Genomic DNA, 57671 nt, shown 5'->3' with positions numbered 1-57671 from the left:
ACCACCAGCATCTTGAAAACGAGGGAAGGTGGAGCGCCGACGCGGTACGCCTCGTAGGGCACGTAGCACGAGACGATCGCTGTTATGACGTCTCCCCAGACCGGCACAAGACCGATAACTGGATCAAGCCCAATTCGGGCATCGATGCCAGGAATTGGGATGCAGTCGTCGCTCCAATACGCAAATCGATCAAGACGCTCCACGAGGCCAGCTGCTCCCGGCGTGCCGAGGTCCGAAGACGAGTCTGCAGTCATGCGCAAGTTGAACTTACCTGAACTTGAGGACGAGGCTGAAGTGGAGAGGAGAGCCTCCTTTCCTGCCGCTGACAACAGAAGGCTCTGCAGGTATCCTTTAGCAGGTGTGACTACTGTACGCGGTCCGTCCCGGAAAAGTTATAGCTTAGGTTAAGACGGCCGAATGGATTATTGGCGAGAATCAGCACGTGGAAAACCGGGGCCAATTTAAGCCGCTGAGTGGAGTAGACCCGGTTCGGTGGACGCCGCCCTTCCCTTTTGGCATTGACTCCACCCCTCAACAGCTTCCCCTCCCCCAGTGCTGATCGGTCCCTGCGTCGCCCAGCGGCGTTGTCGCCCAGTGGCGTTTTCGCCCATTTGCCCAGCCACAGCCGAGCACGTGCGCTACGAGGGAGGGTGCTGCCGCTCCCGCTTCTCTTGAAACCGGAGGTACCCCTCGGTTGAATCGAAGTCCCTGAGCGTTCCCTCCTCCGTCTCGATGCGGATCACCTCGCTGCCATTGCCCCTGCTGCTACTGCCGCCACTACCACTGCCCCCAGACTCGACAATCTCCGGGCGGCGGCCGTTGAGGTAGGGAAGACGCCTATAGATTGGAACTCCCTTTTTCCCCATACCTCCAACGACTGCCCGCATCGGGCCGCTGGGCTCGCTGGTCTCCTCAGCGCAGTTGTCGCACGTGGTCCAGTAGGGATCCGCGTCGACCGAGACCTCCCGGAGACTGCACCGCCAGGCCTCGGGGTTCTGGTGATCCAATGGCTCGTCGCACTGGAAGTGGAAGCAGTTTCCGCAGACGTCGTGGCCTCCGTCGGGCATCGGGACTGAAGGGTTGTTCTTGCAGTTAGTTGCCGTCTCAGATGCACAAAATCGGATGCATAAAGTCAGATACACAAAACCGCCCCCTGACCGGCCCTCTCAGCTCGCCTCTTCCCTGCCGGCAAGACGGCGGTGGGTCCGGAGGCACCTGCCCGGCCTCCCTATGTCTTCCTCCCCGACCGAACCCAGACGGGTCGCGTCCATGTTTTCTTCCAGATCCACATTGTCCTCCAGGTCCGCGATCTTGACCCGGCGGACAATCGGGTACCCCATCTCCTCCAGGTCCTCAAAGGTATAATCCGTATCCTCGACCAGATCGTGCAGGGCAGCGGCCATCCGCGCTTCGGTGGACTGCTGGGCCTGCATCATACGGAGGAGATGTAAAACGTAAGGCGCGCCAGCCTTGTCGGTCTGGCCGGCATGGGCCTCCGCCGCTAGCGCAATTGCATCTCCGAGCGTTGGCATCGACATGTCGGAATTGACCTGGAAGACGAGCTTATGTCGCTTTCCGGTAGGTCAGGCACGTAAACCACCCAGCCCCCCACGCCAGTGCAGCACACCGACCCAATACCTTAAAGGTGCGATTAGGAGTCCTCCCCATCCTCAAAGACGCGAGCAGATACTGACTTTCAGTACTTTAAGAGACCGTTTTGATTTCAGCTTCAGTTAACAGCTGCACCCAAAAACGGAGGGGAGTCCGCCTCGTTTTCGGAAAAAGCCAGCAAGCTCTTCCGAAAACGACTCGCCCGAGCCATGCGCATAAAACCCTATGACTCCGACCTGACGGACTCCCAATGGAAACAGATCAGCCGCTACTTTTACGACCGGTCACAAACGATGTCACGACCTCCCCTGCCACGTATTGGATGCAATCCTGTACGTGGTGAAAACTGGAACCCAGTGGCGGATGTTGCCCGGAGAATTTGCCCCCTGGTGGGCCGCGCATTATTACTTTCGACGGTGGAGAGAGGAAGGCTGAATCCTGTGCATTTTGAGCATTACTTCTCGCGCAGTCCGGCGCAGATCGGGGCGCCACGGAGAACCAAGTGCACTGATCACAGGCTGCCAGTCGGTTCCTTCTGCACGGGGTGGGCGGAATCAGAAGCTTCGACGCTTTCAGGGGAGGCCCGTGGCCGAAAACGACACGTTGCCGTCGATACGCAGGGGTTGCTTTGGGGCGTGGTCGTACATGCGGCCGGAGATCATGAAACGCAGTGGGCGCTGCAACTGCTCGCTCCGACAGCTTCTCGCCTTGATCGGGTAGAGACGGTCTTCGCCGATCAGGCCTACCAGGACCTCGAAGAAACCCTGGAAGAGGAGCTTGGCTGGGAGCTTCAAGTTGTTGAGTCCGACGATGGAAACTCCGGGTTCTCCGTCGATCCGAAGCGATCGGTCGCCCGAGAGAACCTACGGTTGGTTCGGAGGGTGGCGTCGGCTGGACCGAGAGCAGGAGCGGCGGACCGACTCCAGCGAGACAACGGTGCAGTTCGCCATGCTCCGAATCGCCTCGAGTCGGCTCGACTAAAAATCAAAACGGACTCTCAATGGAGGCCTGAGAGGACCGACCGAGTGACTCTTACAGATACGCACTGGATTGGTGCTATCGCCGAAGAGGGCTGCCCCTTGGGTGAGCTCTCCCCATCCCCACGTGACTTCATCCGCTACGCCCTACCCTGTCCACTCGTCATGGTTTTTCTACCACAAGTTTTACCACCGAACAAAAATGCCCAGTGCACCGCCAGTTCGGGAAAGGGGTCCATCATCACTGTATCGGAGAGTGGCCGTTAGGGCGCATCCGTCGGTGAGGAAGTGTTGCACCCGCAGGCTCGCAAAGGCGGTGCGGGCTGTCAGCAGACTAGCGTTCGGGCCCACGAGTTCGACGCTCCTCCCTGCGCCGCCTTCCAGGTCGATATAAGAGGCCGACGGCGTCCAGTAGTAGAAGCGGCGAATGCCCACTCGCTGCGAAACGGCCCACGTCGATTTGCGCGGCGCGGCGGTCGTGCGTGCCCGTATGTACCAGGCCCCGACATAGCGGGCGAGTCCTGCACCGAACTGATGCACGTCACTTCCAGTGTATCGGCGGCCCTCGTAGAGGCCCAGAAGCTCCCAAGGTCCGACTGGCTGGTAGATCTCCGCCTTCAAGCTGTACTGTGGGCGAATCTGGGCATCGGGCCCAAAGCTGACCTGGAGGTGTCCATATGCCCCGGCCCAAAGGTCCTGCCACAGGTCAACGGTGATTCCCTCGTCTGCGGTGTCGAAGCGGCGCTGACGAACAAGAGTGGCAGCTACCGTCCCTCTCGGAATAGACCGTTGTAGAACAGCGGTCCATCGCTGCCAGTCCACCCGCCCCCCTGACACTCGGTCATAGTCGTAGCGGGCTGCCGCTTTCCATTTCGGCTCAGACGCCGCTGAGTCCGGTACCTTTCTGTCCTGCGTCTGCGCCGGGGTGCTCCACAGCCCGGCAACAGTCAGGACGATGAAAAACAAGGGGCGGTCAATCATTGAAGTCAATCACTTAGGGGGGCAATCGTCTGGATCATCAGGGGAGTCAGTCATCAGGGGAATCAAAGCCAGCTCGTTCCATCGCTCCCCATTCTTTGTTGCCACGAAAGTACGACCATAGGCCTCTGACACGCCACCAGGCATTGAGTTGGCGGTAGCCAAAGGTTTCGACGACAGGAAGGAAAAGAAGCTGAGCGAAATCGGCAGTCTTTTCGTATCGCCGGAAGGTCAGTTCCTCCAGCGTTACAGCGCTCAGTGACAGTGCCATCCCGAGCATGAACGCGACCAGGAAGAACGCCAACATGAACGGACCGGAGAGCGTGCCTGAGATTAGGGCTACAACAAACGTAATATAGCCCATTAGTTCGAGAATCGGGCCGAAAGTCTCCAGCATGTAGAAGAAGGGATACGCAAGCATGCCCACAGTGCCATACCGGGGGTTGAGCAGCATCTGCTGGTGACGGATCATCGAGTCGGCCAGCCCCCGCTGCCATCGGTCTCGCTGGCGACCGAGGTCCTGCAATGTGGAGGGCACTTTTGTCCAGGCCACCGGATCGGGTACAAACCGGACGCGGTAGTCTTGCCCAGCCTCTCGGAGTCGCCGATGCATGCGCACTACCAGCTCCATGTCTTCACCAACCGTATCTGTAGCATAGCCTCCCACGCGGACGGCCGTTTCTCGGCGAAATAATCCAAAAGCGCCGGAGATGATGAGCATAGCTCCCAGCGCGTCCCAGCCCACGCGCCCAAAGTAAAATGCCCTAAGGTACTCCAACACCTGAAGCTTGGGAAGCCACTTCGTCGGCATCGATACTTCCTGGACGCGCCCCGCCCGAATGGTGCAACCGTTGGCCACACGGACGATTCCCCCCACCGCCACGGTGGCCGTTTCCTCTAAAAATGGACGGACCATCCGGGCCAGCCCGTTGCCCTCGACGAGCGTGTCTGCGTCGACCGCGCAGAAGAGCGGGGAGTCGCAAAAGTTGATGCCGGCGTTGAGGGCGTCGGCCTTGCCTCCATTTTCCTTGTCAAGTACCCACAGATTGGGATGGGTCTGGCTTTGGTAGACCTGACGCACCGATTCGGTAGGGAGGGACGATGTTGGGGGGCGTGCCGTGGGCTGAAGGTCAAAGGCCTCCTGAAGCCGGTCGAGCGTGTTGTCGGTCGACCCGTCGTTGACCACCAGTATCTCAAAGCTGGGGTATTCGGTGCTGAGGAATGCGCGCACCGACGACACACAGGTCGCCTCTTCGTTATGTGCAGGGGCGATGAGAGTAATGGGCGGAAGTGCGTCGGCCCCGAGGGCTGTCTCTGAAACGTATGCGCCCATCCGACGGTGATAGCGGAGCACGGTCTGATAGGTGAGAATTCCTAAAGCGATGTACCCCGTGTTCAGAACCACAAGATAGCCCAAGAGTGCATATGCGGTCCATTGGAGTACTGTAGTCACGTTTGCGGCGTCGGTTGGGACGTGGGAAGAACGTCAGAGGCCAATCTGGATCGTCGGTGGTCGCTGTCTTTGAGTGCTCGCAGCGAGGCGACCTGCTTGAGCTCCACAAGACTCCTCGCCGCGCCTAAGGCAACCCACCGCGAGCTGTCCTCACTGACGAGCGCATTCAGTAATTCCTCGTCTGCTCCTGTACCCAGCTGGCCGAGTGCTCGTGCCGCGTGAATGCGGACAAACGGCACAGGGGACCAGCAAAAGCGACGTGCAACAGATCGGTGCTCTTTTCGTCCTACTGCCCGGAGCAGGCGAAGCAGGCTGGCCGCTACCTCGGCAGGCGCTGCCTCCAGGTCAACGCTCATTTCGCGAAGCAGGCGAGCAGCCAAGGGGGCTGCGTCTGCATCCCCCAGCCACCGGAGCGTCTCTGCGCAGCAAACGCGCACAAACTGAGAGCGGTTGCTCGCGGCCACTGCTGCGCGGAGGCGAGGAGCAGCCCCTTCCCCCAGCTTCGCGAGAGCCGAGCTAACCTGCCGCCGATCTACGTGGGTTAGTCGGCCCAAGCATGACAGAAGACGCTCCGTGTCGCCGGGCCCGCCGAGCCGAGCGAGGTGACGAAACGCAACCTCGGCTACCCGGTCGGAGGAATCGTCCAGCGCGCGTCGCAGGGAGCCGGCCTGATCGGGCCCCCCGAACACCCCAATCCACTGTACAGCCCGGGTCCGAACAGATGGCCTCCGATCCCCAAGCTCACGTCGCAGGCCGGATATGAACGGATGGGAGAGGGCACTTATGCGTTCGGATGCTCGCCCCCGGACAGCAGTGGCGTACGGCAGTAAGAATCGTAGGAAAGCGTCACGATGGGCCACGTCTATTTGACTAGCGAGCGAGTGGGGCGGCCTCTCACCGGCTAGCACCTCCAGTAGATGGGCCCGCCACATCTCCACCCGGGCTGCCCGGTGCCGCGCCTGGGACGTCCACCACAGGCGCTTCCCCACCGCGATGAGGGCGAGAATCAACGCCAGAACGGCCAGTCCAGCCGACGCCAGGATCAGGGCCAGAAGGGATTCTGGCGCGTTGGCACCCAAGCGATCCATCTGCGCCGGAAGGGACGCCCATGTAGGAAGCATACCTGTGCGGATGCAAGCTACTTGGAGACAAAGCGAGAGCCGCTGGCTGCTGCGACCAGGCGCGGAACCCTCATGATGCGGGCTGTAGCAATGGAAGGCGAAAAAGGAAGAGTGAAGTAGTCGGCCGCTCCCAACTCGAAAGCACGTTCGATCTCTTCGTCATTTCCTTGTTGTCCCAACAGTACAAACGGGGGCCGAAGCGTCGGAAAAGAGCGGAGCAGCTCCAGGCCCGAACGTCCGGGCAGGCGCGTCTCCGCGACGACAACCCCAAAGGCCTGCTCCTGAATCTCACGCCGGGCGTCCGTTCCGTTGCCAACCGACTGCACGTCGGCGTCCGCTCGGCGAAGTCGGTCGGCCAAAAGATCCCGGGCCTGCTCGTGGGAGACGGCTAGAAGAACCGGTGCTGGCGGGATGGAAGGAGACTGGTTGGCCATGACTGTGGCGGAAAGAAAGGGCAAAAGACCGGCACGGAGACGTGGGCCGCCCACCTATCCGACAGGCGAGGCGGACTCGTCTTTCCACAAGTCCGCCCACGGTGGCGAGTCAATCAGGGCCGGAAGGTCGCCGGCCGGTACAGGACGGGAAAACAAAAACCCCTGGCCCAGTGGGCAGCCGAGGTCCCGAAGGACTTCCAATTGAGCAGTGGTCTCGATTCCTTCAGCGGTGACGCGTAGGCCCAAGGACTTGGCCATCTCAATGACCGAACGGGTTGCAACACACGCGTCCTCCGATGCAGTCGTCTCCGAGATAAGGCCCTTGTCAAGCTTGAGCCCATCGGTCGGGAATTGCAGCAGCGAGTGAAACGATGAGTATCCCGTTCCAAAGTCATCGATCTCAACGTTGACACCCAGCGACCTGAGCCGGTCCACCACTGCCGTATTGGTCTGATTTTCGTTCTCCAAAAGCCGCTCGGTGACCTCCATGGTGAGGTTTGATGGCGCCAGATCGTACTCCTCGAGCAGATGGCGGACAAACTCGTGAGTTTCTTCTCGAAAGAACTCCTGTCGAGAGAAATTGCCGCTTAGCGCTACCGAAAGATCCGGGCCTCTGTGTTGTTGGAGGGATTCTACTTTGCGACACGCCTCTTCAAGTACGCTTTGGGTGATTGGGGAAATCATTCCGGTTTCCTCAGCAACCCCCAGGAAGACGTCCGGGGGGTCCAGGTTTCCGTCTTCCCGGCGCCACCGAGCCAACACCTCGAAACCGACGAGATTCCCGTCACTGAGTCGCACGACTGGCAGAAAAAGAGGCTCGAACTCATTCTGGTCGATGCCACGTCGCACCTCAGCTCGGAGGGAGGTGTTTTTCTTGCTCCCTGCCGACGGGCCGTGGTGGCTCAGCGAGCGGTCCGGTGAAGACTTAGCACGGTACATTGCCGCATCGGCGTCCTGAATGAGGCCGTCGATATCTTGATCTTCCAAATCGCATACGGCGAAACCGACGCTAGCCCCAACCTGAAGACAACGATCCTCCACTGCGTACGGCTGGTCCAAGACCAGGGTGATGCGCTGGGCCATGGTCTTGGCCGTCTCGGAGTCCGTCACAGATGAAGACCAGACGGCGAACTCGTCGCCTCCCATTCGCCCGACTGGGTCCACGTCCCGAACCACACTGCATATCCGGTTCGCCGCTTCCATCAGAACAGCATCGCCGACGTGGTGGCCGTTTTTGTCGTTGATGCTCTTAAACTGGTCGAGATCGACGTACAGAAGAGCGCCTTTGTCCTCGTCGGACGCGTCAATTGCCTGCTGGGCTCGCTCTCGAAAGACGGAGTCTCTGTAAAGGCCCGTTAGCTGGTCATGTGTGGCTCTGTGCCTCAGGCGGGCTTCTTCTCGTCGCTGCTGGGTGACATCCCGCAACACCGTCTGTGCAGCCTGTTTCCCCTCGTATTTGATGGAAACAGAGTAGAATTCCACGACCCGGCGTTCCCCGTCCAGACGCTTGATCTCGTACTCAAAGGATGGAGGCTCCTCTCGGAGGAGTTCTTCTTGGTGGGCCTGGAGGGCTTTATCCATTTCAGAGCGTGCCCCAGGACCATCGTTTGTGGCAAACTCCAGCACGGACCTTCCAACAATTTCCTCCGGGTCAGAGGCCCCGTACAGCTCCACAGCACTGGAATTTACGTATTGAATGGTCTTTCCGACGGTGATTTGAACAGGGTCGCGATGCGACTCGACCAGGAGGCGCCACCGTTCACGGCTTTCTCGGATCTTCTCTTCACGGTTTTTCCGTTCCGTCACGTTGCGGACCGTGGCCGTGATCTGTTGCACTTGACCATCCTCGCCGTAAATCGGCGCCGCCTGTACCGACCAATACGTCATGCTCCCGTTGGTCTTCAGTTTCATCTCCCAGTCTTTCGGCTCCCCCTGCCCGGCACAGCGTCGGAGATGGGATGCAATTTCAGCTCCCTGTTCTTCCCCATGAATGTCCCTGACTGACCGTCCGCGGACCTCATCGGCTCGACGCCCCGACATCTGTTCGTATGCTGGGTTCACCCTTTGGATGACGAACTCCGCCTCGTCCTCATCCTGCTTCAAGTCGAAAAGTAGGAACCCTTCTTGGGAGTGCTCGAAAAGAGCGTTGGCCTGCCTCAAATGCTGTTCCCGCTGCTTCCGGGTCGTGATGTCCTGAATCGTCCCGGTCATTCGGGCCGTGCGTCCCTCTTCTCGCTCAGCACTTCCGCGAACCCGGACTTCTCGATGCTGGCCGGTGGCCGACACGAGGGGAACCTCCATGTCAAATGGACTTCCGTCCTCCAGACACCGCTGGGCAGCTGTCTTCACGCGGCCCCGCACGGAGGGTGGATACAGTTGAAAAGCACGTTCCAGATCGAAGTTGGTACTTTGCGGGAGGCCAATCAGACGATAGAACTCATTAGACCCCGTGAAAGAATCGGACTTCGGGTCGTACTCCCATCCGCCAGTTTGTGCGACCCCCTGCATGCGCTGCAGACGATCCCGCTGAGTGCGCATCGCCTGCTGAACCCTCTGCTGTTCGGTGGTGTCCTGCTGAACAACGATCCAATGAGTGATCTGCTCATGATTGCGGACGGGGGCCAGCACCCACGTGAAGGTCTGCCGCGCTGCATCCTTTTCGTCCTCGGGTGTCTTGCCGCGCACCGGTTCTCCGACCTTTAGGGCATGGCAAACTCGACTTTCAGTCTCGGACCCCCTCTCCAGATTCTCGAAGACCCAGGGCGTTTTTCCTTCCAACGCGGACTGTGTCGTCTCACCTCTGGCGGCGTATGCGTCGTTAGCCCAGGCAAGTCGAGCTTCGGAGGGCTTCTCCGGGTTTCCTTCAATGATGCTCACCGGCTCATCGACTTGCTCGAGGGCCGAGGTAAGATACCTATTCTCGTGAGCCTGCAAGCGTGCCTCCAGCAGATTGGTGGCCACACTGGCAAGCTGTGTCAACAGGGCCCGGTCCTCCTCACCGAAAGATCTGGGAGCCGGATCCGTGAGACACAAGGTGCCCACGTGGAGCTGATCCCCAACTGATAGCGGCGCGCCGGCGTAGAACCGAATCCCTTCTTCCTCAATGAGGGAGTTGTCCCGGAAGCGGGGGTCGGCCTGTACGTCCTGCACAACCATGACTCCATCTCCCTCGATAACGTGCGTGCAGAAAGACTGCTCGCGAGGCGTTTCATCGAGGCTGATTCCGCAGGCGGCCTTAAACCACTGTCGCTCTTCAGCCACGAGGCTGACCGCTGCCCCCTGCGTGCCGAAGACTTGTTGGGCGACCTCTGCGATCTGGTCGAAGGCAACCTCCGAGTCGGTGTCGAGAATATTGAGCCGGCCAAGTGCGCCGAGACGCCTGGCTTCACCGACTGGGGCTGAATGGGACATAAAAGAGAAATTATATTAACATAAAGACGCAAGATAACAACCACCTCTAGAAAGAAAGGTTCGAGACGAATACAGAAGATGTTGCATCAGATCTAACTCTGCTCCGCCTCGCTCGGTGGTTTTCGTAAACACGTGGGACTCAGGCAAGCGGCATGGCCGCCGAATTTTTACAGGCGGTCCTCTGGTTACGGTGGTCCTAATTGCGGTAGCCTGCGGCTGGACTGAGATCGATCCGAAGCAGGATACGATGAGACCGGACGCCGCGTAGACCGGCGCCGAAGCGAAGCAAGCGGCGCCCTGGCTTGATGGTTCGTCCCTTCTCAGCGAGGCTCAGCCTGCGAAGGTCCGAAGCCTCCTTCGGATGGTCTCGAAGGGACTGGTTGAAAAGCCGGACGTCCTGAAGACGCCCGATTTGGTATTCGTCGGCCTGGATAGTCGTCGGCCTGGCGGTTGAGCTTGTCGGTAGGCTTTCCGATGCTAGTTGAAACAGACATGACTTCTACATGCCTGCATGCTTGCGTGAGCCTTGAGTCTTTGCCTCAAGTCTTTCAAGTTCTCTCCTGACTAGCTGAGAGCCATGTCTGAAGATTTGGATGACCGGAGTTTTCTCTGGCTCTGGACCTGGGCGTTTGTGGCCGTGTCCTCGGCCGGATATGCCGTTGTTAACCTTATCAGTTCGGCCCCGAAAGAAGCCGGAGGTGCGCTCGGTGTTTTTCGGTTTCTCTTTGAAGTGACGCTTCCAATCGGCATGTGCGTTCTTGCCGGGTGGTTCGGAGTCGAAGAGTGGCGTAGTGGCAAATCTACCGCGTGAGCTTCTTCCCTTGCGCTGCCGTTGCAGAACAGGTGCATGTTGCCCTTGTGTGAAGGATTGCTCCCTCGTCTGTTTGGCTTAGAGAGTTGTCCTCGGGTCGCTCCGGGGCTTTTCACTCAACGGTGAGGGCCGAGTGCGTCCGTATGTTGCACACAGCCACAAGTGCAGACGACACGGTTCCGGCGGTGCCCCCCAGTGTGGTCTGTGGCGCTACCTGCCAGCTTTGCCTCTCCCCTTCCTGTCGGTAAGCCGCCGGTGGGCTCGGAGGTATTTATCGAGCCTCTCCGCGTCTTTTTCCCGGCCGAATCCAGCCGCGTCACGTCCATGTTGTCCTCCAGGTCTGCGGTTTTGACCTGCCGGGCAATCAGGTGCCTACCAGCCCGCTCTGCAAACTCAATTTAGGGGGCTTTATGTCTCGTTCTGAGAGAAGGAGTATTCCGCTTCTGAGAAAGGGAACGTCCCGCTTTTGAGAGGGCCTGGAGCCCTGGATCATCCCCGCTGCTTTGGCTTTTTTGCGCCTACCGGTTTTGCGCCTGCAAAACCGTTTGTCCTCCGCCCGATGAGTCTATTCCCGCGGGCCTGTCCTCTCCTTCAATCCCGGTCGCCTGAGCTTTCACCGCTGCCCTCAGCCAACTGCTGCCCCTGCACGATGTCTAGCCAAACCAATCCTGATGGCGCTCCTGAAGGAAACGCGCCCCGCAGTTTTGGTCTTTCCCAATCCCAGCGCTGGGGGGCCGCGTCCGGCCTTCTGTTCTTTCTCCTGGTCGTCGGGACGGACTACGCCAGTGGAGTGGCGGCCAGGGAGTGGTCGGAGCTGGCCCTAGATGCCGGCATCGTGGGCGGACTCGTTCTCGTTGTTTTCAACGCCTTCCGGAAGAGCGTCCTGGTGGGAGAGAACGAGATTCGAAAGGTCCAGCCGCTGTGGAACGACCAGTCCGTCCAGATCAGTGAGATCCGGCGGGTGCACGTCCCGACGATTGAAAGTGGGCTTTGGCTCTACACCGACCCGGACGGAAATCCGGCGCTGACGATCGGCGGGGGACTCGAAGCCCCCGAGGAGCTTGAGGAGCGGGTGACCAAGAGCGTGCCGCCGGCGGCAAAGATCACCGGACTCGGTCAGGAAGAGGAAAACTGATTGAGGAGAGCAGCCAATCGGAGCAGGCCCTCCCCCGGAGAACGAGAAGGCCACAAGGCCGGCTGACACGAGAGAACAAGCTCGGAAAAGACCAAATTCCCACTGAGCCATGACTTCTTCCACGAGCCAGGCTTCCTCCACGAGCCCGTCCTCCGCGCTAGAACGAACGGACAGGTCGGCACCGGAAAGCACCTACAGGTACGGCCGGTTCTACCACAGCCCGGTCTTCGCGCAGCTTGCAGCCGCCGCCCCATTGGCCGCCACCGCGCTCTGGATGATCTTCTCAGGGGCTGGCCCCCTGGATTTGCTCTCGGCCGCATGCTTTCTCACGATTGCTCTGCTGAGTGGGTACCAACCGGCGGGGACACTTCTCTCGGTCTTCCACCTGACCGAGGATCGGCTTCGGCAGGAGCGGCCCCTCCATGCCGACAAGGACATTCCTCTCGGCGAGGTGCGCCGTATGTTCATCGGAGGCCGTTCTGTGAAGATCTTCGTTTCGCCAGGGGCCCAGCCGGACCTTGAGTTCGGGCGCGGGCTTGAAGGCGGCGAGGAGCTGATCGGGAAGCTGGCGCGGCGGCTTCCTCCTGGTGCCGAGATTGAACATCCGTCCGGCGAGCTGGCCGGTCGGCTCGCCAGCCGGACCTGATCCTTTCGGCCGGACCCGAGCCTTTCGGCGGACCTGATCCTGTCGGCCCGGGTGGCCTCTGAGACTGCTTTCGGAGAGGGGGGTCAACGCCCCGGCAAAATCTTCTGCGAAAAGGCCTACGAGAAGGCCCCGCTCATAAACGCCAGAAAAGCTGCAACAGCGCCAATGGCGATCTGCACGGATACCGAGGTCCAGTATGTCCTCGGGTTCTTTTCCACTTCGACCCATGCTTCTGGCACGTAGGCCTTTCCAGTAAGAAGTTGCCCTGGGACGAATGAGGCCGCGAAGGCAGACACCATGCCGAGAGCAAAGTCGATCATTGGAGCTCAGCCGTTTTGACGCCGATACTGAAGCCAAGAGAAAGTGCCCTTCAATCACGTAACTTTGCCTGCACGTGACTTTGCCTGAAAGCTTGCGGTCTCTTCCTGTTTCCTCCTGCCCTGGCTACTTCAGGGCCAGCGGCTACCCTGAGGAGGCCAGCGGTTATTTCAAGGCCAGCGGCTACTTTGAATGCGAATCAGGGTTTGAGCAGAACCGACGTTTGCGGGCTCCCAGGCGGTATTGCATCGCATCGGACAGGGCTTCAATCGCGCTCAGCAGCGCCTGGGGCCCGGCCTGACGGCCCGACTCATTTAGCAGTACAACTCCTGATTTGCGCAGATGACCGCCCTTTCTAAAATTCGCCTGCGCTATTTTGCTCTCTGGGGACTACTTTTCCTGTGCTTGATGCTTGGAGTGGAGAGCGCACTCGGGCTTAACCTTCCAGACAGAGTAGTTGGCTGGACGCTCGCCATTCTCACCTTGACAGGGTGGCTTGGCCAGGCCGTATGGAGACATCGACTTGACCTCTCGGCACTGTTTGGCCCTTTTCCGACCGACCCGTCGGCATGGGGCACTGTTCTCGTTGGGGTCCTTGCTCTCGATCTCCTCGCAGAGGCTGAGTTTCACCTGCTTCTGCCTTGGCTTGAGCAGGTGTCCCCCTGGCTGGCTGACCGGTACCTGAAAAATGCAGTATCGCTCACGGGAACGACAGAATATCTTCGAGCGGCCGGATCAGCCGTGATCGTAGCCCCGCTTGTGGAGGAGTTTTTCGTCCGGGGCCTGATGTATCAGCGCTGGGCCTACGCCTGGAACCGACCTGTTCTTGCGCTCCTGGTGACCTCGGTGCTGTTCGCACTGCCGCACGGTCACGTCATAAACGCATTCATTCTTGGAGTAGTGGCTATACTTGTTTACGTCGAAACCCGTAGCCTTTGGGCTCCGATCGGGATGCACGCAATCGGGAACGCGATCACCGTGTTTGGAGGACTTCCGATGGAGGCCGGATTTGAGCTTGCCACGGGCGGGACGAGTAGTGGCGTTGTTGTCGGCTGGCTCTCCCTGATCGTGTCGGGCCTTCTTCTGGCCTGGCTTCTTAGGCGCTGCTGGGGGGCGCTCTACGAGCCGCTTCCGTATATCGAACATGAACAGCGTTCGGAGGAAATCTCCAACGGCGAGGAAGCTCCCGATGACAAAACGGCCGTAGCGGATCGGGCATGACACTGATTTGCGCACCCATGCCAATCAGGGGTTGAGCTGCCAAATTGGACTCCAGCCGCTGCTGAACGTGGTTCGGTTTTCGGCCGGTCCGGTTCAACGTCGTGTCGGAGCCTACAAGCACCGGTCCTACTCAACTCCTGATTCGCATCTTTTGTCTTTTAGCAAGAGTCTTCTGGCAAGAGCACGTTCGAAGAGTACTTTTAACTTGAGTGTGTCGGGCAAGCATGCCAATACAAAGCGGGCAGAGGCGTTCGAACCTCGGGGAGGGTTTTCCTACCTGGTTTCACTCCCGCCACGCCCAGGGTGGGGTTGGGGCCTCCTGCTGCCAGAGCCCCACCTCCTCCCGGCGGGCCTCCTGCTCCAGGCTTCGTAGCTGAGCGGAGGAAGGCCCCCGCTGGTCCTGCCACGCCAGCCCCAGGCGGATGAGGGCCCGGCCCACGTCCTGATTTCCACTGCTGCCCTTTCCAGCATTGCCCTTTCCAGTGGTGTCCTTTCCAGTGGTGTCCTCTCCGGGACTGCCTGTCTCCTCGGCCACGACGCTCCCGGTAATCCGGCCCTCCGGCCCGGCGCGCCGGGCCGCCACGTGGAGACGCTTCCCTCCGCAAATCCGGCCGGCCGCTTCCGTAGCCGCCGCCCCGAACGGCTGGCCCGGCCTCGGGGCCTGGATGCCCCAGAGGTAGACCACGGCGGGGACTCGCCCGACAGCTGCTCCGGAGCGCTCGGGCGCAGATACCTCGGAAACGGAGAGGCCTACCCTCAGCGCGTCGCCGCTGAGAGCTTCGAGGAAGACCACCTCAACTGTGGCAGGAATCGGGATGCCAGCAGGCGATTGCTCCTGACTGTTCTCCTGGCGAAGAGCATCGTCTTGGCGAGAGAAGTTCTTATCGTTTTGAGAGCAGTGAAATTCAGACATATGTAGCGGACCGACCCTACGGAGAGCCGGCGTGAGGAGATGCCATCGCTCTGCGGCAGGGGCCTAGCCGACAGATCTGTAACACAATCAGCCGCAAAAACTCTGCCGGGTACGTTCTCTTCTCGACTGAGGACAGTATCTGTCGATTGACCTGTCCGTTGCAAGGGGCCACCGGGCCAGTCGCCGCGTGAACCTCTAGTCCCGAAGTCCTCTGACTGAAACCTCTGAAAACGGGATATAACGGGGCCTTATCGGCCGGCTTGAATGCCGCCTGTAACTTTGCTCCAAATGTCCTCTCCACCGGAAAAGCCCTCCTGTCTGCTCGTATCTGCCCATGCCCAGCAGGCACAGCTGGGTGCCTGGGTATTTGTAGCCGGACGCCCAGAGCCGGGCGTCTACAGCCGGGCAGTGGGATCCCGGGTGGCGGCCGAGCCTGCGAGAGTGCCCGGTGTGCCGCCGAGCCGGATGTGCTGCCGAGAAGAACGCCAACAGCGTCGGGCTGCTCTTCCAGACATCTACCCATCCAGGCATCTGCCCTTCCAGACATGGAGCCTTCAAAGATGGAGCCTTCAAAGATGGAGCCTTCAAGCATGGAATCTCCAAACGCCGGATCTCCAGACGTGGGACCTCCAAGCTTGGAGTCCTCAAGCGTGGAATCTTCAGGTTCAGAAGATCGAGGAAAGGCCTGGGCCGAGCGCTGCCCGATCGGCGAGGAGAGCCCTGCTCGGCGTGAGGCTTGGCGCCAGGGCTGGGAATACCGCAAAGAGCGGGGCCCCGGCACCCCGAAGATGGAGGTGGCAGCGGAGATGGCCGGGAGGCCCGATCTCGTGTCGGAGTGGCTGGAGGGCTTTGGCGCCGCCGATGAGCACTTCACCGGTCCTGAGGCCGGGCCGCTGACGCTTTGATCTTCCCGAGGCTCTCCTCCTCGTGGAAGGGACTCTTCTTGCGGAAGTGTGCCCTGGCCGCCTGCAAGACGGTCTTCTGGTCAGGTCGGCCGCCGGGCCCGCGCCCAGAGCGAGCCACCGCCCGCTCGGCCCGGCGCTTCGTTTTCACTGATAGGCACCCCTGGAACCCGGAGGCTGCCCCCCCGCGGCCCCCGGCAGAGGCTGCTCTCCTCGGTGATGTAGCAGTCGACCGCTTCCGCCCCCGACAGCTACCGCAGGCGGTAGTAGGCCTCCGCGCCTGCGTGCAGAAGAAGTGGAACCGCGCTGAGAATTCCCATCCCGGCAAACAGCGCCCCAGCTACCGCCGGCGCCCCTTCCGGCGTGCCGAACCTTTCAGGACGGGTCAGTGCCAGCCACCCGGCGTGTCCCAGCAGGAATATCCAGCTGATTGCCATCCCTTCAATCAATGCCCACCCCGCAGCAAAAGCGCCCTTCAGCCCCGGCCTCCATCCCGGGCCGAAGCACCGGTGGGCCGTGAATCCGACAAACCCAACCTGAATAACCACCGTGAGCAGAAAGCTCGGGGTCTTCAAGGGCTGTCCCGTCCACAAAAACACGGCGGGCGAGCACAGAAGCTTGGCTCCCTGATTGAGCAGCTCCAGGTGCCCGCTCAGGAACGCGCCAAGCGTCAGCGCCTCTCCGGCCCGACTCAGCCGCTCGCCAAACAAGCGAAAAAGCAGCGCCCCCAGCAAGACCGCCATCAGCAGGGCCGACAGGGTCCAGATCTGGGCTCCGAAGAACTGCTTCCACTGGCCGAGGGCCGCAAAGATGGACTCCACGAGCAGGCCCGTAGTCTCATCGTCGGTGGCGGGAGGGGTCGGGCCATCAAACGGGTCTTCTCCTACCCCCGTCCAGGCGAGAAACCGATTGATCCCGATGCCGATGATCACCGACGCCAAGAGGTAGCGCCCCGGGCTTGCCAGCCCAGCCCGGGCTCCCTCCAGGTACCGGCGGAGGGTGTTCCCCGGGCGAAGAGTGAGCCCGACGAGCGTCGGCCAGAAGCCGTTTTCGATGTCGAACAGTTCTCGGAAGAAGCCGCCGACCACGGCGGTGGCCGAAATGGGGGGATCTGCCGCCTGGCCGCAGCTCGGGCAGTAGTCGCTGGCAAACGGCGTCCCGCAGCTGGGACACTCGGTGGCCCGGGTGAGCCCCTCGGTGGCAGTTTCATGGGCTCCCGAAGCCCGTTTTTCCGAAGCCGACTCTTCCTGCCGGTGTTGCTCGCTGGGGCCAGAAGACATGGGAGAAGAAGCCAGCAGCCGGAAGACGCGGTTTGACTCCGTGGTGCAGGTTGCCTTTGCAGCCAAGGGGGCCGCCGTGCCTCCCAAGGTGCGCCCCCACCCAGGCAGGCGTGCCGAGCCTGAGAGCACCCAAATGCAGAGCGAGAGCGATCTTTCCCCCGCAGGCTACCGGCACAGAGGCCACAGACGAAGAAGAGGCTCGTCTCGGAGCGTACGGAAAAAGGCTGGGGCCCCGAAACGAGCCTGTGTGGCCATCGTGAGCGACAGGAGCGGGCCGGCCCGACGCAAGACAGTGGCTTGAACTTTAAATTTCTTACCGTGTCTTAGCCACCAGTATACAAAATCACAGCCCCGGGTCGTCAATCCCTTGGCGTGACGGTGATGTTATGTGCCGTGAAGGGCCAGTGGACTACAGTCTGTGCTTCGGGCCGGTCGCGGTGAAACGGGCCGCTTTGGGCCGCTCTCAGCGCGCCGCAGCGGGGCGCCGGGTGTGGCGTATCATGGCGTACTCCGACGGGTCGAAGTCGGTAACGCGGCGGCGGAAGGCGGCAACGGAGCACGGCCACAGCACGGCGTTGCGGCCCGTGGTGTCGAGGTACCAGCTGCGGCACCCGCCGTCGGTCCAGACGGTGCCCTCCGACCAGCGGTCCACCTGGCGCACGAAGCGGGCCTGCGCGGCAGCCCGCGGCTCGACGGCGGCGATCCCCGCGTCGCCCATGTGCCGCAGCGCGCCGAGGATGTGTTCGATTTGTGCCTCGATCATCGGCAGAATCGAGTTGTGGCCGAGACCGGTGTTCGGGCCCCGAAGAAGAAACAGATTCGGATACCCCGCCACCGTCGTGCCCAGGTGCGCCCGCGGGGAGTCGCCCCAGGTCTCCGCCAGCGCCCGCCCCTCCCGGCCGTAGATGCTGTGGCTAAGCGGCATCTTCGTCGACTGAAACCCCGTGCAGTAGACGATCACATCAGCGTCGCGGGGGCCCGCCGGCCCGGACACGTCCTCTGGCCCAGACACGCCCTCCGGATGCACCTCGCGGGCGGCCCCGTCGACGACGGTCACGTTCGGCTCCGAGAGAGCAGGGAGGTACGTATCCGAGTGGAGAATGCGCTTGCAGCCGAGCGCGTAGTCGGGGATCAGCGTCTCGCGCAGATCGGGGTCTGAGATCTGGCTCCGCATCCAGTACCGGACGAGCGGCTCCACGAGGCGAGCGACGCGCCGGTCCCAGAAGAGCCAGCCGGTGGCCTCGCGGAGGTGGTGCAACGCGAAGCGCCAGGCCCGCAGGAGCATCGGCACGCGGCGAAACAGCTCGTGGACGGCCGGTGGGATCTCCCGGTCCCCATGCGGGACCACCCACGCCGGCGTGCGCTGGAAGAGCGTCAGGTGCTCGACGTGCGGCTGCAGCGCCGGCACGATCTGCACCGCCGAGGCCCCCGTGCCGACGACGGCCACGCGGCGCCCGGACGGGTCAAAGCCCTCGGGCCAGCCGGACGAGTGAAACGCCCGGCCCTCGAAGCGCTCTTGCCCGGGCAGGTCGGGGATGAGGGGCTGGGAGTGGGCCCCGACGCCACAGATGAGCGCCCGCGCCACGTAGGTCCCCTCCGATGTCTCGATGTGCCAGCGACGGTCGTCCTCGTCCCACACTGCGCGACGGACCGCGTGCCCGAACCGGATGTGCGGGCGCACGCCGAACTGCGTCGCACACTGCTTCAGGTAGGCAAAGATCTCATCCCGCCCCGCAAAGCGACGGCTCCAGTCTGCCTTCGGCGCGAAGGAAAACGAATAGAGGTGCGAGGCGGTGTCGCAGGCACAGCCCGGATAGCGGTTCTCGCGCCAGACGCCCCCGACCTCGTCTGCGCGCTCAAGTACGACGATGTCCGTCATGCCCTCCTGCAGGAGCCGAATCGCTGCGCCGAGCCCGGCGAAGCCTGTTCCAATGATCGCGACATCGGCCTCTGCCGTGTCGGCATCCCTCGTGGCGGGTGCGGGTGGGTTCGTGGATGGCATCTGGATGGACTACGTCTGGATGGGTTGCACCTGGATGGACGAGATCTACGTGTAGATGTTAATGCATGCGCGGGGCGCACGATCTGTCTCCATCAAAATCAAATCGTAGGCGCTTGCCGTGGGCGATTCGGGCCGGCAACCGATCGGGATCGGCATGCTGCAGCCCGCACAGACGAGCCAAGCGTCGTGCCGCCCAGCGCCAGCGGTACGCCCAGGGCGTCGTGACGTCAGCAGAAGGCGAGTCCTCCCGAGAGCGACGGGGCAGCTCGTTGACACGCAGATTGGCACCGCCCCCCACAGCGACGGGCCCTACCGCATCGAAGAGATTCCGACAGGCCCCTACGACCTGCGCGTCAGGTTGGGGGGTTTGGCGCCACCACAGTCCCCCATCACGGTCGGGGCCGGAGCCGAACCGCCCCGCGCAATTGCCCGCGAAGGCGCCGTCGTCCCGGCGCAGAAGCGGACTTCAAGCCCTTGAAGACGTGCCGGTGGTGCTCTCCGGCGGGCAGCGAGTGCGGCCCGGCTGGCGCGCACGCCCGCAAGTGGCTAGAGCTCGTCGTGGAAGCCGGCCCCTCAGGCTTCTGAGTGCGCTTCGGGGTCCGCCCCGGAAAGTCGCTCCAGAGAGGCAGCCCCTCTCGGACTTCGCTTCCGGACGGCCTACGTCGAACGGTTCGCTCTGCCAGTTGCTCTCTGCCAAGGCGCCCGTCTTCTCGCCTTCCAGAGGGAGACCCCACCGCTGTCGTTGCCACGGCTGCCGTTGCCCCTACTGCTGTTGAAGGACCGGCAGCTCATAGGCACAGGCCTCATCCCCATCGGGAATGTGACGCGTCCGCTCCACGCGCCCGAACAGGGCTTCGTAAAAGCAGGTCTCCGACGCGCAGGGAAGCTCGGTGGCGCCGATAATCTCCGCGAACGGGCAGTTGCACTCCTCGACGACGACCCTGTCCTCCTCAACGCGCACCTCGGGCATAAATCCAGCCTCTTCGAGCACCGCCTTCAGAACGTCAACGATCTGCCGCGTGTCCGCCGACTCCAACGATCCGGAGAGACGGCGCTCCACCTCGTCCAGGCGGTCGTTCCAGAACGACTGGAAGAACTCCTCAATGAGCTGATCCCGTCCCTGCTCCTCCAGATACGCCAGAAACTCGGCAAAGACCGCCCCCTCCCGCCGGGGAAAGAGCCGCTCGGCACGCGAGGTCATGCGGTAGCACATGCTCGGGCGCCCGCGTCCCTCTCGCTTAGAACGACGGGTCACGAGTCCATCTCGTCCCATCTGATCGAGGTGGTCCCGCAGCGTCGGGCGCGCCCGGTCGATCTTCTCCAGCGCGTCGTTGAGGGTGATTTCACCCCGACGGTTCATGAGCCGGAGAAGCCGACGTTTTGTCTCGGACTGAAGAAGGTCGAGGACGGGCATGGGGACAAGATGAATGACGAGCGATTACAGCGGGGCCGGGCGCCTGCGTATGCGTGCCGACAGGATACGGTTTTGTGTAGAGAGCATCAATTAAAAGATATTCGGCACGTAAATGTTGAAAATACGGGGGCCTCTTTTCTCCTTGGTGTATGCGCTGGTGCACGGACCCGATCCCTCGTTGAGCATGCAAATCCCGCCGTTTCACGTTGCCGAAGACGGAGAAGCCATCGGCATGCTCCGGCGATTCTCAGCACGCTTTCGGCTCAGCCCCGCCTCGGTGCTGGAGTGCCTGCGCCGCCATGCCCCGACCTCCGTTCTTCTGGAGGCCGGACGCGGCCGGCGCCAGCTGCTTGCCGTGAGCGCGGACGGGCTTCGGGCCCTCCGTGATTGCGCGTCGTCCGGCAACGCTCAGGGAACGCCCTGATGGCCCGGGCCGGCTTTTCGGCCGTGAGACTGTAACGAACTGCCTGTCGCTCTTCCTCCGTATGCCGTACGTCGTTGCCGAGCCCTGTATTAACTGCAAGTACACCGACTGCGTCGAGGTCTGCCCGGTAGACTGCTTCTACGAGGGCCCGAACTTTCTGGCGATTCAGCCCGACGAGTGCATCGACTGCAACGCCTGCGTGCCCGTCTGTCCGGTCGAGGCCATCTACCCGGAAGACCAGCTTCCGGAGGAGTGGGAGCACTACACGCAGTGGAACGAGTATCTGGCCAACCAGTGGCGCGATCTCGGCTACAACGTGACGGAAAAGACCGGCCCCCTCGACGACGCGGAGGCGTGGGAGGACGCCGAAAAGTCCGAGGAGGACATCCTGACGTGGGACGTGTGAGGGGCCCGAGTGGGAACCGGAGAGCACGGGTCGCCCTCCCCTCGGGGATGCGTTGCAGTCCCGGTCGCACGACCGATCAAGACGAAGAACAGTGAGGCCCCCGGCAGGGCCTCTACGCTTATTCTCGCTATTCATTCGATCACTTGCCCTTCCGGTCTCATGCCCTACCCCAAGTCCATGGTCGAGCCGATGCGCAAGGAGCTCACGCGCCTCGGCATCGACGAGCTCAAAAGCCCCGACGACGTCGACGCGGCCTTCGGAGCCGCCGAGGACGAGACCCTGCTCCTCATCATCAACTCCGTGTGCGGTTGCGCGGCGGGCGGCGCCCGGCCGGCCGTGGCGCAGGCCCTGGAAACCGGCCCGACGCCGGACCACGCGGTGACGGTGTTCGCCGGCCAGGACGTGGCGGCCACCGACTACGTCCGGGACACGCATCTGCCCGGCATTCCCCCGTCCTCGCCGTTCATGGCCCTCTTCCGGAACGGCCAGCCGGTCTACGTCATCGAGCGGAAACACATTGAGGGCCGAGAGCCGGCGGCGATCAGCGCGGACCTGGTCGAGGCCCTCCAGGCGTACTGCACCGACGAGGCGCCCCCGTCGGATGCCCCGAGTCGCCCCGACCTCAGCTCGTCGCCCAACGCCGGGGGCCTGCCCTCCACGTTCCAGTCGATTAGCTGACCCCGTCGCGCCTGCTCGCCCCACCGCCCTGGGGAGGCCCATCGTGGGTAGGACCGTCCTGAGTAGGAGACGTACCTCTCACCAACAACAGCCTGAACGATGACACGCGACATTGCGGGCCTGACCGTTGAAATTGACCGGACCCTTTGTATCGGGTCGGGCAGCTGCGTCGGGCTCGCCGGCGAAATCTTCGAGATCGACGAACAAAACCTCGTGCGCTTCCAGGAGGATCCCCCGGACATCGATCCGGAGCGGCTGAAGGAGGCCTGTGCCGTGTGCCCGGTCGATGCGCTCCGGGTTTATGATGACGACGAGCAGGTGGTGCCGTAACGCGCCCATCCTCATTTTTCCAAAACGCTGCAAGGAACGAGAACGCCCCGGCGCGCCGCTCTTTCCTCGCGTCGGGGCGCGTGCCTCCCCAGAGGTCTGCTTGTCAGCTACTGGTTCAAACCCCACTATTGCTCCATGAGCTCAACTACGACGGAGGACCGCGCCGACGAGTCGCCCCCCAGCCTGTGGGATTGGGGCCTCAAGGTGGCCGCCTCGGTGGGCCTGGCCGGCATGCTTTGCTGCGTGGCCCCGGCCGTGCTGTTTGCCGTGGGCCTGATGGGGGGCATTTACGCCATCTCCTTCGCCGATCTCTTCTACGCCCCCGACGGATCGGCGGGACTGGGCGCCTGGCTCCTTCGGGGCGTTGCCGCACTCGTTGGGCTCGTCGGCACGTGGCTCTACCACCGCCGACAGAACCAGTGCTCGATTGACCCGGCCCGCAAACGGAAAAACCTCGCGCTCTTTGCCCTCCTCGTGGTCGTGCTCGGCACAGGCTTTTATCTCTCGTTCGAAGAGCTGACGAGCTGGTACTTCAACGAGTACATCGTCCCCGCCCAGCAGGCTGAATACGAGTCGATGTCCGGGACGTAGATGCTGCCCGGCCCCCTCCTCGGTGGTTCCCGCATCCGCTCCTGTCCGTCCCCCATGTCGTCTTCGCTTCCGGCCCCCGAGCTTTCGGCCCCCGATGCGCCGCCCCCGTCGCCCGACGACGCCCGGGCCGCGCCCCTGGTCCTGATCGACAACGAGGGGGTGACGGACCCGACCCTTAACCTTGCGCTTGAGGAATGGACGCTCCGGAATTTGGACCCGCAGTACCGGTACCTCCTCTTCTACGTCAACGAGCCGTCCATCATCATCGGGCGCAACCAAAACACCCTCGAAGAGATCAACCGGGCCTACGTGGAGGACCGAAACGTCCGCGTGGTGCGCCGCATGTCCGGGGGCGGAGCGGTGTACCACGACGAGGGGAACCTCAACTTCAGCTTCATGACGGACTACAAGCCGGGTCGCCTCCACAACTTCAACCGCTTTACGCGCCCCCTGCGCCGCGTGCTCGCCTCGATGGGCGTGGAGGCTGAACTGGAGGGCCGAAACGACCTGGTGGCGGGCGACGGCCGCAAGATCTCCGGGAACGCGCAGTTCTCCACCCCCCGGCGCATGTTCAGCCACGGCACGCTCATGTTCAACACCGACCGCAAGGCCCTGGCCCGCGCCCTGGACGTAACGCCGGATAAGATCGACTCGAAGGCACACCAGTCCGTGCGCAAGCGCGTGGCCAACATCTCCGAGGTCGGCGGCCGCGTCTACGATGTCCCCACCTTCCGGCGCCTCCTCGTCGACGGCCTCTTTCCCCAGGACGAGACGCCGGTCTACACCCTTCGCAGCGACGAATGGGACGCCGTCGAGGACCTTGCCGAGCGCCGCTACCGGCGGTGGGCGTGGAACGTGGGGGCGTCCCCGCCCTTCGACGTGCGCCGGCGCGAGCGTTTTGAAGAAGGAGAAGTCGACGTGCGGCTGGGCATCGAGGACGGCAAGATCGACCGCATTCAAATCTACGGCGACTTTCTGGGCACCTGGGGCACCACGGCCCCGCTGGAGCACCACCTCCGCGGCACCCCGTACGCGCCGGAGGCCCTTCGAACAAAGCTGGCAGGGGTGGACGTGTCGCCCCTGCTCGGGGGCCTCACCAACGACGACTTCCTGGCGCTGCTCTACGAGGAGGGCTGACGCCAGAACGATTTCGTCACCCGGATCGCGCACTTCGACCGGTGGTTCCCGGTCCGGGACCGGCCCAACGGGGCGCCGGCGCCGATCAGGGAACCGGTGCGTTGGACGATCCAGCCCGCTTGCGGGAGCCACAGGAGGACCTCGGCCGGCTCGGGGACTTCGCTGCCCGGAGCCAGGCAGAGACCACCCCCCGAGCGTGCGCTTCGGACCTGGAGGACTTCCGCCCCTGGTGCGGGGGACGGGCCGGGAGTGGCTTCCGGCCAGGCCGGCCCCCGGTGCCCCATGCATCCGGGGCCCGCGCCGGGGCCTTCAGCCTCGCGACCCTCGGAGGAAGCGCCCTCGGCGGCTGCTTCAAGTGGTGGGTGCGCCAGGCAACAGCTACCGGGCGTCCCGCCCCGCACGCAGGGTGCCGGTGAGCGACTCCAGATCCACATCCATGAGGTTTGCAAGCTTTTGGGCAATGGTGGTGTTGTCGTGGTGGCCGACAAACGCGTTTGCCCCGGGCCCGTAGGCGTAGAGGTTCACGTCAACTGCCGTGTGGGCGTGGCTCGTCCACCCGACCAGGGCCTGCCGGTTGACAAGTGGAGAGACGGCGTTTCCGACGGCGTAGGGCCCCTCGACCGCCATCAGGTTGGAGACGATCTCCGTCGGCACGTCTTGAACGCCGGTCAGGCGGGTCAACGTGCCGGCAATGCGCTTCCGCTTTGCCGCCTCGCTTGCTCCGGTGGAGCGGATCGATCGGATGCTGTCGGCAATGGCGCCGCTGGAGGCCTCCACGGCGGCCAGCGTCTCCGGGCGCCAGGAGTAGATCCCCTCTCCGTCCCGGTTTCGGCCCAGCGTGAGACCGCCGGTCTCGTGGTCCGACACGATGACCACCAGCGTGTTGTCGTCCTCCTGGGCAGCCTCCAGCGCGCTCTTTGCCGCCCGGTTGAAGGCCAGGATGTCTCGGAGGTGAGAAGCGGCGTCGTTGCCGTGGCCGGCATGGTCGATGCGGCTGCCCTCGACCATCAGGAAGTATCCCTCCCCGTTGCCGGACAGGCGGTCGATGGCGGTTTCCGTCATCGCCGCGAGGCTTGGCTGCTGGGTGTGGTCGCGGTCGATCTCGTAGGCCATGTGCCCTGGGCTGAACAGGCCCAGAAGGCGATTCTCCTGCGTCTGGCCCTCGCCGGCTCGGCTCAATTCGCTCGCCGTCTGGACCACCTCGTACCCCCGGTCCTGGGCCGCCTGCAGAAGGTCGAGGTCGTCCTCCCGGGCGCTTCCCTCAGCCGACTGAGGCAGGAAGTGGCGCCGGCCCCCACCCAGCATGACCTCGATGTCCTTGTTGAGCTGCTGGCGAGCGATGCGGTTCTCCTGACCGCGGTCCGGCACATGGGACGAGAAGACCGCCGGGGTGGCGTGGGTCAGGCGACTCGTCACGACAAGCCCGGTGGACATGCCGCGCCGCTCGGCCCCCTCCAGCAGCGTCGCCACCGCCTGGCGGGAGGTATCGACCGCAACCGCCCCGTTGTAGGTTTTTGTGCCCGTAGCGAGGGCCGTGCCCCCGGCCGCCGAGTCGGTGATGTAGCTGTCAGAGGCGTAGGTGCGAATGCTCCCTACCTGGAGGCTATCGTAGGGAAGCTCCTTCTGGCCGTCGCGCCACCGGAGGTAGTCCCGGGCCATGGTCACGCTGGCGGGCCCGAAGCCATCAGGGATCATGAGGATAACGTTCGGGGCCTCCTCGGGCGCAGGGGCATCCGGAACGGTCTGCGCCGGGGCCGGACCGGCCAAAAGCAGGCAAAGGACAAGGGCAGCGAAGAACGGGCGGACTGCGGAGACCAGGCGGGATGCAGGGAGCAAGTGGAACGTGGATGAGCGCACCGGCATGTATCGAAAATTGGCGTGTTGACGAACGAGTTTGCATTCTGGAAGGCCCGCAAAATTTACCAGAAACAAGCCCCACACACAAACGGCCCCTGGCGGGCACGAAGCCCCGGGTGGCAGGGGTGGATCTCTGTAGGGCATGATGGCACCCTAAAATCGGTTCGTTCGGGCCAGAACGTGAGTAGATGGACACCGCCAGGCCCCAGTCAGCATCGTCGCCGGGCATGAGGCGCTCGGAGCCAATCCTGAAGCCTCCCAGTCCTGATGTCTCGAATTGGACTTCTCGCGTTGACCGTGTTGACCGTGACCGCCCCCGGTGCCCGTTATAGTATTGAGTGAGCGCGAGAGAGCAGTAAAACATCCGCCTTTAGGCGGGTGATACACGGACTCTCTCGCAAGCCTGGCAAAACAATGAGCTTCCTTTGAGGTACCACTCGATGTCATACCGATAACCAAAGTATGATACAGTTTGCTTTTGAGAATCTGTACCGTCGGGCTGACGGGAGAGGCTTCGGCCTCTAATGCCTGCGGAGGGCATGTAAGACCTGAAGTGAAAGGACCTCAGGCAGGCCCTGTGAAACAGGAATTCTTTTCCGTGAGGAAGAATCCCCTCGATTCATCGAGGGGAGAAGTCAATCCCCAGCGACCAGACCGGGCTGTCAGGGCATTTTTCGTCCGGGAGGCAGAAGCGGCATGGGACAAACAAAAAAGCTGCCCCTCCCAAGAAGCGGGAAGGGCAGCTTTCGTCGTAGGAGAGTGCTCCATTGCGGGGCGGTCGCGGCACACGGAGCGGATGGGCGTTACATCATGCCACCCATGCCACCCATGCCGCCCATGCCGCCGGCACCGCCAGCAGGCATTCCGCCGCCACCGCCGCCACCGCCGTCGTCGTCGTCCTCGTCTTCGAGGTCGGCGATTACAGCTTCGGTGGTCAGCAGCATGCCGCCCACGGACGCGGCGTTCTCCAGCGCAGAGCGCGTGACCTTCGTCGGGTCGAGCACGCCCTGATCAAGAAGATCTCCGTACTCCTCGGTGCGGGCGTTGAAGCCGAAGTCGCCCTCGCCGTCCTTCACCTTCTGGACGACGATCGAGCCTTCGTGGCCGGTGTTCTCGGCGATCTGGCGCAGCGGGGCCTCCAGGGCCTCCCGCACGATCGAGACGCCGATCTCCTGGTCCTCGTTCTCGACCTCGACCTCTTCGATGGACTCAAGGGCGCGGAGGTAGGCCACGCCGCCGCCCGGAAGCACGCCTTCGTCGACGGCCGCGCGGGTCGCGCTGAGCGCATCCTCCACCAGCGCCTTCTGGGCCTTCATCTCCGGCTCGGTCGCGGCGCCCACGTTCAGCACCGCCACGCCGCCGGCAAGCTTCGCGAGGCGCTCCTGCAGCTTCTCCTGGTCGTAGTCGGAGGTGGAGTTGGCGATCTGCTGCCGGATCTGGTTGACCCGGGCCTCAATCTCCTCCTCCGAGCCTTCGCCGCCAACAATCGTCGTGTTGTCCTGGTCGATGGTGACGCGGTCGGCCTGCCCGAGGTAGTCGAGCGTGGCGTTCTCGAGGCGGTAGCCCTTCTCCTCGCTGATGACCGTGCCGCCGGTGAGGACGGCGATGTCCTCGAGCATCGACTGGCGACGGTCGCCGAATCCGGGCGCCTTCACGGCGGAGACCTTCAGCGTGCCGCGCATCTTGTTCACCACGAGCGTGGCGAGGGCCTCTCCCTCCACGTCCTCGGCGATGATCAGCAGCGGGTTGCTGGTCTGGCTGACCTTCTCGAGGATCGGCAGCAGGTCCTGCATGTTGCCGACCTCGTCGTCGTAGATGAGAATGTAGGCATCCTCGAGCACCGCCTCCATCTCCTCGGAGTCGGTCACGAAGTAGGGGGAGAGGTAGCCGCGGTCGAACTGCATGCCCTCGACCACGTCGAGGTACGTCTCGATGCCGCGGGCCTCCTCGACGGTGATCACACCGTCCTGCCCAACACGCTCAAACGCGTCGGCGATGAGATCGCCAATCGCGTCGTCGTTGTTGGCCGAAATCGTGGCGACCTGCGAGATGCGGTCCTTACCCTCGACCGGGTCGCTCTGGTTGCGAAGGTGCGTCACGACCTCCTCGGCCGCCGCGGTGATGCCGCGCTTCACGTCCATCGGGTTGGCGCCGGACGTGACGCTCTTCATGCCAGCGTTGATGACGGACTGGGCCAGCACGGTCGCCGTCGTCGTGCCGTCGCCGGCGTCGTCGTTGGTCTTCGACGCGGCCTCCTTCAGCACCTGGGCGCCGATGTTGGGAAGGCGCTCCTCCAATTCAATTTCTTTTGCGACTGTGACGCCGTCCTTCGTGATCGTCGGGGCGCCAAAGGATTTCTCAAGCACGACGTTCCGCCCCTTCGGGCCGAGCGTGACCTTGACGGCTTCCGCCATCTGGTCCACGCCCTCCTGGAGGGCGCTTCGTGCATCAGAGTCAAACCTTATTTGCTTCGCCTTGACTTCTCCCCCGGATAAATCCGGGGGATTCTTGCTCACGCGACGGGCATAGAAGCTGTCGCTTCGTGCCCGTACTCAGAATTACTCATTCACAGGACCATGCGCGTTTGCCCCGAACCGTTCGATCCGGAAGGCGTCCCGCGTCTTACTGTGTCCTCCAGAGTCATTAGCCTTTTGGAAGGCTCCCGCCAGCCCAGCGGTACGAATGTTTTTGGCGGCGTTGATGTCCCGGTCGTGGGTGGTATCACAACGAGGGCAGTCCCACGACCGCACCGACAGCGGCTTGCTCTCGGTGACGTAGCCGCATTCAGAACATCTTTTGGTCGAAGGGAACCAGCGGTCGATCTTGACAACCGTCCGGCCAGCTTCCTTGGCCTTATACTCGATCATCCGGACGAGCGTCGACCATCCGGTGTCGCTGATGGGTCGAGCGAGACTTCGGTTTTGCTGCATTCCTTTGACGCTTAAGCTCTCCAGGGCGATGACTTGGTTCTCGTCAACGACCCGTCGAGACAGCTTGTGAAGAAAGTCCTCTCGTTTGTCCTTGATCTCGGCGTGGATTTTCGCTACGCGCCGCTTTTGCTTCTTCCAGTTCTCGCTCGGACCGTCAGATCCATTCTTCTCCTTACGAGAAAGACGGCGCTGCGCTTTGCGAAGACGGTACAGGTCATTTTCCAAATGCCTCGGATTGCCCGATTTCCAACCGTCGGAGGTGACAACGATGTCGGCTATGCCCAGATCAATGCCGACCGACTTCTGGTTGCCATCTCCGTCGGTGACTGTTGGCTCTGGGTCCGGTTCAGGCACCGCGGAAGTGATACTCACGAAGTACCGACCTGCCGGATCTTTCGTGAGCGTGACCGAGGTCGGTTTAGCTTCGTCGGGAAGATCACGGCTCCAACGCACGTTCAGGCTTCCCGGCACTTTCGCCACCGACAGTTTCTTGCCGTGAAGCGTGAAGGCGTTGGAGGCAAAGCGAGCAGCCTGTTTATCGTGCTTCGACTTAAAATTGGGATACCCACACCGCCCATCGAAGAAATTCTGAAAGGCTTGGTCGAGGTCGCGGAGCTTCTGTTGAAGCGCCACCGACGAGACCTCGCGGAGCCAAGTTTTCTCTTTCTTGAGGTCGGTCAGACGCTTGGCGGTATCAGTGTAGCTCAGGCTCTCACCTTCTTCGTAGTAGGCATCGGTACGAAGCTCCAAGGCCCAATTCCATACGTACCGGGTGTGCCCGAAGACTTTGGCGAGAACCGCCTTCTGCTTATCGGTCGGGTAGAACCGATACTTGAAGCCTTTCTTTTGAGCCATGTTTTTTACAGCAACATAGTTAGTAGCTGTAAGTTTCGGGAGAGCATCAATTCATTCTCACTCCGCTGGGCGAGAAAGGTCCGTATATCTCTCGGCTAAAGCCGGGAGTTTTACGGCCCTTCTCGCGCTCAACCCAATACTATAACTATAAACGTGATGGGCATGTGGTACGGGCAGGACCTAAGCATCGGGCTCTCGGCCGTCGTGCCGGGCCCGATCCCCGTCACGATCACGCCGGCCTGGGTCAGCGTGCTGAGCACGCACACGTTCGGGGACCGGGTTGCCCTGAGCGTCGGGATGAGCCTCCAGCTTCCCCGACGTTGCTCTTCCCTGAAAAGCACGAGACCTCCTGCCGCCTCCTCGTGGAAGACGTGCTGACGGCCGCCGTCGTGCTGCCCCGTCCGAGGTGCTCCTGCTGAATGTGCTCCTGCTGAATATGCTCCCTGTGTGCAAGAGGCCCCTGTGGGCCCCAAGCTACAGTCTCGGACATGCATTCAGCTCCGCAATGCCCGCCAGCACCCGCAAACCAAGCACGCCCGGAGTATTTCCTCGGTGCCCTCCTCGGTCGTCCACGCTGTAATTATCCCCGCTGAAGCCCGTGCCGTGATCGCTATTGCCGTCTTCAGGTAGGGCCAGTTGGCTCGTCGCCGAAGGACGAGTGTACGCTTTGAGATTGAGGCCCGAAGCGCCGTGGGCCGAATGATTCTCCGTCAGGAAGACGGTACGGCACAAAGATGCCATTGCACGAGGAAGCCACCGCATGAGGAAACCACCGTACAAAGACGCCACCGTTCACCACTCCAGCTCGCGCCACCGGCCCATCTGGGCGGCGTCCTGATCGAAGGTCACCGTCTCGCCGGCCCCCTCCTCCCGGTTGAGGTGGCCAATCAGGCAGTCCGGAAAGCCGGCCCTACCATCTCTGTGTTCAGCGAGTGCCGAGCGAACCTGATCCCGGCACTGTATCTGTAGCTGGCGGGTCCGGAGCAGTTGATCGATAACCCGAGCGACTTCCTCTGATGCTGCGTCGTATGCGGTCGTGAGTACCCAGGCAAGCTCACAGAGGACAATCACGTTCACGTAGCCGGGGTCCTCCTGCGTGCAGTTGGACTCAAGGTGTCGTTTCGCGGCCTTGTACTGCTCGGGATGGTCCCGAGTGATGTACCGAACGAGGACGTTCGTGTCAATTCCGGTCATGGTCGTCCTCTGTCTTTGCCTCAGTTCCGGTTCTGGAGGCGCTGGGGCCTTCGCTGATGGCCGTTCCGATTGCATTGTCCATCTCCCCAGTGGAGACGGGTTCTTGTCCCGAACGGTCCAACATGCCGTCGAGGGCTGAGAGATCCGCTCCTGCGCGGCGGAGAAGCACCCGGTCGCCATGAAGGATAAATTCAACGCGATCGCCGGGCTGGAGACCAAGAGCCTCCCGAATCGGCTTCGGAATTGTCGTCTGGCCCCGAGTCGTGAGCGTAGAGGTTGGCATTGGGCAGTTTCGCCTTACAAAAAGTATTATCTCTTACTGTAAGTAAGACGTACCTTCCGGGCCTGTGGTTGGTTTCAGCTGGTCTTGTAATGCGAACCAGAGGTTGAGAGCAAAGGAGCATTGCGGCAGCGAGTCGACCGAAGGCATGTACGAGCAATCCCTGGTATGATCGCACCTTTGAGGCCCGCTGAATCCCAGTTTTCTCGTCGATCCAGTTGAAAAGCGACTCGATTGGCTGTCGAAGCCGGCTTACGGCCTCCGAGTAGAGCTTATCAGCCGCCGAGAGAGTCTTTTGACCCTTCTCCTTCTTGACTGGCGTCAGCAGGTCGAGGTCCTGGTCTTCGGCGAGCCTCTCCTTGAGAGGGCCGTCACAGTAGGCCTTGTCCCCACAGAGGACTCCACCTTCGATCGTCGACAACACGCGCCGAAGAGCGCGGAGGTCGTTTTCGCTTCCCGGCGTCAGCCCAGCCCGCTCCGGAACGGGAAGCTGCTCGGACCTGTGCTCGACGACAAGGTGGAGCTCCCGCGCCGTGAAAGGAGACACATTTCGAGGAGCAGTAGCCGACCGAAGCGAGCCGATCGGAGGCAACCTCCGCCTGTGAAGATCGCTGTCCTTTTGCCACACAGGTCGGCATCGAATCGGCGATGCGAAGCGCCTTGCCACGGGTATTCTCGGAATCGATCATCGAGAGAGCCTCTCGGGCCAGTGGAGCAAAAACGGCGCTCATCCGATTGATACGCCGATTGTAGCTCTTTTGCATGGGCAGATCAGGGAACCAGCCCGAAAAGTAATCTTCCACGTACTCGTGAATCTCGCTGATGGTCGAGCGCTTTTCGACGGGCCCAAATACGTAAATCGTCAGTACCTCCTCGTCGGTAAACTCCGGACCGCTATTGTTGCTCTGCCGCTGGGCCGCCGCAGCGAGTCGGCCTCCGAACCGACAGGTTCTTGCGCTGGCACATGAACAGGTAGATCCGAACAGGTGTAGAAGTAGCGTCCATGTCTCCAAGGGCGGCTTAGCAGAAAGATGTTTGGTTGCACCTTTCTTCAAGCCGCCTGCGGCGATGTGGTTTTTCAACCCCTGAGTGAGCTGGACAATCGCAGGTTCAGAGATTGTTCTTTCGCACTGAACACGTGCTGACGTGAGCAGCACGATCGCCCTACAGGCTTGAGGCGGCACATAATGGGACGTGCCGTGGAGCATCCGGCCCAGGAAGGGGGAGATGGGACCAGTAGCAGGTCCCAAGGTGCTCCCCTTGGCGATGGCCAAACAAGGTTATTCCCAAAGAACCGCCTTAGTCCCATCGGGAAAAGAAACCCCGGACTGAAGCTACTTCAGAGATTGAGTGAGCTGAGCTAGAGCAGGCTCAGAGACTGTTCTTTTCACATAGAACTACGCGCTGACATGACAGCGCGATCGCCCTACGGGTCTAAGCAGCATGGAATAGGACGTGCTGTGAGGAATCCGACCCAGGAAGGGGGAGACGGGGCTAGTGGCAAGCCCTAAGTTGCTTCCCTTGGTGATGGGTGGACATGGCTACTTGAGTAACCGCCTTGGTTCCATTGGGAAATGAAGCCTCGGACTGAAGCCACCACAGAGATGGAAGCTTCTGAGGAACGCATGTCCCGTGAGGATGGAATGCGCGACTGCTACCAGACAGCAACGTTTTATCTGTTCATGCCGGGATCTCAGGAGAGGTCCGCGCGGGTACTGGAAGGCAGAATGTTGTGCCTTACAGACAGTCTCTTCTTCAATCGGAGACACAGGACCTGCATCATGGTTCAAGGTCATGCCCGCGACAGCCCGGTTGTACGACCGGGTACAAGGGACATAGGGAAAAAGCGGAGCCTACGTCCATCGGATGTGAAGGAGCCTGTTAACTCAGGATACATTCCCCGGGATGTGAAGGTACCTAGATCTACCGATGCCCGAATCAGAAGAACTCTTCGAAGGGAATGCTGGCGGAGCCTGCGTAGTAGCCTCGAAACAGCTTAGATACGCTGATACTGGCGAAGGCAGGCAGTGAAACCGACACGAGTAATTTACGAGACGACCCGAAAACTCCAGTGCCGCGAGTGTTCGGAGCACGGCAGGAGAGACCGGATAGGCTCCGGGAAACGGTAGGGACATGAGCAATCCTGAAATTAGAGACCTGCCCTTGAGGAAGGCAGTGGGGGAGGAATGGTCCTGAATGGGGCCAGGTTGTAGGGACGTGAATACGAAAGTGAGGCATTGTGTCTTTGAGGATTCACGGAGAGCCGACCTACGGAGAAAGTCCGTACGGGCGGTTCGGGAAGGAGAGGACAGGAGACGGCCCTCAGGGTATCTGTAAAGATTAAACGCGCCGTCCTCTTACTTTCACATCTTTTGGCGAAGACAAGTCCCGTGAGAGGCACATTGCTACTGTTATCATGCAGAAACTCTACATGTCTCCTGCCGGGACGCCAAAAGAGGTCTGCGCGACTACTGAAGGGCGTAATCAGGGTGCCCAACAGATAGTCTCCTTTCGAAGGAGGAACGGGGCCTATACCACGCTTTACGGCTCCGGTCGCGATAGCCCGGTTGTACTACCGGGTACAAGGGACATGTGGGAGGCGGGACCTAACGTTTGGCGAATGTGAATGAACTTGCGAATCCAGGATACATCCGATGGGATGTGAAGGTACCTAGACCTACCGATGCCCACCGGATGTTGGCGGAGCCTGTGTAGTAGCCTTGAAGCAACCCGAAAATGGTTGACACTGGCGAAGGTGGATAGCGGAGTCTCAAATACAAAGTACAAAGGATGATCGACGAGTCCTTGACAAAGTGGTTGGTAGCCACGGCAGGAGGGACCGGATAAGTATCCGGGGACCGGTAGGGGACTGACCCCCCCCGAAGATGGAAGCCTGCCCTAGATGGGAAAAGACGGAAGTGTGCGTTCCTGAATGGGAACGTGGTAGATGCATCACGGAAACGTGAGGCCGATGCGCCTCTAGAGAGACTCCGTAGAGAGCCGAGGTACGCTGAAAGGTGTATGCCCGGTTCGGGAAGGAGAGGTTGGAGACGGCCCCTCTCTGGGGGTATCCGAAGGGATTAAACGCGCCAACCTCTTACTTTCACTCGGCATATTTCGTCGAGGTCGAGTTGAGGCTCGCGCTCGGGATTCTAGGCTCGCGCTCGGGATTCTCAGGATTCTTCTGCCCTGGAGACGGCGGACGAAGAGTTCTCCGGCTTGGCCAGGAGCGAGGTCCGCTACACGTGCTCCGGAAACTCCGGCAGGACCTCGGACGCTTCCATCTCTTCGTCGGCGAAGAACCGCACGGCGCCCTCCTCGGTGACGACCCACACCTCCTCGGCCCCAGCCTCCAGGTATAGGGTTCGCTTGGAGTGCATCTCGTCCCAGTCGTTGGACTCCCAGTCGTTGGACTCAGGCATCACCTCCACGCAGATCTCCGGTGCGAGGGTAGATGGATCGCCGGTCTCTTGCATGTGCTCCCATCGGCCTGGGCTCATCCAGATCACATCGGCTACCTTCACGCCCCCAGCCGTCGCAATTGCAAATTCAGTTGGCTGAAGCCCACCAGGCGCATGTTCATCGAGTAGGCCTTGAATCTGCTCCTGTGCGACGGAGTGGCGGTTCTTGCGCGGGCTCAAGACGATCTGGCCTCTGTGGTTGGTCTCTACAGTGTACGGGAGCTCTCGGAGGCCCGGGTCGGAGACAATCTCGTGCCAGCGTTCTTGGTGATCTGCTGCTCGTGCAGTTGTAGGCATGGCACCAAGGAATTTGTTTGAGCGCAAAAAATAAAACGGAGAAGGGCAGGGTGGGTTCTTGGGGGACGTGAGAAGCGGGCCATCTCAAAGTATCGCCCGCGACCAAGATGCCGCGTGTGCCCTGCTTTCTTTACAGTCCTGCTGCTGGCGCCACCGGCGCTGTGACCGTTTTTTGGCGATGTCTTTTTGGCGATGTCCCGAAGAGCTCCCGCTCTCTACATTCATGGTTCTCTTGGATCGCCGCACAGGCTAGGTTGGTGGACCAAACGGGGCACAGCCGTGGACCAAACGGAGTACAGCTCAAACAGAAAATTTCACTGTTTGGTGGGCGGGCCGCTGCCGCCTGTTTTCGGCTGAGGGCTCTTTTCCTCAGTTGCCAGTCGTGGATCGATGACAAGGAAGTGACCAGCGGCGCAGAACCCTCAACGAACTGCAGCGAACGACGAACTACGGCGAAAAGAGCCCCTGACAAAAAGAATCCCTGACAAGAAGAGCCTTTGACAAAAAAAGAGCCGCCCCCGCCTGCGGCTCTCCCTTGCTAGCCCGCCTCCAGTGCTTCAGGCCTCCTAGCCTACAGGCTTTCTGGCCTGTGTGGCTTTCTGGCCTGTGGTGCTTTCTGGCCTGTGGTGCTTTCTGGCCTGTGGTGCTTTCTGGCCTGCGGGGCGTTCTAGCCTGTGATCTTCGTGGCCTGTGGCCTTCAAGCCTGTCCTTTGTCTTCAGACCCAGAAGAGCCCGGCGCCCACGAGGACAGCTCTTCTCGGCGCTCGAGCCGCTTGAGCACCGGGCCGGGCAGCTGGTGCCAACTCTCACTGTCGGCCACGAGCGGCCCGGCGATCTTCCCGGAGGCACCCATTCCGAAGGCCTCCGCCGCACTTGCTAGCGCGACCTTCCCGGCCTGCTGGAGGCTCCGGCCGGTTCCGATGCCAGTTCGCCGCCCAGGCCCAATCCGGAGATGGCAGCGCATCGAAAAGGTACCGCCTGCCTCCGGTCCCGCCTCCAGGCGGTAGCCGTAGCGCCCGGGCCCTAGGACTAGGTCGAGCCGGTCGCGGATTGCCTCTGCCCGGAGCCACAGGTCGACGACCGCCTGATTCCGGGTCTCGTTGGGGCTCTCAGCGTCATTTCCAGATTGGGATTCGTTAGGCTGTGATTCCTCGGGGTATGCCCCCAACGGAAGGTTCGCCGCGGTCCGTCCGGTCGCCCGGCTGCCTACGACATAAGCTTCTCGGGAGAAAGGAGCGCGCAGGCGGCGCCACTCTCTTGAGGTAACCTCGCGCTCTGCCGCAAGGCCCCCAGCTCCCGAAGCGACTTCCTTAGCGCCCGGGCCCGCGCCTTCTTCTCTCGGGCTCCGTTCCTTTCCCGAGCCATTTTCTTTCTCCAAGCCACTTTTGTTCGGGCCATTGTTGTTCGGGCCATTATCTGGGCCACCGCCGTTTGGGGGAGTAGAGCTTTCGTCATTTTCGGTTGGGGTGTTCATTGGTCTACACATGGGTCCATTGACTGGTAGTATCGAATCAGGAGGCACCGAGATGCGCCGAGCTGCCCGGAGCACGGGGCCTCCTGTCACCGATATGGTGGGAGGACCCTCCTGATAATTGCATTTCGGCAGGATTCACAGTGGGACTACCCGCAGCGGTAGCATCAGGCTTGAGGACGGCGTCGCAGTCCGACCAAGACGACCCGACCAAGGCAGCCCGACCAAGGCAATCTGACTGAGGCAATCCGACTGAGGCAATCCGACTGAGGCAATCCGACCATGGTGGTGCCTGGGGTGATGGCCAGGCTCGGGGCACGCAGGCTTGGGGCACGCAGGCTTGGGGCACGCAGGATTGGGCCGGATCAGTCGTGGCTCGCGCAGAATGGAGACCGTGTCATGGAAACCATCCCATGGAGCCTATACCGAATGGAGCCGGTGTCGGCGGCCAGTCGTACCGTTCAGAGACAAGCTTAAGTGGGGAGCGGAGCGGATGGGACGAATTTGCCCTTCGGAACAATCGTATTTTCTATCGGGAGGTGCAAAATTTGTCACACGCCCCTCCTCAGGCGGAGCTCAGAGGGCTTGAGAGGACACCACGCTTCCTCAACCCTCAGGCCATGGTATTCGCCAGGAAGAGCGAAAAGCACTCTCCTCAAGGCGCGTGCGCGTATTTGTTTATTATTCATTTTTTGCGGCGCCTGATACCCCGTCCCTACCTTCAGCGGCGGCTCTGCCCCGCCTCCTTCTTGCCTACACGTCCTTGCCGATGGCGCGGGTTTCGACTGTCGGACGCCTTGTTCTCGCTTGGGTTTATTCTCGCTTGGGTGCTTGGGAGAACTTGTCCAAATCTGATATCCTTTCCGAATCTGACATCCTTGAAGACCGCCTCTCGGCAGGTACAGGACTGCGGGACGCCGGTCGGCGCGCCAGTTTCGATGAGAGGTGCAGGCGGCACCCGCCCGCAGAAACGTTCGGCTGGCGCCTGAGCGACCGGCATTCAAGGAGCAAAAACAGGGGTCAACAACGATGTCTTTGCCATCTCCGATCTTGGGTGTAGGTGGCGAATATGCGCCACTCGGAACGCCAATCCACCCGGATTGCCGGTCCACCTGGATGATTAGTCCACCCAGATGGCTGGTCCATCCAGATGGCAAGACCGCCAACCCGTTCGTCTTTTTCAAGCAGCCGAGTTTACCTATGACGACCTCTTCCGAGAACCCATTTTTCTCTGACACCTCGCAGCCTCAGGGCCCACCGGACACCTTCATTCCGCCCCCAGCCCTTGAGTCAGCCGCCGATTATGATGAGGACAGCAGTAGCTTCGGGGGGACTGACAGCTCCGGAGACGCTAGCAGCTCCGGAGAACTCGAGAGTCTCCGCCAGGGATACCTCTCCCGCCGCATCCTGGAGCTTCTGCCTGAGCTTCTCGCAGAGCCGGCCTTCCGTATTGGCCAGCGTGGCGACCTCAGGAAACGGGACGTCTTCCTCACCGGCGCGCTTCCGGTGTGGGCCGGCGCACTACCAAACGTCCGGTTCCGCTACGGAGGGACCGGGGTAAGCCCCAATCTCTACAGTGCAGTGGTCGCCCCGCCGGCATCCGGAAAGAGCGCGCTCCGCCACGCCCGAAAGTACGGCCGGCCGTCCAGCAGTATGTCCAGTGGCGGGACCTCCCCAGAAATCGGGACCTCCTCAGAAAACAGGACTGCCCTAGAAAGCGGGACCTCTCCAGAAAGCGGGGCCTCTTCGGAAAGCGGGGCCTATCCAGAAGGTAGGGCCTCTCCGCAGGGGTCGTCCACTGGTCAAGAAGGACTTGAGGAAGAGCCTTCCGGTCGGGAACGGCCCGGCGTTCGGGCCGGCAGACGGAAACTCTTCCTCGCCGCGGACAGCAGCGCTGCTGCCCTCAAGCAGCGTCTTGAGGAAGTGCCGCACGGGGTCATCTTCGAAACGGAATTCCAGGCGCTCAGCCGGGCCCTCGGAAGCTCCTGGGGATCGTTCACCGACGTGCTCTTGAAGGGGCTTCAGAACGAGGCCATTAGGATGAGCCGGTCCTCGAAGGGCGCGGTGACCATTCCCCACCCGGCTCCCTCCATCGCACTGGCCGGCACGCCGGCCGCGCTTGGCGGATTCATGTCCGGCAGTGGCAGCACGCCCGGCACGGGAAATGGGCTCTTCAGCCGGTTTCTCTTCTACCGGTTTGACCGGGAGTTTGAGTGGAGCCCGCAGTTCCGGAGCCCGCAGTCTGAAAGTACACAGTCTGAGGGTCCACAGTCTGAGGGTCCACAGTCTGAGGGCCCACAGTCTGAAGATCTACAGTCTGGAGAAAGAAGAGGAAGCCTGGAAGAGAGCCTCCGGGGCGCCGGGCAAAAGTTTCGGGAGGCACGTCGCCAGCTCGGCGCGAGGGAGACGCCGCTTTGGGTGAGCGTACCAGGTGCCCTGCAGGAAGCGCATACCCGGGCGTTCCGCTCCCTCACCAAGAAGTGGGGTGAAGACGGGAGCGTGCCCCGCTCCATGCAGGCCTCCCTCACTCGGGCGGGGCTTCAGGCGGTGAAAATCGCTGTAGTCCTCCGGGGCGTTCGGCTCGCGGATAGCGGGGTTCCACCGGCCTCAACCCAGTCCATTGAGCTGGGGGCTGAAGACATGGAGGCGGGTATTCGCCTGTCTCTGACCTACCTTCTCCATGCCATCGAGGTCGGGGCTCGCCTTCAAGGAGACGACGGCCCGCAGGACACATGCCTTCAGGAAAAGGCCCTTCAGGAAAAGGCTGGATCTCAGGCGAAACTTAACGAGAGGAAACGGGACCTCACCGAGCGGCAGCGGGAATACCTGGAGGCGCTCCCCGAAGAGCCGTTTTCGACGGCGGAAGCGAAGGATTTAGCCTCCGGTTTCGGCGCGAGCAAGCGGGGCGTACAGCGGTGGCTCAAGTCTTGGCGGAAGGCCGGCCTGCTGCGGAAACCGAAGCGCGGGATGTGGGCTAAGCGGCGCCCGGAGCGGGAGGATTCCCTCAGAACGGAGGGACTGCCCGGTGTGGAGAGTGTCATTTCTGTCATTGATGGCATTCCTGCGCTCGCTGGTGGGCGGGCGCCATGAGCGCCGGGGGGGGGGGGGGGGGGCAAGTGCTTCCGGGTGCACTGAGGAGCCCCCGCTGAGGAGCACCCATTGAGGAGCACCCATTGAGGAACACCCGCTGAGGAGTACCCACTGAGGCCCGCTGGACATGCTACAGCCTCACTGCCGCATTGTCTTTCAGAGGTGCAGGGCGTTTTTACTGGCTCAGTTCATCGGCCCGCATCCCCAAGCTTTGAACCAAATTAAGTTTTTGAACCAAATTGCCGTCACAGAACCAAATTGCCGCACTGGTCTGGAGGGACTCAGGATTTGCGCCTCTCACCCGGGCATTCTCGGGGCTCCCGGACGTTCCGGGGCAATGCCTTCCTGTAAGGGACAGTGCCCTCTTTCAAGGGACAGTGCTCTTTTTAAGGGACAGTGCTCTCTTGCGAGGGGAGGTCAACATCAGGTTTGAAGCGCCAATCAGCATTCAAGCCTTGACGGCGAGCCTGCAACGAACACTGCTCGTTCATGCCCTTGGCGCCGCTTTAATGCTGCACCTCGCTCTCGGCCTCTACGCATCTCTTCTGTAGTATTGGGATGAGCGCGAGAAGGGCCTGAACCTGTCGGTTCATAGACTCCCGGCTTTAGCCGGCCTGCTTGGCGATGTGACATCGCCAGTAGACCCTTCTCGTGGTTCCGTTCCGGAACCCTATCAGTTTGGGTCTGCTTTCGGTAGTGGTATGACACACGAGATCAAACGCACATACCGGTATCGGATTTATCCGAACGAGGCGCAAAGGGCCGAACTCGCCCGTACGTTCGGATGTAGCCGGTGGGTGTACAACTGGGCGCTTGAGACCAAAACGAAGGCGTACTACCAAGACGAAGAGACCCTTTCGCTCACGGATCTCTCTGGCCGTCTGACCGACAAGAAACGGGAAGAAGAAACTGAGTGGCTCTTGGAGGTCAGCGCCGTCACGCTTCAGCAAAGCCTCCGCAATCTGAATCAGGCGTTCACGAACTTCTTCGAAGGCCGAGCCGAATACCCGTCCTTCAAGTCGAAGAAAGGCGATCAGACGGCTCGGTACGTTGGCACGGCCTTCGGGCTATCGAGAAGAGAACGGGAAACGGAAGCTCCGCCTCTCGAAGATGCCGGGTCTGATCAACATCCGGTGGTCGAGAGAGCTTCCGTCCGAGCCAAGTAGTTGCACAGTCACGAAAAACGCCGCCGGACAGTACCACGTCTGCTTCGTCTGCACAGAGGAAGCCCATCTTCTCCCGAGAGCCGATGGAGAGAACGGCGACCTTGAACCGGTCGGAGTAGACTTGGGCATCGAAAGTCTCGCGGTGCTCTCGACGGGCGAGAAGGCCGGGAATCCACGCTGGTTTGAAAGCGAATAGGAGCGGCGTCGCCGCAAGCAGCAGAAGCTCTCCCGCAAGGAGAAGAAAGGACTTGGCGGCCTGTCCAACAACCGGGAGCGGCAGAGAAAGCGAGTAGCGAAGGTCCACCAGCGCATTCAGGACTGCCGCAAAGACTTCATCGAAAAGCTGACCACTCGCCTCGCCCATGACTTCGATGTGATCTGAGGCCCAAGAACCTCTCGGTGAAGGCAATACAGCGACGCGGAGCTAGGCACTGTCTGATAATTATCTGCTCAGGTATTCCTCGACGAACGCCCAGAGGATCATGGCCCTGTAATGGCTGGCTTTCTTCTCGTACCGGACTACCAGGCGCCGCCGCTCCTTCAGGTGGCCGACACAGCGCTCGACCGTATTTCGGTCGCGGTACCTCTGGTCATCGCAGGTCGGCGGACGCCCCGGACCGTCTCGGATGTTTTCACGTGCCGGGATCGCTGACTCGATGCCTTTGTCCGCGCACCACTGCCGGATCCAATCGGCATCGTAGGCCCGGTCGCCAGCGACTGCCTCGGGGCGTTTCCGAGGCCGTCCTCGAGGTCGAGGGACCGACACCTCGTCCATCAGATTGGTGAAGAAGGCCGACTCGTGGCGCTGACCGGCTGATAGAACGGTCGCTAGCGGGATACCTCGACGGTCGGTCAGTAGGTGGATCTTGGTCGAGAACCCACCTCGTCCATATCCGAGAGCCGAGCCTACCCCCTCGTCTCGCCCGGTTCGATCCCCTTTTTACTGTCGTTCGGCCCACCCGCAGCGGCCCGAGCGGCCTGAACGATGGTGCTGTCCACGTTGAACTGACTCCAGTCAATGCGACCTTCGGCGTCGAGCTCGCCCTGCAGGTGCCGCACAATCGACTCAAGGGTCCCGTCTTCGGCCCAGCGCCGGAAGCGGTCGTATGCCGTTTTCCAGTTTCCATACCGCTCAGGCATATCCCGCCAGGGGGCTCCAGAGCGCAGGACCCAGAAGATGCCGCCCGTGACCTCTCGGTGGTCGTTGTACGGGCAGCCCCGGCCCTTAACCTCCGGCAGAAGGGGTTCGATACGTTCGTATTGCTCATCAGTGAGCTCATAACGGCGTCGAGGCATGAGAGAACGGCCCAATTAGTCCGATAGACTGTGCAAGCCGTCCATACAGCCTTTTTATCAGACAGTGCCTAGTGCTGCTTCAGTGCAGAACGGCAGTCTTGCTCGACACATCTCGCAGGCCGGATGGAATCAGATTATCCGACGCCTCCGAGACAAGTGCGAGTGGCATAGGCGGACGCTCGTGATCGTGGATAAGTGGTTCCCTTCCAGTCAGCGGTGCTCCGAATGCGGCCACGTCGATGGAAAGAAACCGCTTGGGCGCAGGAGCTGGACGTGCAGCGAATGCGGCACCTGTCACGACAGAGACATCAACGCAGCGAAGAACCTGAGTGGGGCCCTAGCAGACCCGAATTCAAGCACCTGGAGACCTGACAGGACCCGACGCGCCAGTGGTCGTCGGTTCCGGTCGATGAACAACACGATCCCCCGCCAAGCGACAGCTGGAATAGCCGGGGGAGAAGTCAAGCATCTCTGATGCCCTTCTCAGGCCCTTCTCAGGCTCTCCTCAATGCTGTAGCGAACACGGCATCTTTCGCGGATCTCTCTCAGGCGGGTGCGCGCCCGCGCTCGGGCACGCCTTGACGGGCACGCCTTGATCGGTGCAAGAATTCCTTCTTGACGTACATAATAGTTATGGATTAAGCGAACCCACCGGGGAGAAAAGGAAGTCTTTTTTATAGTATTGAGTGAGCAAGAGAGCAGTTGCCCCGAAGGGGTACTCTTTGAGAAAACTCCCGGATTCACGGAGCTGTCGCTGTTTATGGAGCTGTCACTCCTTAGAAGATATGACCCTGTCGGTTCGGGGACTCTCTCGCAAGCCTAGCGAAGCAACGTGCTTGCCCTGAGTTACCATTTGCCCTGAGTTACCATTTGATGCCATACCAATAACCAAGGGCGACACAGCCAAAGGGCATCTCATGCCGCCTGGACTGACGGGAGGGGCTTCAGCCTCCGATGCCTGCGGAGGGCACGTAAGACCTGAAGCGAAAGAACTTCTGGCAGGCCCCGTGAAACAGGAAGTTTTTTCCGTGAGGAAGAATCCCCTCGATTCATCAAGGAGAGAAGTCAGCTATACGTGAGTGCGTACTTTGTACCTGCATATATCCTATCCCAATTAGAGGTTGAAAAGCCACGTCACCGCAGGCGGCTTGAAAGGAGATGCATCCAGCATCTTCACAGGCAAGCCGCCCTTGGCGACATGGACACTGCCTCCGTGCCCCGCCGGATCTACCTTTTCATCTGCAGCCGCTACCGGGGACGGATCTCCACGGCCACACAGCGGCAAAGCAAAAACAGTGATCCTGACTTTGCCGACGAGGGGGTGCTTGCATTGACACTCCCCCGGCTAAAGCCGGGAGATTCTTGGGCGGTTCTGCTCGCCCTCTCACGGGTCAACGAAGCAACTTAATGGAGCTTTCGCTCCGGCAGAGGTTGACTTCTCACCGGATTACACAAAGCGGCTTTCACTTTGCGGGCAGTGCCATGATGCCAGCTACTCGGGTTGCCCCGAGATACTTCTTGTTCGCTGTCTGGAGGCTTCGGGCGCGGTCGGGAGGGGTTGCCTCCGCATTGCCGCTTGTCTTGCAGGACATTACAGACAATTATCAGTGTCGGGAGTGTTTCGCTACGCTCAACGAGAAGAGTCCCCGAACCGACAGGTTCAGAACCGACAGGTTCATATGTCCCCAGGAGCGGCAGCTCCATAAAGCGCGAGACCTTTACTGCGCTGCAAAGCGAGTGCTTTTAGAGTGCTCTTCTCGTGCTCTACTCAATACTGTAAGAATTAGCGGGAGGCAGTGGAGAGATGCACTGCTGCCCGTTCCCTCATGCTCAGCTCAGACTGTGGCACAACGGTCAGTCCCTCCACGTCCGCGGCAGCCTCGCGGGCCTTCTCGCTCGTGGAAACACCGAGCACCACACGTCCATCCGGGAGCACGCACCGTCCACGGGTAGAGCGAGGCGCTGTCTCTACGATGTAAAACCTTTCCTTGCGTACAGGAGAGTCACGACTCGTAAGTGAATCGCTAAACGTCGGTGAATCATCGGACATGGTCGGATCTGAGGGAGGGCCCTCTGCTTGGCGGAGAAGAAGCTTCAACTGAAACGGAGCGATGAGCCTTCGAATCGGGTCAACAAACGGCACACGAAAATGAGCGCCGAACGAATCCGGCAAATCTTTCCGCGTTTTAGGTTTATAGTATTGAGTGAGCAAGAGAGCAGTTGCCCCGAAGGGGTACTCTTTGAGAAAACTCCCGGATTCACGGAGCTGTCGCTGTTTATGGAGCTGTCACTCCTTAGAAGATATGACCCTGTCGGTTCGGGGACTCTCTCGCAAGCCTAGCGAAGCAACGTGCTTGCCCTGAGTTACCATTTGCCCTGAGTTACCATTTGATGCCATACCAATAACCAAGGGCGACACAGCCAAAGGGCATCTCATGCCGCCTGGACTGACGGGAGGGGCTTCAGCCTCCGATGCCTGCGGAGGGCACGTAAGACCTGAAGCGAAAGAACTTCTGGCAGGCCCCGTGAAACAGGAAGTTTTTTCCGTGAGGAAGAATCCCCTCGATTCATCAAGGAGAGAAGTTACAAATGCCATTCCGCATTTGATTCCATTCCGCATTTGACCGGAAGAACGCAACCTCGCTGGGCCCCGCACACAGCCGCAGAGCGTGACAAAAGGGATCGCCCTATCCTCGAAGGCTCGCGTCTTCGGGCCTCCCGGTCGACGGGCACCCGTTCGGAACGCTACGTATGATTTTCAAAACAGATGCCAACGGACGAAGAGAGACGTTTAGTTTCTTATTTTTCTTGACTTCTCCCCCGGCTGTTCGAAGAGTACCCCTTCGGGGCAAAGCCGGGAGATTCTCCTGCGGGCTTCTCTGCCCTTATCCCACGGGTCTGCCCGCCTGCCTACAAGAGCCTTTCGGCTCTGTAGAGGTCTTACCAGCGGTCGCCGGGTTACACCGTTGCGGTTCAGAGCCTGGCGGCTCGGTTCGCATGTGCAGTCGGTACCGCACCCTGGTGGGCGAAGCTATGACGGACCGTTTAGGTCCTTCGCCAGCTACCTGGGTAGAACCTATCGGTTCGTCCCCAGGATACTTCTCGCTTAGGATATTTCGTGCGCCTATCACGTCTCGATGTGCCTCAAATGAGCACTGCGGGCAGTTGAAGTCTCTGCCATTTGGCTTATGCCTGTGCTCGCAACTCGGACACGTCTGTGAGGTGTAGGCTTCCAAGGCCCGCTTGGGCGGCCTATCCGCGAAGCTGGGCCTTACAGGTGAGCATGTGCTTGAACTTCGAGTATGCCCACTTGTGCAGGCGTTGGTTCATCCGGTCTCCGTACTTGATCCGCTCTCGGATTCCTGTGAGATCGCCGACTACGACTGTTCCGACTCGTGTCTCATGCAGAGTCTTTACCAACCGCGTCGCGGTTTTGTGCAGCAAATCCTCGATCTGATTGCGGATCTTCTGTAGTTGCCGATCTTTGGCTCTGGCGAGCCGCTTCCATCGCCTACTCCCTTTCTGCTTGCGGTCGATCTTCGACCGCAAATTACCAAGTGTTCGGTTGTGGTGTCTCCGGAGCGAACGGAGCCGGCCTCCATGGACACTGATGTTTTCTCCGTTCTCAACGTAGACCGTCGCAAGGTGCCGTTCTCCGAGGTCTACGCCTGCTTTTTTCTGTCCCTTCGGCTCTTCGTTCTCTTCGACTTTGTACTGGCACCGAAGCTCATGCTGGCTGCCGTCCCAGCCGATCTCGGCTCGTTTCGGTTCTTTGCCCACAGGCCAGTCGATTAGCACCGGGTCGGTGCCGCGTCCGTTGGAAAGACGCAGCACACCGTCGTCACGTAGCTTAATCGCAGAGGACTTCCCCTGGACCTTGAAATGCCGCTTCTGCTTGTAGGGCGGTCGGAGACCCTCGTAGTCACCGTTTTCGCGTTTCTTGCGCCAACTCTGGAGGCTGTCGTAGAAGCTGGTATGTTGACTTTCCCTCGTGAGAGGGGCACCTTCCCGGATAAATCGGGAGATCCGAGGACGCTCGGACGGGAGGCGGGAACCCTGGTTAGAAGCTTTGGCCCCGGTGCTTCAAGCATCGGTGAGCCCGCCGGATGGAACAGATCCCGCCTCTCATTTCGGTGCGTTCGACTCCGAACAGCATCATAGGGCATCGAGCCTATTTTAGGACATAGATCCTGTATTTACCAGCATGGAAGAGGCACCGAGACGTTCGAGTACCGATGGTTTCGCGTTTTTTCTGGGAATGGGTGCCCGCAAGACTGCTTTGGAGCTGGCCTTGCGCGACGGAGAGGAAATCGTCGCAAGAACGACGGTCTCCAACGACCCAGAGGGACACAGTACCCTGGTGAGTTGGCTCGAAGATCAAGGAGCTAGGCCGAAGAAGGCCTGCGTATGCATGGAGGCCAGCGGCGACTTTGAGAAGGCCATTGCCCAGCGTCTTTATGAGGAAGATTACCGAGTTAGCGTTGTCAACCCGAGGCGAATCAAAGGGTACGCGTCGAGCCAGCTGCAGCGAACGAAGACCGACTCTGCAGATGCGGCCTTGATCGCGCGCTTCGGCCAACGGGAAGATCCTCGGCCCTGGAAACCGCCCTCAGCGTCGGAGAGCCGCCTTCAGGAGCTTACGCGGGCCCGACAGGCGCTCAAGAAAGAAAAGACCCGTGCTCAAAATCGGCTGGATGAGGCAGAGGACAAAGCAGTTCGCAAAGCTCATGAGAACCTCCTCGACGAAATTGAGCGTCAAATCGAGGATTTAGAAGAAGAAATCGAGGAGCACATCGAAGAGGATTCCGAGCTAAACGATCGGTGTTCGCTCCTGGAGACGATTCCGGGGGTTGGGCTTCAAACCGCCGCGATCGTCGTAAGCGAGCTTGGGGCTCCTGAGCAGTTCGAAAACGCACGACAAGCTGCGGCCTATGCAGGCCTTGTGCCTCGCCATCGAGAGTCGGGCACGTCCGTTCGAGGCAAACCGCAAATGTCGAAGGTCGGCAATGGGCGCCTGCGGCGAGCCATGTACTTCCCAGCGATGACGGCGCTGCGGTTCAACTCAGCAGCGGGAGCCTTCGGCAATCGTCTCAAAGAGCGAGGAAAAGAGAAAATGGTCGTGGTTGGAGCGGCAATGCGGAAGCTCTTGCACATATGCTATGGGGTTCTGAAATCTGGTCGTCCCTTCGACCCCTCGCTGCATCCTGGGACCTGATTACGCTTGACACGCACCACAGCATCTGTCCGCTATTGCCTGAGCCGACTGGCTGTGCAGCCCGTCGAAGCCCTTGCAGTACATCTTCTGGGCTTGCCCTTTCGAGAGCCAGTAGCCCTGGCGATCTACAAAACGCCAGTGCCACTTCGCCACGGTCGACCACAGATCACCTGCCCGCCGAGCAAGACGGTCGAGCCTGTCGGTCCTGCCTAATTTGAGCTTGCGAGTTAGGTGCACAGCATTCTGTCTCACTGCGCTGGGCGAGAAGAGTCCCGGAACCGACAGGTTCAGAACCGACAGGTTCATGTGTCCCCAGGAGCGACAGCTCCATAAAAGCGACAGCTCCATAAAAGCGACAGCTCCATAAAAGCGACAGCTCCATAAAGCACAGGACCTTTACTGCGCTGCGGAGCGAGTGCTTTTGGAGTGCTCTTCTCGTGCTCTACTCAATACTGTAAAGGCCGCGCCACTGCACCCCAATCTGCAGGCCAACCCGCTCGCCGTAGAACTCGCCTGTGTCGAGCGCCGCTGCAGCTCGGAACCGCAGGTTGTACTGCTCCACGAGCGGTCCACGAACCCCGAGCCGGAAAGACCACTGGTCCTGGCGGCCGATGAGCCGGCTGGTGGTTGATCTGCAACGGGGGCTTCCGCAGACCTTGTTCGCCGCGCCGTAGTTCCGGCTGTACGTCCCAAGCACCCGGTAGGAGAGCCCTGACCTGAAGTTCCCCTCTACCCCGAGGTGATGTGCCACGACGATGTTGTTGCCGACCCCCGGAAGATTATCAGAAAGTCCTGGCGTTGCGGACGCAGGCGTGAGTAGCGGTGTCCCAAGCGTTCGGCCCCGGTACGTCCAGCCACCCTTGTACTTGAAGTGGTTGTAGTAGCCATCCGCCCCGCGGTCTTCGCCCTGGTCGAATCGGGCCCCTTGCCGCGTCATGCGTAGGTGTTCCCAAAGCAGGGTGTGCACGAGTGCCTCCGAGTCTTTGAGCTGTATCCGCGCGCCCCAGAGCCCGTCCCACACGTTTCGAAACCAAAGGCCCGGAGTGTCTTCGATGTAGAACTGCCGGTACACACGGCCCTTCGCAGTCCCCAGGTCTACGTCAAGGCTGAAGTCGTACATGGCCACGTGATTGGCGTCTACCTGGTCTGTTTCCTCCTGCGTCTGTGTAGGCCGGCCTGCAATGTTGAGACCAAAGGATACGTTTGCCCACTGCCGGAGCGACACCTCTTGGGGGCCGCGCAGCGGACTGTCTCCGCCCCACATGGCATGGTGAACTAGGCCAGCGTGAGCGGTAACGGGGCTACTCGGGGGTAGAAGCCGAAGGTAAAGGGACTTTTCGTGCAGAAGCGCGCCGGATGTGAACCGGTCGTCGCCAAACCAGCCGTGCGCGAAGTAGCCCCTGATCGCCGCCACGTCCCCGAGGCCTGGCACCGGCAGGTAGCCGTTGGACGACGCGCTGATGCGGGTGGGAGGCGGAGCGTTCTGGCTCCAGGTGACGCTTCCCATCGACAAGCTCGTGTCGATGCGCCCGACGACCCGCCCGCGCCGCCCAACTGTCACCTGCGCAGGCCCGTATCGGAGGCGGCCGTAAAGCTCCTGGACAGCCACGGTGCCGTTCTGGGAGGCGCGCCCAAGCACATCTGCGCCGAATGCGTATTTGAGCCCAGGCGACTCTTCGAACGGGCGGTACGCGCCGAGCCGCAGGCCCGCGTTGGTGGAGGTAGGGTCGACAGCACCCCGCTGGTTGGCCCCGAGCCAGAAGGGCAGGCGCTCGCCAGTGCTGGCCGTGGCAAAAGACCCGGCCTGCACCTCGATCGAGCCGAGCCCCTGAGCCCGGGCCCCCGGGAAGGTGGCGAGAAGGAGACCAGCGCATGCCCCCACTCCAAGAAGCGCCAGGAGCCGATGTAATGCGTAGCGGCATGTGTAGCGGCGCGCAGTCATTTGAAAGCGGATGGTGGCCATTGGAAAGCATTCTCGTATGTTGGTGAAAGTTCTCGCAAGCAGGCGGCGCGACCGGCTCTCACTGGCCCACCTGCCGGATTGCGTTCTCTGAGGTCAGGTTTCTGCGCCCCCTGGAAGGGACCGCTTCTGGAAGGGATCGCCCCTGGAAAGGACTGAGACGTTCCCCAGAGTGGGTCCGGAGAGGATCGGGTCAGTCCAAGACCGGAAAACTGCACGTTCCAAGACTGGAAAACTGCACGTTGGGAAGCCGCACGCCCGGCCGTGGCGAACTGTTCATCTGACGATTCCCTCTATAGTATTGGGTTGAGCGCGAGAAGGGCTTGAACCTGTCGGTTCATAGACTCCCGGCTTCATCCAGGGGAGAAGTCAAGGCGTTTCCAGCTCCTGCCGCAAAATCGCAGTCCACTTTTCGCAGCACGTCTCCTGCTCAAAGCGGCTTAAGAAGACCTCCCGGCCTCGTGCCCCGACGGACTGCTGCTCATCGGGGTGGTCACGGAGATGCTGGATGGCCCCGATGACCGCCTCCGTCGCGGCAGCCTCGGCGTCGAAGCTGCTCGGATCGACGACGGTGCCCACCTCGTGGTGCTGGATCGTCTTCGCCGGGTCGGACGCCTCCGGCCCCACCATGAGCGCCGGGGTCCCTGAGGCCAAAATGCCGTACAGCTTGCCCGGCACGGCGATGCCCGCAAACGAGCGCCGCAGGGTGAGCAGGTGCACATCGGCCAGCGACAGGGAGAATTTGATCTGGTCCCGCGGGAAGTAGTCGAGATAGGTGAGGTTCGACAGGCCGCGAGTCTCGGCGAAGCGCTCGATCTCCTCCCGCCGCGGCCCGCTCCCCACGAACAGAAAATGGATGCCCTCCTTCCGGCCGTCGAAGTGCTCCGCGGCCCTCAGCACCTCGTCGAAGCGGTGGCCAAGCCCGGCATTGCCCGAGTACATAACCACAAATTTGTCCTCCAGCCCGACTTTCTCCATCAGCGGATTCTGGTCGTCCGGGATGGGGTAGACCTCGTCTCTCTTGTTCCAGACCGGGATCGTGTGGAGCCTCTCGTCGGGGACGCCCTTCGCCCGAATTCGCTCTTTCATATGCGGCCCCAGGTCGACAGTGAAGGCCGCCCGCCGGTAGCTCCAGTCCGCCAGGCCCTGCAGGACGCGCGTCAGCGGGCTGTCTTCGCCGATCATGCCGACCGCCTGCTCGGCCTCCGGGTGCAGGTCCATCGACCAGATGCCGTACGGCTGCCCGCGGAGCAGGCGCGCCGCGGCCATCGCCACCGGCAGCAGGGGCGGGGTCGTAAGCGACACGACCGCGTCGTACCGCGGGCCTTTGAGCAGGCGCCACAGTACCTGCAGGAAGAAGCTCGCGTAGTCGGCGAGGCGGCCGAGCGTCGTCTCCCGCCCGAAGGCGGTGGTGCGGACCCGGTGGACGTGCACGCCGTTGCGCGTCTCTTCGGCCGGCACGTCCATCTCGCCGGACAGGTAGTGGCCCCGGCTGCAGAGGACGTGCACCTCAAAGCCGTCCGCCGCTAAGTGCTCAGCGAGGTCCGTCAGGTGCTGGGCCGTCGAGGCCAGATCGGGGGCGTAGTGCTGGTTGACGAAGAGGAGAGAGGGTGGATCCTCGGGCATTCAAAACGCGAAGGATGAGGCGAAGGAAAAGTTGAGAGATTTGACTTCTCCCCCGGCTGAAGCCGGGAGATTCTCCTGCGGGCTTCTCTGCCCTTATCCCACGGGTCTGCCCGCCTGCCTACAAGAGCCTTTCGGCTCTGCAGAGGTCTTACTAGCGGTCGCCGGGTTACACTGCATATTCGGTCGATACCGAATGCCAGTGGGCGAAGCCATGACGGACCGTTTAGGTCCTTCGCCAGCTACCTGGGTAGAACCTGTCGGTTCGTCCCCAGGATACCTCTCGTTCAGGATATTTCGTGCGCCTACCACGTCCCGGTGTGCCTCAAACGAGCACTGTGGGCAGTCGAAGTCTCTGCCATTCGGTTTGTGTTTGTGCTCGCAATCTGGGCATGTCTGAGACGTGTAGGCTTCCGAGGCCCGCTTGGGCGGCCTATCCGCGAAGCTGGGCCTTGTAGGTGAGCATGTGCTCAAACTTCGAGTATGCCCATTGGTGCAGGCGTTGATTCATCCGGCTGCCGTAGGAGATCCGCTCGCGGATTCCCGTGAGGTCGCCGACTACAACTGATCCTACCCGTCTCTCGTGGAGGGTATTGACGAGTCGCGTCGCGGTTTTGTGCAGAAAGTCCTCAATCCGATTGCGAATCTTCTGTAGTTGACGGTTCTTGGCTCGGATGAGCCGCTTCCAACGCCTGCTTCCTTTCTCTTTCCGGTCGATCTTCGACCTCAGGGTGCTCAACATTCGGTTGTGTTGCCTGCGGAGCGAACGAAGCCGTCCGCCGCGAACACTGATGTTCTCTCCGTTCTCGACATATACGGTCGCAAGGTGCCGTTCTCCGAGGTCTACGCCTGCTTTTTTCTGTCCCTTCGGCTCTTCGTTCTCTTCGACTTTGTACTGGCACCGAAGCTCATGCTGGCTGCCGTCCCAGCCGATCTCGGCTCGTTTCGGTTCTTTGCCCACAGGCCAGTCGATTAGCACCGGGTCGGTGCCGCGTCCGTTGGAAAGACGCAGCACACCGTCGTCACGTAGCTTAATCGCAGAGGACTTCCACTGGACCTTGAAGTAGCGCTTCTGCTTGTAGGGCGGGCGCAAGCCCTCATAGCTGCCGTTGTCTCGTTTCTTGCGCAAACTCTGGAGGCTGTCGTAGAAGCTGTCCGCTATTGCCTGAGCCGACTGGCTGTGCAGCCCGTCGAAGCCCTTGCAGTACATCTTCTGGGCTTGCCCTTTCGAGAGCCAGTAGCCCTGACGGTCAACGAATCGCCAATGCAACTTCGCCACAGTCGACCAGAGATGACCCGCCCGCCGCGCAAGGCGGTCAAGCTGATCGGTCCTGCCCAATTTGAGCTTGCGAGTCAGATACATAGCATTTTGTCTCACTGCGCTGGGCGAGAAGAGTCCCCGAACCGACAGGTTCAGAACCGACAGGTTCAGAACCGACAGGTTCAGAACCGACAGGTTCATATGTCCCCAGGAGCGACAGCTCCATAAAAGCGACAGCTCCATAAAGCGCGGGACCTTTACTGCGCTGCGGAGCGAGTGCTTTTAGAGTGCTTTTGGAGTGCTCTTCTCGCGCTCTACTCAATACTGTAACTCATCAGATCGGTAGAGTGGAAGGCACCGTCTCCGATGACAATGACTTCGGGGACATCATCGCAGGCCCCATCGCAGGCGTCGTCAATTCGCTTGGAGAGCGCCTGGGGCGGGCCCCGTTGCTGCTCAGCGTCGCTTACGCCCGTTCGGCGCCGCACCTGCCAGCATACAGGCAAGGCCCGCCGCCTGTGGGCCAGCGCCCCCATCCCTGCCTGCCGCTCGCCGGAAAGCTTGGGGAGTGTCGACAAGCACGCGAATCGGGCTGCCAGAAGTAATGGCCTGCTTCAAAAGAAGCTCCGCGACCGGCTTGTAGCAGCACTGCGGGTCTACATGTTCGTTGGAGAAAAACCGCCGAACCTGCCTGGTCTTGCTCTCCAAGGTGGCCGAGCCGAAGCGCTCGGAGGCCACCTTCGAGAAGTGCACATGCCCGGCCTGATGCAAGCCGGTGATCACCCAGCTAAGGTTGCGGCGCTGGGGCTTGCTCAGCTCCTCCGGGAGGTGTTGGCAAAGCGTCTGGTGCATCCTGCGTTGTATGCGGAGGCCGTCTGTCGTCGGTGGCTTTGGCTGATAAGTTGTTGGGTTGCATGCTTCTACAACTTACAGCCGAGTGCCGAAAGATGGGCGGCCTTCTCTGTTTTAAACCGACTTTAGCAAAAGTGTCCGGTAGCTAGACAAAGCGGTTCATTTCATCCATCATGAGAAGCTTCTCCTTCAATTGGGTCGGCCGTCATGGGCCGCGGAATGGATTCGCCGATACGACGCTTCATGGATTCCTAGAGTTCTGTGGGCAGCCGGAGAAATGTCAAACCGAACGTGGGAAGCCCGGCGCGATCTCTGATCTCTCCATCTCTTCCTCCGCAATGAAGTGGACCTTTTCCTCCCCGTCGACAATCCAGACCTCTTCGGCACCGGCCTTCCGGTAGAGATCGGCCTTTTCCTCCATCTCCTCCCAGTCGTTGGATTCGGACATCACCTCGACGCAGATCTCCGGAGCGAGGGTCGTCGGATCACCGGTCTCTTTCATCTCGGCGATCCGACTGCTCGACGCCCAAACCACATCCGCCTGCTTCGTGCCCCCGCTCGTAGCAATTGCCAGCTCCTGAAACGCCTCCCCCCCGGAAAGGAGGTCATCGAGCGTCTTCTGAATGGCCTTCTGTTGAAACGTGTGGCGGTTTTTGTGCGGGCTCAAGACGATCTGGCCTCTATGGTTGGTCTCCACTTTGTAGGGGAGCTTGCGGAGCAGAGGGTCAGCGGTGATCTCGTTCCATCGCTCCTGGTGCTCCTTCGCCGGCGTGGCAGTGGTCGGCATAGCTGAGAATGCGTTATAGTACTGAGTGAGCGCGAGAGAGCAGTTGCACCGAAGGGGTACTCTTTGAGAAAACTCCCGGCTTCATGGAGCTGTCGCTGTTTATGGAGCTGTCGCTCCTTGGGAGATATGAACCTGTCGGTTCGGAGACTCTCTCGCACGCTTCAGCAGAACGGTTTGCTTGCTCAATGCTGCAATGTAGTGTCATACCGATAGCCAAAGCATGGCATGTTTTTCGAGCATTTGTACCGTCGGGCTGACGGGAGAGGCTTTGCCTCCAATGTCTGCGGAGGACACGCAAGACTTCGGTCTAGCTCTGCTTTTGAGCATGCAAATGACTGAAGCTGGTCCGCTAGCGAAGGTATGCCTTCGCATAAACAGAAAGTCTATCTTGCAAGAGAGAATTCCCAGCGCTTTAGCCGGGGGAGAAGTTAGTCAAGGGACCAGTTGAACGGCGGCGCAGGTAAACGGGTTCTTCCTCGCAAGCCGTACGACGGCATACCTGCGGTTCCCCACTGTCCATCCTGTTCCGTCAAGCCCCCAGGATGCCCTCTTCCTCCACCGGGAAAACGGATCGGGGCGTTCTGCTACCTTGATTGAAGCGAATTCACCCAGGTGCTACTGTCTACATTCTTTAACATCCGATTACAGCTCTCGCATCACCGTCGCAGGATTCCCCCCACAACAGTCCACGGCGGCACGTCCTGCGTCACGACGCTGACCGCACCGACGACGGCCCCATCGCCGATGGTCACGCTCTTCAAGACAAGCGCGCCTGTGCCCACGAACACGTCATCCCCGATCAGGATGTGCGCGGCGGCCCCAGCGTTGATGGCCTCGGCGCGGCCCTCGGGCGTCAGTGGGTGAAAGTCAAAGTCGACGATGGAGGCATTCCCACCCACGAGCACGCGGTAGCCGATCGTAATGCGGTCGGCCGCCACGAGCGTGGTGCCCGTAAAGCCACAGTCCTCGCCCACCTCAAGGACGGCGCCCGAGCGGCGGGTGGATAGGACCACCGGCGCGGTGGGCGCAGGGGGGTCGAGCGGGGCTAGGAGCGAAGCGTGAGGCCGTTGCCCAGGGCGATGCGGCGGCCGCAGTGCCGCTGGATGATCGGCCGTCCGAAGAGCTTCCACCGCCTGCCCCAGTCAACCCCACGCCACGCAAAATGGGCGCGGACGAGGGGCCACGCCAGGCGGCGGCGCAGCTCCAGGCTCGCCGTCCAGGGCATGTTGCGCATCTTCCGCCAAGCCGAACGCGAGGAACCACCCATACCGATCTGACAAACACCGAGGGCGTTATTCTTTTGTCCCTCCCTGTCCCGTGGAAAGAGGCTTCAGGGCGCATTACGTCTCAGACGCTTTGACTTCTCCTCCGGCTAAAGCCGGGAGATTCTCCTGCGGGCTTCTCTGCCCTGATCCCACGGGTCTGCCCGCCTGCCCACAAGAGCCTTTCGGCTCTGTAGAGGTCTTACCAACGGTCGCCGGGTTACACCGCATGTGCGGTCGATACCGCACACCAGTGGGCGAAGCCATGACGGACCGTTTAGGTCCTTCGCCAGCTACTCGGAGAGGAGAACCTTCCGGTTCATCCTGCCCGAGATACTTCTGTCGGATATTGGCTGCACCTACGAGATCTCGGTGTCCCTCGAACCCACAGCCGCAGATGTACTCTCTGCCGTGTGGTTTATGCCTGTTTCCGCAGGAGGGACATTCTTGACTTGTGTAGGCTTCACCGACACGCTCGACGGTCATTCCGCAAAGTCGCGCCTTGTACTCGATCATTCTGGCGAACTCGCCGTAGGCCCACTGGTGGAGCTTCTGGTTCGCCTTCGATCCGTAGCCGATGCTTTCTCGGATTCCTGTCAAGTCGCCCACTACAACTGTTCCGACTCGTCTTTCGTGGAGAGTCTTTAGCAGCCGCGTGGATTGCTTGTGGAGGAGATCCTTGATCTGGTTGCGGGTTTTTCTCAACTGTCGGTCCTTGGCTCTGGCCAATCGTTTCCATTTCCTACTTCCGTACTCTTTCTGGTCGATCTTCGAATCCAGCTTCTTCTTCGTACGGTTCTGTTGACGACGAAGACTCCGAAGTTCTCTGCCGTTGACGGTCCAAGACTCATCTTCCGTGTAGACAGCCGCAAGATGGATCTCCCCTACGTCGATGCCAGCCGTCTTAGAGCCCTTCGGCTCCCCGTCTTCTTCGACCTTCTGCTGGCACCGAAGCTCGTACCGATCGCCGTCCCATCCAATCTCGACTCGTTTCGGTTCTTGGCCCGAAGGCCAGTTAATCAACGCCGGGTCGTTGCCACGCCCATTGGAGAGGCGCAGCACACCGTCGTCACGTAGCTTAATCGCAGAGGACTTCCACTGGATCTTGAAATAGCGCTTCTGTTTGTAGGGTGGACGTAAACCTTCATAGTTGCCACTGTCTCGTTTTTTGCGCCATGATTGTAGGCTGTCGTAGAAGCTGTCAGCGACGGCTTGAGCAGATTGACTATGTAGACCCTCATAGCCCTTGCAGTGCATCGTCTGGGACTGTCCCTTCGAGAGCCAGTAGCCTTGGCGATCCACAAAACGCCAGTGCCACTTCGCCACAGTCGACCACAGATCACCCGCTCGACGCGCCAGGGCATCAAGCTGATCTGTCCTGCCTAATTTGAGTTTGCGAGTCAGATACATACGCTGGATTGATCTCTTCGGACCTGCGAGAAGAGTCCCCGAACCGACAGGTTCATATGTCCCCAGAAGCGACAGCTCCGTAAAGCGCGGGACCTTTACTGCGCTGCGGAGCGAGTGCTTTTAGAGTGCTCTTCTCGTGCTCTACTCAATACTGTAATGTCGTCCGGACGCACCGCTACGTCGGGCACCGCCTGTAGGATCGCACCGTCGGTGGTAACGAGCGGGACGTCCACCTCCTGTGCCAGAGCCACGTACTCCCCGTCGTACGCCGAAAGACCCGTGGTCTGCGCGATGTCCAGTACGGCGTCCGACTCGACCCCGAACGTGCGCTCTCCGATCAACGTCTCGGCAAGATGCATCTTTCGCTGTGCATCGCCGAGCGTCACCGCGTCTCCGGGGCGATCTGTTTCGGGAACCCAGATGTACTGGAGCAGCACGTTCCGAAGCTCGTTCCGCCACAGCGGAGGACCCGCCCACGCCAGATCGAGGTCCAGCAGCCGGTTGACCGCGGGGGTGTGTTCCGGCACCCCAACCAGTGCATACGCCAAAATCATGGCGTCGACGACAATCACGCCAGGCCCTCCCGCATCATGCGCTTCATCTCACGGGTGGTGATGGCCCACGAGGGGGTCCGCTCTTGCTCCTCACGGCAGGCCCGACGTACAGCCTGTCGGTCAGATTCCGAGGATCCCGCCACCTCTTCTTCGAGCACCCGGAGCACCCCCTGGTTTAGACTTCGGCGGTGCTCCTTGGCGCGTCGTTTTAGTTGATCTTCCAGAAGGATCGGTCCTCTATGGCGACAAGGCGTCGGGCGAGTACTTCACAGAAGACCTGCTGGCTGATGCCTGCAGCACCGGGCTCCTTCCGCATCGGAAGAAGAACTCGACTCGATCCGTTCCAGCCTATGTCGAATACGTTCAGCAGGTTTATCGCAAGAAAATCTCTGGCAGGGTTCAGCGGGCTTTCCCGCCTGCCCCCGAAGTCAATTCATGCGGTCACAGATCGCGGTTTCGAGCTGAAGGTGTTTCTGTTTGTGCTTGCCTGCAGCATCGATGCGCTCCTATAGGTCGCAACTTGGGTTATAGTATTGAGTGAGCGCGAGAGAGCAGTAAAACTCCCGGATTTATCCGGGAGATATGAACCTGTCGGTTCGGGGACTCTCTCGTCAGCCTTAACGGAACAAATTAGTTGCCCGACGATGCAGTCTGATG

The 57671-nt window shown here is 61.0% G+C and carries 48 protein-coding genes and 4 pseudogenes (1 of these 52 only partly in view); 19 read left to right on the top strand and 33 right to left on the bottom strand.

The features are described 5' to 3' along the window. The 3 genes from SRU_RS01390 to SRU_RS01380 all read right to left on the bottom strand — a co-directional run. Positions 1-254 carry the 5' portion of a DUF4112 domain-containing protein gene (locus SRU_RS01390; protein WP_112902889.1) on the bottom strand. The gene continues 118 nt to the left of window position 1, outside the view, so 254 of the gene's 372 nt are visible here — the first part of the coding sequence; its start codon is at positions 252-254; its stop codon lies beyond the left edge, outside the window. 384 nt (positions 255-638) lie between these two features. Further along, on the bottom strand, positions 639-1067 hold the full coding sequence (locus tag SRU_RS01385; protein WP_112902887.1) for a hypothetical protein: 429 nt from the start codon (positions 1065-1067) through the stop codon (positions 639-641). Between the two features lie 99 nt (positions 1068-1166). After that, positions 1167-1538 carry an HD domain-containing protein gene (locus SRU_RS01380; RefSeq protein ID WP_011403035.1) on the bottom strand — a complete coding sequence of 124 codons (372 nt, stop codon included), beginning with the start codon at positions 1536-1538 and terminating at the stop codon, positions 1167-1169. A gap of 409 nt (positions 1539-1947) precedes the next feature. Between SRU_RS01380 and SRU_RS15805 the strand changes: the two genes are divergently transcribed. Both SRU_RS15805 and SRU_RS15800 read left to right on the top strand, forming a co-directional pair. Beyond that, on the top strand, positions 1948-2046 hold the full coding sequence (locus tag SRU_RS15805; protein ID WP_308201998.1) for a transposase: 99 nt from the start codon (positions 1948-1950) through the stop codon (positions 2044-2046). Further along, positions 2001-2855: a transposase gene (locus SRU_RS15800; protein WP_308201997.1), complete on the top strand. Its 855-nt coding sequence runs from the start codon at positions 2001-2003 to the stop codon at positions 2853-2855. The genes SRU_RS15805 and SRU_RS15800 overlap by 46 nt, the downstream gene beginning before the upstream one ends. Here the strand turns inward: SRU_RS15800 and SRU_RS01370 are convergent. The 5 genes from SRU_RS01370 to SRU_RS01355 all read right to left on the bottom strand — a co-directional run bounded on the left by SRU_RS01370 (position 2775) and on the right by SRU_RS01355 (position 9985). Next, positions 2775-3569, bottom strand: a complete 795-nt coding sequence (locus SRU_RS01370) for a YaiO family outer membrane beta-barrel protein (protein WP_112902885.1) — start codon at positions 3567-3569, stop codon at positions 2775-2777. The two genes, SRU_RS15800 and SRU_RS01370, sit on opposite strands and share 81 nt — an antisense overlap. Before the next feature lie 46 nt (positions 3570-3615). Continuing rightward, a complete protein-coding gene (locus SRU_RS01365) occupies positions 3616-4983 on the bottom strand; it encodes a glycosyltransferase family 2 protein (RefSeq protein WP_237701829.1) in 1368 nt (455 codons plus the stop codon). Between the two features lie 32 nt (positions 4984-5015). Further along, positions 5016-5951, bottom strand: a complete 936-nt coding sequence (locus SRU_RS15930) for a HEAT repeat domain-containing protein (RefSeq protein WP_372586308.1) — start codon at positions 5949-5951, stop codon at positions 5016-5018. 206 nt (positions 5952-6157) lie between these two features. Continuing rightward, on the bottom strand, positions 6158-6574 hold the full coding sequence (locus SRU_RS01360) for a response regulator (protein ID WP_112902881.1): 417 nt from the start codon (positions 6572-6574) through the stop codon (positions 6158-6160). A gap of 54 nt (positions 6575-6628) precedes the next feature. Continuing rightward, entirely contained in the window at positions 6629-9985 is a 3357-nt protein-coding gene (locus SRU_RS01355; RefSeq protein WP_011403030.1) for a bifunctional diguanylate cyclase/phosphodiesterase, read from the bottom strand. Positions 9986-10562: 577 nt separating this feature from the next. Here SRU_RS01355 and SRU_RS01350 point away from each other — a divergent pair. The 3 genes from SRU_RS01350 to SRU_RS01340 all read left to right on the top strand — a co-directional run bounded on the left by SRU_RS01350 (position 10563) and on the right by SRU_RS01340 (position 12577). Then, complete coding sequence (locus SRU_RS01350) at positions 10563-10796, top strand: hypothetical protein (protein WP_162892244.1); 234 nt, start codon at positions 10563-10565, stop codon at positions 10794-10796. A 649-nt stretch (positions 10797-11445) separates the two neighbouring features. Beyond that, entirely contained in the window at positions 11446-11931 is a 486-nt protein-coding gene (locus tag SRU_RS01345; RefSeq protein ID WP_112902877.1) for a hypothetical protein, read from the top strand. A 109-nt stretch (positions 11932-12040) separates the two neighbouring features. Next, entirely contained in the window at positions 12041-12577 is a 537-nt protein-coding gene (locus SRU_RS01340; RefSeq protein WP_112902875.1) for a hypothetical protein, read from the top strand. 116 nt (positions 12578-12693) lie between these two features. Here the strand turns inward: SRU_RS01340 and SRU_RS01335 are convergent, their stop codons facing one another. Beyond that, on the bottom strand, positions 12694-12897 hold the full coding sequence (locus tag SRU_RS01335; protein ID WP_112902873.1) for a hypothetical protein: 204 nt from the start codon (positions 12895-12897) through the stop codon (positions 12694-12696). 340 nt (positions 12898-13237) lie between these two features. On the opposite strand from SRU_RS01335, the gene SRU_RS01330 reads away from it, so the two are divergent. Then, the gene (locus SRU_RS01330) at positions 13238-14116 is read left to right on the top strand and encodes a CPBP family intramembrane glutamic endopeptidase (RefSeq protein ID WP_011403027.1); all 879 of its coding nucleotides are present in this window, start codon (positions 13238-13240) and stop codon (positions 14114-14116) included. Between the two features lie 283 nt (positions 14117-14399). On the opposite strand, the gene SRU_RS01325 is transcribed toward SRU_RS01330, so the two are convergent. Then, positions 14400-14801, bottom strand: a complete 402-nt coding sequence (locus SRU_RS01325; protein WP_162713336.1) for a thermonuclease family protein — start codon at positions 14799-14801, stop codon at positions 14400-14402. An 878-nt stretch (positions 14802-15679) separates the two neighbouring features. Between SRU_RS01325 and SRU_RS01320 the strand changes: the two genes are divergently transcribed. Beyond that, complete coding sequence (locus tag SRU_RS01320; protein WP_237701828.1) at positions 15680-15934, top strand: hypothetical protein; 255 nt, start codon at positions 15680-15682, stop codon at positions 15932-15934. A gap of 248 nt (positions 15935-16182) precedes the next feature. Here the strand turns inward: SRU_RS01320 and SRU_RS01315 are convergent, their stop codons facing one another. From SRU_RS01315 to SRU_RS01305, 3 genes are all read right to left on the bottom strand, one after another. Beyond that, a complete protein-coding gene (locus SRU_RS01315) occupies positions 16183-17211 on the bottom strand; it encodes a DUF3667 domain-containing protein (protein WP_011403025.1) in 1029 nt (342 codons plus the stop codon). Between the two features lie 463 nt (positions 17212-17674). Beyond that, complete coding sequence (locus SRU_RS01310; RefSeq protein ID WP_011403024.1) at positions 17675-19213, bottom strand: flavin-containing monooxygenase; 1539 nt, start codon at positions 19211-19213, stop codon at positions 17675-17677. A gap of 763 nt (positions 19214-19976) precedes the next feature. Continuing rightward, the gene (locus tag SRU_RS01305) at positions 19977-20627 is read right to left on the bottom strand and encodes a helix-turn-helix transcriptional regulator (protein ID WP_011403023.1); all 651 of its coding nucleotides are present in this window, start codon (positions 20625-20627) and stop codon (positions 19977-19979) included. Positions 20628-20811: 184 nt separating this feature from the next. Here SRU_RS01305 and SRU_RS01300 point away from each other — a divergent pair, with 184 nt between their 5' ends. The 6 genes from SRU_RS01300 (at position 20812) to SRU_RS01275 (ending at position 24193) form a co-directional block, all read left to right on the top strand. After that, complete coding sequence (locus SRU_RS01300; RefSeq protein WP_043551801.1) at positions 20812-21051, top strand: hypothetical protein; 240 nt, start codon at positions 20812-20814, stop codon at positions 21049-21051. Positions 21052-21112: 61 nt separating this feature from the next. Beyond that, on the top strand, positions 21113-21457 hold the full coding sequence (gene fdxA / locus SRU_RS01295) for a ferredoxin FdxA (protein WP_043551799.1): 345 nt from the start codon (positions 21113-21115) through the stop codon (positions 21455-21457). A gap of 159 nt (positions 21458-21616) precedes the next feature. Then, positions 21617-22135, top strand: coding sequence for a BrxA/BrxB family bacilliredoxin (locus SRU_RS01290; RefSeq protein ID WP_043551797.1), 519 nt, complete (start codon positions 21617-21619; stop codon positions 22133-22135). Between the two features lie 99 nt (positions 22136-22234). After that, positions 22235-22465, top strand: a complete 231-nt coding sequence (locus SRU_RS01285) for a ferredoxin (protein WP_011403020.1) — start codon at positions 22235-22237, stop codon at positions 22463-22465. A 135-nt stretch (positions 22466-22600) separates the two neighbouring features. Further along, on the top strand, positions 22601-23056 hold the full coding sequence (locus tag SRU_RS01280) for a hypothetical protein (RefSeq protein WP_011403019.1): 456 nt from the start codon (positions 22601-22603) through the stop codon (positions 23054-23056). Further along, entirely contained in the window at positions 23057-24193 is a 1137-nt protein-coding gene (locus SRU_RS01275) for a lipoate--protein ligase (protein WP_011403018.1), read from the top strand. 378 nt (positions 24194-24571) lie between these two features. Here the strand turns inward: SRU_RS01275 and SRU_RS01270 are convergent, their stop codons facing one another. The 7 genes and pseudogenes from SRU_RS01270 to SRU_RS01240 all read right to left on the bottom strand — a co-directional run bounded on the left by SRU_RS01270 (position 24572) and on the right by SRU_RS01240 (position 35067). Beyond that, positions 24572-25888 carry an alkaline phosphatase gene (locus SRU_RS01270; RefSeq protein ID WP_237701826.1) on the bottom strand — a complete coding sequence of 439 codons (1317 nt, stop codon included), beginning with the start codon at positions 25886-25888 and terminating at the stop codon, positions 24572-24574. Positions 25889-26853: 965 nt separating this feature from the next. Continuing rightward, complete coding sequence (groL, locus tag SRU_RS01265) at positions 26854-28566, bottom strand: chaperonin GroEL (protein WP_011403016.1); 1713 nt, start codon at positions 28564-28566, stop codon at positions 26854-26856. A gap of 42 nt (positions 28567-28608) precedes the next feature. Next, positions 28609-29835 (bottom strand): RNA-guided endonuclease InsQ/TnpB family protein, encoded by a 1227-nt coding sequence (locus tag SRU_RS01260; protein ID WP_011403015.1) that lies wholly within the window; start codon positions 29833-29835, stop codon positions 28609-28611. Positions 29836-30627: 792 nt separating this feature from the next. After that, the gene (locus SRU_RS01255; RefSeq protein ID WP_011403014.1) at positions 30628-31029 is read right to left on the bottom strand and encodes a PIN domain-containing protein; all 402 of its coding nucleotides are present in this window, start codon (positions 31027-31029) and stop codon (positions 30628-30630) included. Then, positions 31016-31312, bottom strand: coding sequence for an AbrB/MazE/SpoVT family DNA-binding domain-containing protein (locus tag SRU_RS15925; protein WP_011403013.1), 297 nt, complete (start codon positions 31310-31312; stop codon positions 31016-31018). Before SRU_RS15925 ends, SRU_RS01255 begins: the two co-directional genes overlap by 14 nt. A 112-nt stretch (positions 31313-31424) precedes the next feature. After that, a pseudogene (locus SRU_RS15920) lies at positions 31425-32314 on the bottom strand (transposase); the annotation flags it as partial. Positions 32315-34548: 2234 nt separating this feature from the next. Then, positions 34549-35067, bottom strand: coding sequence for a Uma2 family endonuclease (locus tag SRU_RS01240; RefSeq protein WP_112902847.1), 519 nt, complete (start codon positions 35065-35067; stop codon positions 34549-34551). Between the two features lie 2671 nt (positions 35068-37738). Here SRU_RS01240 and SRU_RS01235 point away from each other — a divergent pair. From SRU_RS01235 to SRU_RS15915, 3 genes are all read left to right on the top strand, one after another. After that, positions 37739-39628, top strand: a complete 1890-nt coding sequence (locus SRU_RS01235; protein WP_112902843.1) for a DUF3987 domain-containing protein — start codon at positions 37739-37741, stop codon at positions 39626-39628. Between the two features lie 701 nt (positions 39629-40329). Then, positions 40330-40794, top strand: a complete 465-nt coding sequence (locus SRU_RS01230; protein ID WP_112902841.1) for a helix-turn-helix domain-containing protein — start codon at positions 40330-40332, stop codon at positions 40792-40794. A 256-nt stretch (positions 40795-41050) separates the two neighbouring features. Beyond that, positions 41051-41176 (top strand): transposase, encoded by a 126-nt coding sequence (locus tag SRU_RS15915; RefSeq protein ID WP_259086295.1) that lies wholly within the window; start codon positions 41051-41053, stop codon positions 41174-41176. A 60-nt stretch (positions 41177-41236) separates the two neighbouring features. Here SRU_RS15915 and SRU_RS15910 read toward each other — a convergent pair. Further along, positions 41237-42090: pseudogene (locus tag SRU_RS15910) on the bottom strand (IS5 family transposase). A gap of 64 nt (positions 42091-42154) precedes the next feature. Between SRU_RS15910 and SRU_RS15905 the strand changes: the two are divergent. Then, positions 42155-42565: an RNA-guided endonuclease InsQ/TnpB family protein gene (locus tag SRU_RS15905; protein WP_162713332.1), complete on the top strand. Its 411-nt coding sequence runs from the start codon at positions 42155-42157 to the stop codon at positions 42563-42565. A 2410-nt stretch (positions 42566-44975) separates the two neighbouring features. Here the strand turns inward: SRU_RS15905 and SRU_RS15795 are convergent. Together SRU_RS15795 and SRU_RS15350 are read right to left on the bottom strand one after the other, a co-directional pair. Beyond that, positions 44976-45326 (bottom strand): transposase, encoded by a 351-nt coding sequence (locus SRU_RS15795; protein WP_237701825.1) that lies wholly within the window; start codon positions 45324-45326, stop codon positions 44976-44978. 16 nt (positions 45327-45342) lie between these two features. Next, positions 45343-46104: a transposase gene (locus SRU_RS15350; protein ID WP_237702046.1), complete on the bottom strand. Its 762-nt coding sequence runs from the start codon at positions 46102-46104 to the stop codon at positions 45343-45345. Between the two features lie 190 nt (positions 46105-46294). Between SRU_RS15350 and SRU_RS01205 the strand changes: the two genes are divergently transcribed. After that, positions 46295-47305, top strand: coding sequence for an IS110 family transposase (locus SRU_RS01205; RefSeq protein WP_112902833.1), 1011 nt, complete (start codon positions 46295-46297; stop codon positions 47303-47305). 442 nt (positions 47306-47747) lie between these two features. Here the strand turns inward: SRU_RS01205 and SRU_RS01200 are convergent, their stop codons facing one another. The 10 genes and pseudogenes from SRU_RS01200 to SRU_RS01160 form a co-directional block, all read right to left on the bottom strand. Continuing rightward, positions 47748-49268, bottom strand: coding sequence for a capsule assembly Wzi family protein (locus SRU_RS01200; RefSeq protein WP_112902831.1), 1521 nt, complete (start codon positions 49266-49268; stop codon positions 47748-47750). A 366-nt stretch (positions 49269-49634) separates the two neighbouring features. Further along, positions 49635-50891 carry a glycosyltransferase family 4 protein gene (locus SRU_RS01195; protein WP_011403007.1) on the bottom strand — a complete coding sequence of 419 codons (1257 nt, stop codon included), beginning with the start codon at positions 50889-50891 and terminating at the stop codon, positions 49635-49637. A gap of 93 nt (positions 50892-50984) precedes the next feature. Further along, complete coding sequence (locus SRU_RS15790) at positions 50985-51362, bottom strand: transposase (RefSeq protein WP_237701824.1); 378 nt, start codon at positions 51360-51362, stop codon at positions 50985-50987. After that, on the bottom strand, positions 51322-52392 hold the full coding sequence (locus SRU_RS01190; protein ID WP_237701823.1) for an RNA-guided endonuclease InsQ/TnpB family protein: 1071 nt from the start codon (positions 52390-52392) through the stop codon (positions 51322-51324). The genes SRU_RS15790 and SRU_RS01190 overlap by 41 nt, the downstream gene beginning before the upstream one ends. Before the next feature lie 213 nt (positions 52393-52605). After that, positions 52606-53001 carry a hypothetical protein gene (locus tag SRU_RS01185; protein ID WP_112902829.1) on the bottom strand — a complete coding sequence of 132 codons (396 nt, stop codon included), beginning with the start codon at positions 52999-53001 and terminating at the stop codon, positions 52606-52608. 280 nt (positions 53002-53281) lie between these two features. Then, positions 53282-53788: a Uma2 family endonuclease gene (locus tag SRU_RS01180; protein WP_011403005.1), complete on the bottom strand. Its 507-nt coding sequence runs from the start codon at positions 53786-53788 to the stop codon at positions 53282-53284. 671 nt (positions 53789-54459) lie between these two features. Beyond that, positions 54460-54594 (bottom strand): annotated as a pseudogene (locus SRU_RS15900) (DapH/DapD/GlmU-related protein); the annotation flags it as partial. A gap of 239 nt (positions 54595-54833) precedes the next feature. Further along, entirely contained in the window at positions 54834-55022 is a 189-nt protein-coding gene (locus tag SRU_RS15335; RefSeq protein ID WP_112902825.1) for a hypothetical protein, read from the bottom strand. A gap of 106 nt (positions 55023-55128) precedes the next feature. Beyond that, a complete protein-coding gene (locus SRU_RS01165) occupies positions 55129-56460 on the bottom strand; it encodes an RNA-guided endonuclease InsQ/TnpB family protein (RefSeq protein WP_011403003.1) in 1332 nt (443 codons plus the stop codon). Between the two features lie 95 nt (positions 56461-56555). Then, positions 56556-57014: a type II toxin-antitoxin system VapC family toxin gene (locus tag SRU_RS01160; protein ID WP_011403002.1), complete on the bottom strand. Its 459-nt coding sequence runs from the start codon at positions 57012-57014 to the stop codon at positions 56556-56558. A gap of 214 nt (positions 57015-57228) precedes the next feature. Between SRU_RS01160 and SRU_RS15895 the strand changes: the two are divergent. Beyond that, positions 57229-57526: pseudogene (locus tag SRU_RS15895) on the top strand (IS982 family transposase); the annotation flags it as partial. Positions 57527-57671 lie beyond the last annotated feature (145 nt).

The sequence above is a fragment of the Salinibacter ruber DSM 13855 genome (genome assembly GCF_000013045.1).
GTDB classification, from domain to species: Bacteria; Bacteroidota; Rhodothermia; order Rhodothermales; family Salinibacteraceae; genus Salinibacter; species Salinibacter ruber.
Note: the sequence above shows the minus strand (reverse complement) of the source record. Positions and strands in the feature narration are given on the sequence as shown.

Excerpts from the sequence above, each read along its gene's own strand:
- SRU_RS15925 (WP_011403013.1), bottom strand. The coding sequence starts at position 31,312 with ATGCCAACCTCTACGCTCACGACTCGGGGCCAGACGACAATTCCGAAG.
- SRU_RS01180 (WP_011403005.1), bottom strand. The coding sequence starts at position 53,788 with ATGCCGACCACTGCCACGCCGGCGAAGGAGCACCAGGAGCGATGGAAC.
- SRU_RS01185 (WP_112902829.1), bottom strand. The coding sequence starts at position 53,001 with ATGCACCAGACGCTTTGCCAACACCTCCCGGAGGAGCTGAGCAAGCCC.
- SRU_RS01360 (WP_112902881.1), bottom strand. The coding sequence starts at position 6,574 with ATGGCCAACCAGTCTCCTTCCATCCCGCCAGCACCGGTTCTTCTAGCC.
- SRU_RS01345 (WP_112902877.1), top strand. The coding sequence starts at position 11,446 with ATGTCTAGCCAAACCAATCCTGATGGCGCTCCTGAAGGAAACGCGCCC.
- SRU_RS01350 (WP_162892244.1), top strand. The coding sequence starts at position 10,563 with ATGTCTGAAGATTTGGATGACCGGAGTTTTCTCTGGCTCTGGACCTGG.
- SRU_RS01165 (WP_011403003.1), bottom strand. The coding sequence starts at position 56,460 with ATGTATCTGACTCGCAAACTCAAATTAGGCAGGACAGATCAGCTTGAT.
- SRU_RS15930 (WP_372586308.1), bottom strand. The coding sequence starts at position 5,951 with ATGTGGCGGGCCCATCTACTGGAGGTGCTAGCCGGTGAGAGGCCGCCC.
- SRU_RS01205 (WP_112902833.1), top strand. The coding sequence starts at position 46,295 with ATGGAAGAGGCACCGAGACGTTCGAGTACCGATGGTTTCGCGTTTTTT.
- SRU_RS01300 (WP_043551801.1), top strand. The coding sequence starts at position 20,812 with ATGCAAATCCCGCCGTTTCACGTTGCCGAAGACGGAGAAGCCATCGGC.
- SRU_RS01380 (WP_011403035.1), bottom strand. The coding sequence starts at position 1,538 with ATGTCGATGCCAACGCTCGGAGATGCAATTGCGCTAGCGGCGGAGGCC.
- SRU_RS01335 (WP_112902873.1), bottom strand. The coding sequence starts at position 12,897 with ATGATCGACTTTGCTCTCGGCATGGTGTCTGCCTTCGCGGCCTCATTC.
- SRU_RS01305 (WP_011403023.1), bottom strand. The coding sequence starts at position 20,627 with ATGCCCGTCCTCGACCTTCTTCAGTCCGAGACAAAACGTCGGCTTCTC.
- SRU_RS01370 (WP_112902885.1), bottom strand. The coding sequence starts at position 3,569 with ATGATTGACCGCCCCTTGTTTTTCATCGTCCTGACTGTTGCCGGGCTG.
- SRU_RS01330 (WP_011403027.1), top strand. The coding sequence starts at position 13,238 with ATGACCGCCCTTTCTAAAATTCGCCTGCGCTATTTTGCTCTCTGGGGA.
- SRU_RS01160 (WP_011403002.1), bottom strand. The coding sequence starts at position 57,014 with ATGATTTTGGCGTATGCACTGGTTGGGGTGCCGGAACACACCCCCGCG.
- SRU_RS01310 (WP_011403024.1), bottom strand. The coding sequence starts at position 19,213 with ATGCCATCCACGAACCCACCCGCACCCGCCACGAGGGATGCCGACACG.
- SRU_RS01285 (WP_011403020.1), top strand. The coding sequence starts at position 22,235 with ATGACACGCGACATTGCGGGCCTGACCGTTGAAATTGACCGGACCCTT.
- SRU_RS01280 (WP_011403019.1), top strand. The coding sequence starts at position 22,601 with ATGAGCTCAACTACGACGGAGGACCGCGCCGACGAGTCGCCCCCCAGC.
- SRU_RS01385 (WP_112902887.1), bottom strand. The coding sequence starts at position 1,067 with ATGCCCGACGGAGGCCACGACGTCTGCGGAAACTGCTTCCACTTCCAG.
- SRU_RS01355 (WP_011403030.1), bottom strand. The coding sequence starts at position 9,985 with ATGTCCCATTCAGCCCCAGTCGGTGAAGCCAGGCGTCTCGGCGCACTT.
- SRU_RS01240 (WP_112902847.1), bottom strand. The coding sequence starts at position 35,067 with ATGCCTACAACTGCACGAGCAGCAGATCACCAAGAACGCTGGCACGAG.
- SRU_RS01340 (WP_112902875.1), top strand. The coding sequence starts at position 12,041 with ATGACTTCTTCCACGAGCCAGGCTTCCTCCACGAGCCCGTCCTCCGCG.
- SRU_RS01260 (WP_011403015.1), bottom strand. The coding sequence starts at position 29,835 with ATGGCTCAAAAGAAAGGCTTCAAGTATCGGTTCTACCCGACCGATAAG.
- SRU_RS01290 (WP_043551797.1), top strand. The coding sequence starts at position 21,617 with ATGCCCTACCCCAAGTCCATGGTCGAGCCGATGCGCAAGGAGCTCACG.
- SRU_RS01235 (WP_112902843.1), top strand. The coding sequence starts at position 37,739 with ATGACGACCTCTTCCGAGAACCCATTTTTCTCTGACACCTCGCAGCCT.
- SRU_RS01270 (WP_237701826.1), bottom strand. The coding sequence starts at position 25,888 with ATGATCCCTGATGGCTTCGGGCCCGCCAGCGTGACCATGGCCCGGGAC.
- SRU_RS01190 (WP_237701823.1), bottom strand. The coding sequence starts at position 52,392 with ATGGAGCTGTCGCTTTTATGGAGCTGTCGCTCCTGGGGACATATGAAC.
- SRU_RS01315 (WP_011403025.1), bottom strand. The coding sequence starts at position 17,211 with ATGTCTTCTGGCCCCAGCGAGCAACACCGGCAGGAAGAGTCGGCTTCG.
- fdxA (WP_043551799.1), top strand. The coding sequence starts at position 21,113 with ATGCCGTACGTCGTTGCCGAGCCCTGTATTAACTGCAAGTACACCGAC.
- SRU_RS01195 (WP_011403007.1), bottom strand. The coding sequence starts at position 50,891 with ATGCCCGAGGATCCACCCTCTCTCCTCTTCGTCAACCAGCACTACGCC.
- SRU_RS01200 (WP_112902831.1), bottom strand. The coding sequence starts at position 49,268 with ATGGCCACCATCCGCTTTCAAATGACTGCGCGCCGCTACACATGCCGC.
- SRU_RS01230 (WP_112902841.1), top strand. The coding sequence starts at position 40,330 with ATGACACACGAGATCAAACGCACATACCGGTATCGGATTTATCCGAAC.
- SRU_RS01275 (WP_011403018.1), top strand. The coding sequence starts at position 23,057 with ATGCTGCCCGGCCCCCTCCTCGGTGGTTCCCGCATCCGCTCCTGTCCG.
- SRU_RS01255 (WP_011403014.1), bottom strand. The coding sequence starts at position 31,029 with ATGACCGGAATTGACACGAACGTCCTCGTTCGGTACATCACTCGGGAC.
- SRU_RS15335 (WP_112902825.1), bottom strand. The coding sequence starts at position 55,022 with ATGCGCAACATGCCCTGGACGGCGAGCCTGGAGCTGCGCCGCCGCCTG.